Genomic DNA, 56,475 nt, shown 5'->3' with positions numbered 1-56,475 from the left:
GAATCACTCCGGGTAAGGCCATGGCGCAGGAACGCGCCGGAACTGCCGGAATTTTATCAGTCGATGCGATTTTGATTAGGGTAAACCCTTTGTTTAGGGCTACGCCATACGCCACAGACGGAATATTTTGGCCAGCGCTGCAGAAGCGACAAATTACTCATTTATTCATAGCTGAAAAGTCTTTCTCAGCCTGCGGCGGCACCGGTTTTTAGCATTATTTCGACGCCAGTACCGCCATCGTGATGCGTGACACGCAGGTCAGCGCGCCGGCGTCGTTGCGCAACTCGATCGCCCAGACCTGCGTGCTGCGGCCGATGTGCACCGGCCGGGCGATGCCGGTGACCCAGCCGCTGGTCGTTCCCTTGAGGTGGTTGGCGTTGATGTCCAGCCCCACCACGCGCTCGCCGGGCGGTGCGCAATACGCTGCGCCGCACGAGCCCAGGGTTTCGGCCAGCACCACCGACACGCCGCCATGCAGCAGGCCGTAGGGCTGGATGGTGCGTGCATCGACTGGCACGCGGGCGCGAATGAAATCGTCGCCGACTTCGAGGAACTCGATGCCCAGGTGGTGGACGGCGGTGCCGGTGTTTGACGCGGTCAGCAATTCAACAGAGATGGGTCGCTTCCAGATGTGCATGGGATGTCCGGGACGGTAAGAAAACCTTGACTATACGGCGGGCGCCTACAGCCAATGGGCGGTTTGCCGTGCTGGCTGTCGGGTTTGGGGGCGATACGCTGAACACCATGTCCACCACTACCGCACCCCCCGTGAAAAAGCCGATGACGCGCACGCGCAAATGGCTGATCGGCGGCGCTGTGGCTGCGGGCGCAGTGCTGATGCTGGCCGCGGGAGTCATCAGCCTGGTGCCTTCGGACGCGGAACTGGCGCAGCGGGCAGCGGCCGAACTGGAAACCGCGCTCGGGGTTCCGGTCAGCATCGGCCGGCTGCATTGGCAACTGCTGCCCTTGCCCCGCGTGGTGATTGAAAAGCTGGCCACCGGCCAGCCCCAGCCGGTGCAAATCGACATGATCACCGCCGACCTGAACACGTCGGCGCTGTGGCAACGCCGGCTGCAGGTGGACCGCGCCGTGGTGCAAGGCGCGGTCGTGCCGCAGCTTTCCCTGCGTGGACTGGGCAGCCCGTCTGCCACAGCCAGGCCGGCGTCGTCCATGCCCTTCAGACTGGACGCCTTGCCGCTGGCACGCCTCGAAGTGCGCGCGTTGACCTGGGTGTCGCGTTACGGCAAGCGCCTGGTGTACGAAGGCGAAGCCGATTTCGACGCCGGCTGGCGGCCGCGCACAGCCGGGGTGCGCCGGCCGGACGCCCAAACACCTGCCGAGGCGACTTTGGCGCGCCAGGGTCAGGAAGACCGCTGGGCTGTCAACGCGAGTGTGGGCGGCGGCACGGCAAGTGGCGAACTGCAGTTGCAGCTTGACGACCAGGGCGGGCTGCGACTGAACGGAAAGCTGCAGCCGCGCAACATCGATCTGGTCAGCACATTGCAGGCTTTCGAACGGCGCTCGGTCATTGCCGCAAAGGTATCGGGCGAAACGGTGCTGTCGGCCCAGGGCAGCAGCCCGGGTGAACTGGCGTGGTCCCTGCACACCACGACGAATTTCAGCACCGGCCGCGCCTCATTGCTGCGCTTTGACCTGGACAAGGCGGTTCGCAGTGTGGGCAAGGAGCATGCGGGCAGCACCCCGCTTGACAGCGTCACCGGGCAGTTCGACACGCAAAACACGCCGCAGGGCATGGTCGTCACCTTGAGCCGGCTCCAGGCCCGCTCCGGCGTGCTCAGCGCATCAGGCCGGGCGCAGGTGGCGAAACGGCAGATCAACGCCGAACTGGCGGTGGACCTGGTGGATGGCGTGGTGGGCGTGCCGCTGACCCTCAGTGGTCCGGTGGACAAGGTCCAGGTGTCGGTGCCGGCCAGTGCCCTGGCGGGTGCCGCCGCAGGAACTGCCGTGCTGCCCGGCATTGGCACGGCCATTGGCGCGCGCATCGGCGCGGCCATCGGCCGGATACTGGGCGCGGAGCCGGCGGACAGGCCGCGTCGCCTGGCGCCTGTCGAAAAGTAGTTCCTGCGCTAGCGGGAGCCCGGTGGCAGCCCAGCGACGTCGCCGGCCCTGAAGGGCGTGAAGGGCCTGAAAACGGCATTTTTGGGTGCGTTTCTGCTAAGCTTCACAATTCCTTTCCCTCCTATCCCACGCACGCGACCATGTCACAAGCCCAGAACGCCATCCATCCTACCGCGCTGGAGCACGCGCTGGACCAGAACGAGGCCATTCAGGAAGCCGTCGAACAGTCGGCCGCCGAACTGTGCGTCGTCAATGCGGTGCTGACACAGGAAGTCCCGGCGCACCTGCAAACCGGCGAAGTCGCCCAGGCCATCGAGCGCACCGAGGAACTTGAAAACCGCATCCAGCAGTCGGCTGACGATTTGGCGCAGGTCAACCTGGCGCTGAAGGAGGAAATCAGGCTGCGCGCCGAACTGGAGGATCAACTGGCTTGTGCCCAGGCAGCGCTTGACCAGACGCAGGGCCAATTCAAGGCCAAACACCGTCCGGGCCAGGGCTCGGCTGCCCGCTAGAACGCAACCCGGTTTCACCGGCAAATGCGGCCTGCGGGAACCGTCACAATTTTGCTACGGTATTCATAGCTGTTTGTGCATATCCAGCTTGCGCAAAAGCCTTTTTCAACAGTATAAATGGCGTTATTCGCCGGTGCTGACCCGCGCCAATCCGGAGCCGTCTGCCGGGGCTATTTCCTGCGGTCCAGCAGCGCGTAAAGCAGGATCGCGCCAAAGGTCGCGGTGCCAATGCCGCCCAGCGCAAACTGGCCAAACTTCAGCGTGAAGTCGCCGGTGCCCAGCACCAGCGTGATGGCAGCGACCAGCAGGTTCTTGTTGTCCGAAAAATCGACCTGGTTCACCACCCAGATCCGGGCGCCGGCCACGGCGATCAGGCCGAACACGACGATGCTCACGCCGCCCATCACCGGCAGCGGAATCGCCTGGATCAGTGCGCCGAACTTGGGGCTGAAGCCCAGCAACAGGGCAATCAGCGCCGCAAAGACGAACACCGCCGTCGAGTAGATCCGGGTGGCTGCCATCACGCCGATGTTTTCGGCATAGGTGGTCACACCGGTGCCGCCCGCGCTGCCTGACACCATGGTGGCAATGCCGTCGCCGATGAAGGCGCGGCCCATGTACACGTCCAGGTTCTTGCCGGTCATGGCCGTCACCGCCTTGATGTGGCCCAGGTTTTCGGCCACCAGAATCACCACCACCGGAACGATCAGCAGCATGGCATTGGCGCTGAACACCGGCGCGGCAAAGCCCGGCAGGCCGAACCAGTCGGCATTGGCGATGCCCGACAGGGCGATGGGCTTGCCCAGGCCCATGCCGTTGGTCAGCAGCGCATAGATCAGCGACGACATGATCAGGCCAATCAGGATCAGCAAGCGCTGCAGCATGCCACGCGCCATCACCGCCACCAGCGCCACGCTGACGAAGGTGACCACCTGCATCCACGAATCGAAGTTGCTGGCTGCCATGTTCTTGATCGGGATGCTCGCCAGGTTCAGCCCAATCACCGCCACCACCGCGCCGGTGACGACGGGCGGCATGAGCCGCTCGATCCAGCGCGTGCCCACCAGCTGCACCAGCGCGCCAATGCCCGCATACACCGCGCCGCAGGCGATGATGCCGCCCAGCGCCACGCCGATGTTGGCGTTCGGCCCGTTGCCGGCGTAACCCGTGGCTGCAATCACCACGCCGATGAAGGCAAAGCTCGACCCGAGGTAGCTGGGCACCTTGCCGTTGGTGATGACGAAAAAGATCAGCGTGCCGATGCCGCTCATCAGGATGGCGATGTTCGGGTCAAACCCCATCAGCAGCGGCGCCAGCACGGTCGAGCCGAACATGGCAATGACGTGCTGCACGCCCATCAGCGCCGTCTGCGGCCAGGGCAGCCGTTCGTCGGGCCCGATGACGCCGCCTTGCCCCAGCACCGCGCTGCTTTTTTCCGTCCAGTCCAGCATGCCCATTGATTGCTCCCGTTTGTAAGTGGGGCAATGCTAAAGGCAATTTGCCACGCTTCGCGCTACCGGACAAGTGCAGGGCGAAGAAACCGGCGGACGTGCGCCAGCATGCGCGCATTCAAGACGCCAGGTTCAGGCGGTGGAGGGCATGGAAATGCCATGTCGCGTACAAGCCTGCCAACGTCCAGTTGACGCACCCTGAAAGGTTGACAAACGTTGACCTTGCACAGAGTTGCAAAACCATTCAACTGCTACGCTCGCAGGCTATGAAACCTCTCGTCAAATGGGGCGTCGCTGCCTTGCTGGTTCTGGCTGTGGCTGGCGCAGCGCTGTTGGTCAGCCGGCGCGGCACACCCGTGCAGCTGGTGCCTGTGGCGCGTACCGGCATCGTGCAGTCGGTGGTTGCCACCGGACGGCTGAATGCGCCGGCGCGCCTGGACATTGGGGCTGAAGTGACCGCCACGGTGCTGGAAGTGCGCGTGCGCGAAGGCGACCGCGTCAAGGCGGGCGACGTGTTGTTGCGCCTGTCGGATGCCGAAGCCCGCGCGGCATTGCAGCAGGCCAGGGCTTCTCTGCTGGAAGCACGCGGCCGCGCCACCCAGCAGGCCACGGTCGCCGCGCCGGTCGCCAGCCAGGCGGTGGTGCAGGCCGAAGCGGCATTCACCGCCGCCGGGCGCGAACACCAGCGCGCACGCGATCTGGTGGCGCAGGGTTTCTTTTCGCAGCAAAAGCTCGACGACGCCCGGCGCGCGCTGGACACGGCCCAAAGCGCGTTGCAATCGGCGCGGGTGCAGGCACAGGCCAACCAGCCCAACGGCATCGAGCGCACCCTGGCCGCGTCGCGCATCGACCAGGCGCTGGCGGCGGTCGGCGTGGCCGAGGCGCGGCTGGCACGGCTGCGCATCACCAGCCCGGTCGATGCAATCGTGCTGACGCGCAGCGCCGAGCCCGGCTCCATGGCGCAGCCCGGCCATGTATTGCTCACGCTGGCCGCGCAGGGCGGCACCCGCATCGACGCCAATGTCGATGAAAAAAACCTGCGCCTCATCACACTGGGCATGGCCGCCAGGGCGGTGGCCGACGCCTATCCCGGCCAGTCCTTCGACGCGCAGCTCAACTACATTGCCCCGGCCATCGATCCGCAGCGCGGCACGGTCGAAGTGCGTCTGGCCGTGCCGAATGCACCGGCGTTTTTGCGGCCCGACATGACGGTGTCTGTCGAAATGGTCGGCGGCGTGAAACAAGATGCGCTGGTGCTGCCCTCAGGCGCCGTGCGCGACGCCGACCGCGAAGCGCCCTGGGTGCTGGCACTGCAGGACGGCATGGCGGTGCGCCTGCCGGTCAAGCTGGGCCTGCGCGGCATCGGTTCGGTGGAAATCACCGAAGGATTGAAAGAAGGCGACGCGGTCATTGCGCAGACCGAAAAAGCCGTTGCCGGCGACCGCGTGCGGCCCGGCCCGGTGGCCGCGCCGGTCAAGGGCATGGAAACGCCTTCCTTCATTTCACGTTAAGTCGCAAACGTCAACCATGGCCACTGCCCGACACCGCCCCGCCCTGAGTTCCTGGACCCGCTGGATGCCGTTCGAGCTGCTGGTGGCGCTGCGCTTTTTGCGCGAAGGGCGCATGCAAAGCGTGCTGATCCTGGCCGGGGTGACCGGCGGCGTCGCGGTCATCATTTTTTTGACCCAGTTGATCAACCAGCTGCAATCGACCATCATTGACCGCGTATTGGGCTCGCAGGCGCATGTGGTGATTCGCCCGCTGGAAGAAGTCACGCAGCGCGTGCTCGCACCCAGCGCCGACCGCGCCGTGGCCGCCGTGGTGCAGCCGCGCGACCAGCGTTTGCGCTCGGTCGACCAGTGGGAGCGCATGGCCGGCCTGGCCGCCGCCACACCCGGCGTGCTGGCCGTGTCGCCGGTGGTCAGCGGCCCGGCCTTTGCGTCACGCGGCAACAGCAACAAAAGCGTGGCGCTGCTCGGCGTGCAGCCTGACGCCTACCGCCGCGTGGTGAAGATGGACAACTACATGACGCGTGGCCGCTTCGATGTGACCGGCAGCAACACGCTGATCGGCGTTGACCTGGCCAGCGACCTGGGCGTCACCGTCGGCGACAAGCTGCGCGTGACCAGCGCCGGCGGCCGCAGCGAAACGCTGGACATCACCGGCCTCTTTGACATGGGCAACCGCGACTTGAACCGGCGCTGGGTGTTCGTCACCCTGAAGCTGGGGCAGACGCTGCTGGACTTGCCCGGCGGCGTGTCGAACATCGATGTCACGGTGAAAGACCTGTTCGGCGCCAACCAGGTGGCCGATGCCTTGCGCGCCCAGACCGGCCTGACGGTGGACAGCTGGATGCAGACCAATTCAGGGCTTTTGAACGCCTTGTCGAACCAGACGGTGTCCAACAACCTGATCCGCAGCTTTGTCATCATCATCGTGGCGCTCGGCATTTCCAGCGTGCTGGTGGTCAGCGTGGTGCAAAAGCAGCGTGAAATCGGCATCCTGCGGGCCATGGGCACGGGACGGCGGCGCATCATGACGGTGTTCTTGCTGCAGGGCGGGCTGGTCGGGCTGGCCGGCTCGGTGCTGGGGTCGGCCCTGGCCTTCGGCCTGCTGGTGGTGTTTTCGCACGTCTTCAAAAGCCCCGACGGCGGCTCGCTGTTTTCGCCGCAGCTCGACCCGATGCTGGTGCTGCTGGCGTCGGTGGTGGCCTGCGGGGTGGGACTGGCGGCGGCGGCGATTCCGGCCAGAAGTGCAGCGCGGATGGACCCGGTACAGGCGATCCGGGCATGAAAGTGCAAGCTGATGGGGCCTCGCCGACATTCACTGCAACTGCACCATTGGCGTGTTGCCGTTGCACCATTGGCATGTTGCCGTTGCACCATGGGCTACCGGCCTTTGCCGCGCTGCAAAGTGCGACGCCAGCCGGCCTCCGCCTGATGCTGCGCAATACAGCCGCACAGCATGGCTGATGCCTGGACATCAATCCCAGCAAAACACCTACCTCCTGCACCCCATGAAACCCATCGTTGCCGTTTTCATCGCTGCCAGCCTGGGGCTGAACTCGTTTTTCGCTTACCGCCTGTGGTTTGCGCCGGACGCCGTCAACACCTCCCACACCACGCAAGATCTGGTGGTCATGCAAACGCCCGGGGGACTCCTGGAGGTCAGCGCCATCACCGCAGAAGAGCGGTTTGACTCGACGACGGGCCACACTGTTCTTGGCGTTCCGGTTGGCAAGACCGTGGCCCAGATCAGGGTTCCGGCGGTTTATCGTTACCACATCCCCCTGGCCAGAGCTTGGGACTTCCGCATTTCGGGCCGCACGCTCATCGTCGTCGCACCCCCGGTTCGGCCTTCGCTGCCCGTGGCCATCGACACGGGAAAGCTGGCGTCTTTTTCAAGCGGCCTCTGGTCGCCCGTCACCGGAACGGCTGCCATCGAGGCGCTGCAACAGTCCATTACCCTCAGACTCGAAGAGAAAGCGGCGTCGCCACAGCATCTGCTGCTGCAACGCGAATCAGCCCGGCAAACGGTCAGTGAATTTGTCCAGAAGTGGGTCATCGACCAGCCGCGCTGGAAAGGTGCCAAGCCGCCCACGGTGCTTGTTTTCTTTGAAGACGAGCCGCTGGGCCGCAAGGCCATTCCGCTTCTTTCAGAAGCACCCTGATGACGTGCATGGCGCCTTGTCAGGGACTTTGCAACAGCGCAGGAAAGAGATCGATTCGGCGATATTCCTGTCCGGCGCGATCATTGCCTGCGCCACAAGGCACTGGCGCTGAAGTTTTCCAGGGGGCTCGCCGTTGTCAGGCGCCGCGGGTCGGCAGGGCGCTTGGGCGGCAGGTGCGGCACAGCAGGTCGCTGCGCTCGAATGGCCTGTCGTTTCCGGACATGGCCAAGGCCAGTCGGATGACCAGGGAATGGGTGGGCGAGGCATGCAGCTGAAACGGCATGATCGCCATCCAGGCCAGCAAAACCACCGGCACGATGGGTTTGATACGCAAGGTTGATTTCTGGCACATCGCCAGCGCTACCATGCACACGGCGCCGCCTACAGCCCAGCCGGCGAACACCTCGGACCATGAATGCGCGCCCACTTTAACGCGGCTCACGCCCACAATCAGCGCCAGCGCAAAGCCCAGTGCGGCAGGCAGCCGATGGTCGCCGCGCAATGGCGCCGACAGGAAGGTGACCAACAGCAGGGGGTAAATGGCTGCCGCAAACATGGCATGTCCCGAGACACCTGTGAAGTTGACGGCTGCCCATCCAATACCCCAGCCCATGAACGCCACCTTGCTGGCGGTCGTGATGAAGGCAGCGGTCACGATGAGCGCCATCCAGCTCAGCGCCAGCCGGCGGGTGGGCGCTTGCGCAAACAGCACCAGCAGCGTGATGGCCGCTGCCGGAATAAGGATTTGCGCTTCGCCAAGCCGGGTCAGCAGATGCCACATATGAAAAGTTGCCGAGGGGAGGGAAAAGTTCATGCGCCGATTCTAGGGGGATACCCTATCCTTGGCACAAGCCAAGGAAATCAGGCGCATGACGTGGCGTCGTCACAAGTCGGAGTCAGCCTGCAGCCGTTGGTATTTTCGCCAGCGCTTGCCGCTCCTTTTTCATCACCGCAGCGGGGCGTTTGAGCCGGTGCCAGACAGGCCACAGCGCCTGCCAATCCTTGCGGTTCACAATACAAGTCGCATGAACACCCCGTCCCGTCCCATCCTCCGCCTGAGCGACATTCACCGCAGCTACAACGTCGGCACGGACGTTGAAACCGAGGTGCTGCACGGCATCAGCTTGAGCCTGCAGCCTGCCGAGTTCGTCGCGCTCAAGGGGCCGTCGGGTTCGGGCAAGAGCACGCTGCTCAACATCATCGGGCTGCTGGAGCGGCCCACGTCGGGCACGCTGGAAATTGCCGGTCAGCCCACGCTGTCGCTCGACGACGCGGGGCTGACAAAGCTGCGCGGCGCGACCATTGGCTTCGTGTTCCAGTTCCACCACCTGCTGCCGGCCTTTACCGCGCTGGAAAACGTGCTGATGCCGTCGATCATTGCCCACGGCACCGCCACGCTTGAAGCGCAAGCCAATGCGCGCGAACTGCTGGCGCGCGTCGGCCTCAAGGGCGCCGAATACAAGCGGCCCGGCGAGCTGTCGGGCGGCATGCAGCAGCGCGTGGCGATTGCCCGTGCGCTGTCGCTGCGGCCGCGCCTGATCCTGGCCGACGAGCCCACAGGCAACCTCGACACCGTGTCTGCCGACGAGGTGTTCGCCCTGTTGCGCGAGTTCAACCACGACCACGGCAGCGCTTGCCTGATAGTCACGCACGACCCGCGTCTGGCGGCCGGCTGCGACCGGATCGTCGCGCTGGTGGACGGCCGGGTCTTACCCGTTTGAGGCGATTGAAAAAATAGCTGAACCCGACCATCCCGCTTGCGCCAGACCACGGCAAGAGTCTGAAAATACCGTGCTGCGGCTTTTTCAGCGCTCCTGAACTGCGCTGCTCTTTACCGCTGACGAAATACTGCTGCGCAACGAAAAATTTCAAGTAAAAAAAGCTGTTTGCGCATGATAGGCGGGCGCTGGCAGCTAGCATTTTTGACAATCCAGCATGCCAATGAATGCGCTTGTCCATGGTGTGCCAGTGCAGCCAGCTCGGCATTTGCATGCCCCTCAAAAGCGGCTGCGTACGCCGTTTTCGCAGGGTTGGCAAATCCTCAGCCTACAGGGCAAGGGTATGACGACCCACACGCCTGGCGGCGCAACGATAGTTAAATGGTGACTGGCGCTGTTGCCAACACGATTCAAAGGACCGCCATGAACGACTACAACAAGACTTCCTCGCAAATTGCTGACGAGGCCAGTAAAACCGGCCAGAAAGCCGCCGACGCAGCGGGACAGCTGGCCGGCGAAGCAAAAGCCAATGCCACCAGCACGGTGCAGGCTTTGCGCCCTGCCGTCGAGGACGCAAAAACCACGGGCCGCGATGCCTTGAACACCGCCAAGGGTTTGGCGGGAGATGCCAAGGCGATCGCTGGCGACGCCTGGAACACCGCCCGAAGCTATGCCAAGTCGGCAAGCGGCGTGGCAGGTGAAAAGCTTGGCGACTTCAAGTCCAAGGCCTCCGATTTTCAGGAAACCACTGCCCGCCGCATTGCCGATGAGCCTTTGAAGGCGGTAGCCATTGGTGTTGCCGCCGGCGCGCTGCTGGCTGCGCTGCTGATGCGCCGCGGAAAAAACCGCAGGGATTACTGAGCGTGGAACCGATGAAGCCCATGAAGCCAATGGAACCCATGAAGCCGATGGACGGACCTGATTCCAGCTGGTGGCCGAAGGGGCTTTCCAATCCTTCCAGCAGTGGGCGCCAGAACGGCGTGCGCTACGCCTTCTTTCCCGGCCAGCATCGGCTGGTGTTGGAGCAGGGCGGGAAAGTCAAGCAATACGACACTGGCGAGCACCGCATTTCCGGGGTGAGCCAGTCGCAAGCCGGCCAGGGCGCCAGCCTGCGCTTCACCAGCCAGTCTGGCGATGTGGACTTGGAATCGCTCAAGGAAGTGCATTGACACGTCGCCGCTTCGAAAGCGTCGCACGGATTTTGTTTTTTTGACGCTTGCCGGGTGGCATGCGATGGCGCAATCACTGCGTCGGCTGATCCTGCCGCAATTCGGGCACTTGCTGCATTGATGGGTTGAACACTTTCCGGCCTGCGGCGGAACTTACGCCCCTGCCTGCGAAGAAACCCAGCGTTCTGAACCCAAGGGTACGTCTGGCGACAGCAAGGCCTGCCCGACGCTGCTACGCTGGCCGTTCATCATCCGCACGGAGACCCCAGGCATGAACGAGACCCCCACAGCGCCCCCTCAAATTCCGCAAATCCGCCTTTACCAGGACTGGCTGCGCGACCGGCATGGCCTGGTGTTTGAAAGCTACGACGCGCTCTGGCGCTGGTCGACCACCGAGCTGGACGCATTCTGGCAAAGCATCTGGGACTACTTTGATTTGCAGTCGCCCACACCGCACAGCGCGGCATTGGACAAAAACGCGATGCCTGGCGCCTGCTGGTTTCCCGGCGCGCAGGTCAACTATGCGCGGCAGGTGCTGCGCCATGTCGATGCGGCCCATGCTGCCGGTTTGCCGGCCGTCATCAGCAGCAACGAAAAAAGCCAGCGGCGCGAACTGAGCTGGCCCGAGCTGCGCCGCCAGGTGGCGTCGCTGGCGCTGCACCTGCAGGCGCAGGGCGTGCAGCCTGGCGACCGGGTGGCGGCGTATCTGCCGAACATTCCTGAAACCCTGGTGGCGTTCCTGGCGACGGTCAGCATCGGCGGCGTGTGGAGCGTGTGCGCGCCTGACATGGGCACGCACGCAGTGCTCGACCGCTTCCGGCAAATCGCGCCCACGGTGCTGATTGCCTGCGACGGCGTGACGCACGGCGGGCGTGACCATGACCGCCTGGGCGTGCTGGCCGAGCTGCGCCAGGCGCTGCCCAGCGTGCGCCACACATTGCTGCTGGGCAACCTGGATGCTATGGTTTCAGTAGCTGGTTGTGCAGGCTGGACAAGCGCTACAGCCCGAAATGACGATGAAACCGATGCGTTCGAGCCGCTCTGGCTGGGGTTTGACCATCCGCTGTGGATCGTGTATTCCAGCGGCACCACCGGCCTGCCGAAACCCATTGTTCACGGCCATGGCGGCATGGTGCTGGTGCAGATGCAGCTTGGCACACTGCACAACGACGTCGGCTGCAGTTACCAGTCCAATTCCTTTGGCGAGCGCTACCACTGGTACAGCTCGACCGGCTGGGTGATGTGGAACGCACAACTGGCCGGGTTGCTGGGCGGCACGACCTGCGTGATCTTCGACGGCAACCCCGGAGGCGCCAAGGACCGGCCCTACTGGACCACGCTCTGGCGCTTCGCGGCCGACACCGGCGTGACCTTTTTTGGCGCGGGCGCGGCGTTTTACGCCAGTTGCATGAAAGCCGGCATCACCCCCCCAGCCTGCGGCGACCTGCGCCGCATCCGGGCGCTGGGCTCGACCGGCTCGCCCTTGAGCGCCGAGGTTCAGCAATGGGGTTCGTCCTTCATGGCCGTTGCCGGCGTGGACGACATCTGGTGGTGCAACATCTCGGGCGGCACCGACTTTGCCGGCGCTTTCATCGGCGGCAACCGCGAACTGCCCCAGACACCCGGAAAAATGCAGTGCCGCATGCTCGGCGCGTGCGTCGAGGCCTGGAACGACAACGGCCAGCCGGTCATCGGCGAGGTCGGTGAACTGGTCTGCACCCAGCCAATTCCGTCCATGCCGCTGTACCTCTGGGGCGACGACAGCGGCGCGCGCCTGCTGGCCAGCTACTTCGACATGTACCCGCCGGGCCACGGCCGCCAGCCCGGCGGCGGCGATGCGGGGCCGGAAATGGGCGCGGTCTGGCGCCATGGCGACTGGCTGAAGATCGACCCTGGTGTCGAGGGCGGCTGCGTGATCTACGGCCGCTCGGACGCGACCATCAACCGCCACGGCCTGCGCATGGGCACCAGCGAGCTGTACAGCGCCATCGAGGCGCTGCCCGAAGTGCTCGACTCGCTGGTGGTGGACCTGGAATACCTGGGCCGCCCCAGCTACATGCCGCTGTTCGTGGTGCTGGGGGGCGGCGCGGTGCTCGACGACGCCATGCGGGCCCGGCTGAACCACGCCGTCAGGACCGCGCTGAGCCCGCGCTTCGTGCCCGACGACATCTTTCAGGTGGCTGAAGTCCCGCGCACCTTGTCGGGCAAGAAGCAGGAGTTGCCCATCAAAAAGCTGCTGCTCGGCCAGCCGCTGGAAAAAGTGCTGAACCGCGACGCGATGGCCAACCCGCACTGCCTGGACTGGTATGTCGGTTTTGCGCAGCAGCGGCTCGCGCAGCCTGGCTGAAGCGCTGTCGCCTCAACGCGGCGCTGGCTGCCCGGCGACAACGCCGCGCAGGAATTCGGCCAGCCCGGGGTCGATCTCCAGCCGGGCCGCCAGCACGCTGGCCTGATGCAAATCGCGGGCGCTGCCTATGTCGGTCTGAAGCTGGATGGCCTGCGGCAGCCAGCGTTTGATTTGCCGTCTGGACAGCAGCGGCTGCAGCGCCTCAATGGCGTAGCGCAGCCGTTTGGCCAGAAGGCGGGCGCGGTGCAGGCTTTCCGGGTGGTCGCTGTCGGCCAGCGCACGCTCCAGTTTGCGGTGCAGCCGCCGGATGCGCTGGCGGGCCCATCGGCGCAGGGGCCGCTTGGACGTGTCAGTGTCATGATCGGCCGGCCCTTGTTGCTTTGGCAGGTTTTCCAGCCATTGCGTGATGGCCAGCAGCGCAGCACCCACCGCCGGCACCTCAAGCGCCTGCGCAATCGATTGGCGTTGCAGCCCGGCGGCATTCGACAGGATTTGCAACATCGCCTGCCATTTTTCTGCCCGCTGCACATTGCCTGCGCAGTAGGCGTCTGCCAGCGCCGGCAGGGTGTCGATTCGGGCCACGTCGATGTCGCGCAGTTCGCCAATGAAGGCCAGCAGCGGCGCCAGCAACTGCCAGTCGGGCAATTGCCCGGTCGCCAGCCCGGGTTTGAAAAGCCGAACGGCGCTTTTGAAGCGCCGCCAGCCGACGCGCGCCTGGTGCAGCACTTCCGGATCGTCGGTCTGTCCCAGCAGGTTGAGGTTGCTGGTGAACTGGCAAAACATTTCACGCAGCACGCTTTGCGCCGCCAGTGGCAGTGTCATGCCCTCGGCCAGCACCGGCGACCGGGCGCGCAGCGGCTGCATCAGGCGGTCCTGCAGCAGCGCGTAGCCGCGCTCGCCCTTGCTGACGTTCAGCGGCAGCACCGCCACGCTGCGGGCAATCTGCTGCGCGACCTCGAACAGCGCCGACGGCTCTCCGGCCACGAGTTCGAGTTCCAGCTCGCACAGCGGCGCGCACTGGTCGCCCGCAACAATCTGGCCGATGTCCAGCGCCACCTCCACCACGCTGCCGCCGCGCCGGCGCACCGACCAGGAGGTGCGTTCGAATGCGGTGACCAGGCAGGGGGAAAGCGCATCAAACCGGCTGCCGTCCGGGTCGAACTCGGGCCAGGGCGTGGCCTCCAGGGCTTCCCGCGACAGCTCGGCGCCGGCCAGCGGCACTTCCCATTCGCCGCGATGGCTCAGGGCCGAGTCGCTGCGGCCGCCCATTTTCAGCGTTTGCCGCCACTGCGGATCGGTGCTGCTGCCCACGCGGCGCAGGCGCAGCGCCACCCGCTCCTCGTACAGGTCGTGCCCGGGTGTGTCGTAGTAGACGTTGTGCAGCGGCTTCCGCGTGGGTTTGCGGCGCGCCAGCAGCGGCGTGCGCGCCAGCCGCCCGGCCAGGCCCTGCGGGTCGGCGGTGGGCAAGGCCAGCTTGAGTTCGATTTCTTCCGGAAGCGGAACAGGGGCAGAGGGTGTCATGGGGTTCCGGCTGCCCGTGCGGCGCAGGCAGGTCTTGCTGATTCTGCCGAAATCGCACGGGACGGGTTGAATGAGTGTGGCTGGGTTTGCATGGCTAAGGCGAGCCCAACACTAGCAAAAAATCCGCTGCCCAGACGTAAGAAATTGGCACCGTTCCAGAAGGCCATCTTTTCATGGAAAAAAGCGCTTGACCTTCCCCCGGTGGGAAGCTTCACGATAGCGCCAGCATGCACTGGTATGCAGCCAGTTTGATCCCTATTCAAGGAGCTTTTCATGAAGAATTTCTGCTTTCACCGAACCCTGGCCTGTGCGCTCAGCGCCATGGCCTTGTCCACTGCAGCCTTCACTGCCCAGGCGCAGCCTGCTGCGCCCATGCCGGCAGCGCATACGGGCATGAACCACGCCACCGATGCCCAGGCTTCTGACGCAACCCGCGCCTTCCAGCAAGGCGGGGAAAAGATGATGAAGGACATGAGCCGCCCTTACAGTGGCGATGCCGACAAGGATTTCGTGGCGCACATGCTTCCGCACCACGAAGGCGCGGTGCACATGGCCGAGGTGCAACTGAAGTACGGCAAGGACCCCGAGCTGCGCAAGATGGCCCGCGACATCATCAAGTCGCAAAAGCAGGAAGTTGCCTTCATGAAAAAGTGGCAGGCCAGGCACGGCGTGAAATAAGCCTGGCCGACAGCGGCTTGCGTGCCGCCGCATCATGTCAATGCGGATGCCGGTGGTGAATGTCCGGGTAATGCGCGTGCGTGTGCGCCAGCGGCGCATGCTGGTGTGGATGCGCATGCGGTGAGGTGCCGTCCCAGGCAAAGTCATGTGCATGCTGGTGGTGCGCGTCGTGCCGGTGCGGGTGGCTGTGCTGAAGCACTTCGTGCGTGTGTTGGTGCGCATGCCGTTCGCTCAGGTGCAGCCAGACGCCCAGCCCCATCAGCGCGGCCGCCGCCCAGAACAGCCCGCCCGGCATGTCGGGCCAGAGGGCCAGCGAAATCATCACACCGAAAAGGGGCGCCACCGAAAAATACGCGCCGGTTCGCGCCGTTCCCAGCGTCCTGAGCGCCACGACAAACAGGCTCAGACTCAGCCCGTAGCCCAGGAAGCCCACCAGTCCTGCAAAGCCCAGTTGCGCCATGCCTGGCAGGGCCGCACCGGCATACAGCGCGATGGCCGTATTGGTCACGCCGGCAAGCAAGCCTTTGAGGCAGGCCACCAGCAGGGCGTCGTTGCTGGACACCCTGCGCGTCAGGTTGTTGTCCAGTGCCCAGCCCAGGCAGGCACCGGCGATCAGCAAGGCGCCAGGCGAAAAGCTGGCGCCGCCCGGTTGCCACGACAGCAGCACGCCGCCGAATGCGATGGCTGCCATGCCCAAGACAACGCGGCGGTCGGCGTTTTCTCGAAAGGCCAGCCAGGCCACAACCGCCGTCAGCACGCCTTCCAGGTTCAGCAGCAGCGACGCCGACGCGGCGCTGGTTTGCGCCAGGCCAAGCATGAAAAGCGCAGGCGCCAGCATGCCGCCGGCCACGATGGCGCCCAGCAGCCAGGGTTGCTCGGCGCGTGAAATATGCAGATGGGTGACGGGCTGGCCGCCATGGCGCTCGCGCAGGCGCCTCAAAATGAGCAGCGCGCCCAGGCCAAAGCCGCTGCCCAGGTAGAGCAGACCGGCCAGCAACAGCGGTGGCATGTTGCCAGCCAGCAGTTTGGCCAGCGGCGTGCTCGCGCCGAACAGCAATGCGGCAAAAAGGGCAGGAAGGGCAGCGCGAAGCGGCATGGCGAAGGTCCGGGAAAAAGAATCAGGTTTCATTGGAACGCATCGCGTGCGCCATGGCCAGTGTTCTGGCCATGGCGCACCAACCATGGCGCCTGCTTTTCAGCCTGGCACGCCAGGTCCGTGGCGCGCATGTGCAGCGAAGTCATGAATCCAGGATAACCAGCTTTTTTCTGCAACCGTGTTGCACGGCGGACGGTATCAGGGAACAGGGTGTTGAAGCGGCAGTGCGGCCACCGATCCGACACCCGAACTTGCTTTTTTTAACCTTGAATTTCTGTGCAATGGGAAAATTTGGCTGCTTCGCGGTTTTAATCGCTGGTTTTCCAAGAATGCAATAAGTGGCCAAAGATGCTTTTTTGAAGCGTCTGCGACAGCATGCGCTCGACCATACCGTCCTGTTCGATTAGCATGCATCGCAGGTAACATTATTAATTTAGTTGAAAAAATCAAATTTTGGCTCAAGAACTAAAAGCAATTTCCAGATTTTTGATGGACGGCGGCACAGCGGGGAAACTGATGCGCCGCCATGACTGGGCCCGCTCGCCGCTTGGTCATCCGGACACGTGGCCGCAAGCGCTCCAGACGGTTGTCAGCCTTATGTTGCGTTCCACAACGCCTGTCTTTGTGGCCTGGGGGCCTGCGCTGTGCCTGCTGTACAACGACGCCTGCCTGGAAATCCTGGGACAAGAACATCTGGCAGCGATGGGCCTGCCCCTGTATGAAGTGTGGACCCAAGCAGACCCCGACATCGCGTGGCGGGTCAATCGGACCCTTGCCGGGGAGGATGCACCTCCGGAGAGCGCACTTTTGGCGCTGCGCCGCAATGGCGTCGACGGGCAGGTGGAAATCGGCTTTTCGCCTGTGCCGGTCGATGGTCCCGACGGCAGGGTAGCCGGGCTGTACTGCGCGTTGGTAGAAACTACCGCCAAGGTCCCCACTGAAAAATCCCGCCGGAGCGAAACCCAGTGGCTCTACAGCATGTTTGAACAGGCGCCCAGCTTCATGGCGGTGGTGCGCGAGCCCGGCCATGTTTATGAGATGGCCAACCATGCTTATCTGCGGCTGGTCGGTCGCGACCAGATCGTCGGCAAGACCTTTGGGGAGATTGGCCACAAAGTGGAGGGCCAGGACTATGCCGCGCTGCTCGATGAGGTGTATGCCACCGGCAAGCCCTTTATCGGGACGCGGATGCCGGTGATTTTTTCGCAGTATGGCAAGAGCCGGCTGGAGCGGCGTTTCGTTGATTTCATTTTTCAGCCCATCACCGGTCCCGACGGGATCATCCGCGGGGTTTTTATCGAGGGCAATGACGTCACCGAACATGCCCGCGCCGACGACAATTTGCTTCAAACGGCCTCCAAGTACCACACCATCGCCAATGCCATACCGCAGATCCTCTGGGGTACGCAGCCGGATGGCTTTCACGACTATTACAACCAGCAATGGTATGACTACACTGGCGTCACGCAGGGCAGCACCGATGGCGAAGAGTGGAAGGAGTTGTTCCATGCCGAAGACCGGCAACTGGCGATGGACAAATGGCGCCACTGTTTGTCCACCGGTGAGTTTTATGAGATTGAATACCGGCTGCGTCACCATTCGGGTCAGTACCGTTGGGTTCTGGGCCGTGCCCGGCCGATGCGCGACGCGCAGGGCATGATCATCCGCTGGATAGGAACCTGCACCGACATTCACGAGCAGAAGCTGGCGCAGCAGGGCTTGCAGCATGCCGACCGGCTCAAGGACGAGTTTCTGGCCATGCTGGCCCATGAGCTCAGGAATCCGCTGGCGCCGATTGCAACCGCCGCAGACCTGCTGTCCCGGGGCACGCTGGATCAAGCCAGCGTATGGCAGCTGAGCGAAGTGATTTCGCGCCAGGCCCGGCACATGACCCGCCTGATCGACGATCTGCTGGACGTCTCCCGCGTCACCCGGGGCAAGGTGACGCTGGACCTGCAACCGGCAGACCTGAAAACCATCGCCAACGAAGCGCTGGAGCAGATCCGCCCCTTGCTGGAGGCCAAGGCGCACCATCTTGAGATCCAGCTGTCACCGGAAAGTACCCAAGTGATGGGTGACAGGCTGCGTCTGGTCCAGGTGTTGGCCAACGTGCTCGGCAACGCCATCCGGTACACGCCCAGCGGCGGCCGGATTGACCTGCAACTGGTGGCGGACGAGGACCACCTGACGTTGCGTGTGCGTGACAACGGCATTGGCATGTCCAGCGAATTGCTCGACGTTGCCTTCGAGCTGTTCACCCAGGGCGAAAGAAGCTCCGACCGCTCCCAGGGGGGGCTGGGCATAGGCCTTGCGTTGGTCCGCAGCCTGATGCAGATGCATGACGGATATGTCAAGGCGCAAAGCGCTGGAATCGGCATGGGCAGCGAAGTGACGATGGTTCTGCCGCGCCTGACGCAACATGACGAAAAGCGTGGGGACGAGCCTGGCGATGGGGCTTACGGCCTTACAGGCAACCCGCTGCGCATTCTGGTGGTCGATGACAACGTCGATGCGGCGCGCATGCTGGGAATGTTCATCGAACTGCTCGGGCATGAAGTTTTCGTGCAGTTCCATCCTGCTGCTGCAATCGAATGCGCGCGCCGGGTGTTGCCGCACCTGTGTCTGCTCGACATTGGCCTGCCGGACATGGATGGCTACACGCTGGCGCGCCAGCTGCGCCTGATTCCCGGCATGCAGACAGCGGTCATGGCGGCTGTCACCGGCTACAGCCAGCCCCGGGACAAGCAGGCCGCCTTTGCGGCGGGCTTCAACTTTCACTTTGCCAAGCCGATCGATTCAGGCCAGCTGCAGGTCTGGCTGGCGCAGGTTGCCGAGCAGGCCTGGTCTCAGGCGCAGCCAGTCATCGCGCACGCATAAAGCAGGTTGTTGCCTGTGCTTTCGCGTCCTGGCGCCTTGCGGGTCAGGCTGCAGTGCGCGGTTTGCGGTTGACCAGCACAATGCCTGCCGCTACCGTGGCCAGCGCCGCCAGCAGGCTGGGCTTGGCCGCTTCGCCCAGCCACAGCGCGCCAAACAGCAGCGCGAACAGCGGCGTGAAAAAAACAAAGGTCGAAATCTGCGTGGCCGGGTAGCGGCCCAGCATCCACATCCAGGCCAGGTAGCTGGCAAAGGCACCAATCACCGTCTGCACGCCGAGCGACACCAGGCCAAAAGTGCTGAAGTGCCAGGTCCAGACTTCGCCCAGTCCCAGCGACAGCGCCGGGAAAGCCACAGCGCTGACGGCCAGCTGATAGAACAGCATCTTTTCCGCCGGCAGCTTCACCAGCCTGGAAGCCCGGATCACCACCGTCGTCAGGCCCCACAGCATGCCGGCCGCCAGGGCCAGCAGGTCGCCGCGAACGGTCGATGCCGCGCCGCCGGAAAAGCCTTCGCGCAGCGCGAACACCACCGCCACAAAAGCGCACAGCAGCCCGACCCACTGCACGCCGCGCAGCTTTTCCGAGTGCGCCCAAAACGGCACCAGCAGCGCGACCCAAAACGGCGAGGTGTACAAAAACACCGTCAGCCGCGACGCCGTGGTGTATTGCAGGCCCAAATAGATACAGGCAAACTCACCGCCAAAAAGGGCGCCTGCCAGCAGCCCGACACGCAGCGAGCCGTCGCGGCTGAACAGCGGAATCCGGCGCCATGCGCACCACAGCCAGAGCAGTGCGGTCGCCCCGACAAAACGCAACGACGCCTGAAAGATGGGCGGTATTTCGGCCAGCGTGGCCTTGATCAATACCTGCTGCAGGCCCCAGAACAGGCAGCAGCCCAGCAGCAGCGAGACCGCCAAAGTGTCGAGATGGGTTTTGCGTTCAGTCATGGGGCGTCCGTGGCACTGGAAAATGCAAAAACGTGGTCGATTTCCGTTTGCCGGCAAGGCCGGCCGAAAGGCGGTGACGCCGGCTTAGAGCGGGTGCTCGGTGTAGAACCTGCCGCCGTGGTACAGCAGTGGCGCAGCGCCGGCTTGGTGGCTGCAGCGCTCGACCTCGCCGACAAAGATCACATGGTCGCCTTCTTCGTAGCGGCTGCGGTTGAAGCATTCGAAGGTGGCGGCCGATCCGGTCAGCAAGGGCGCGCCGCTGGCGCCGTCGGTGAAGGCCACATCCGCCCAGCGGTCCTCATGCCGGCTGGCAAAGCGCTCGGCGAGTTCTTTTTGGCCGGTTGACAGGATGTTGATGGCGTAGTGCGAACCGGTGCTGAACGCGGCCATTGAGCTGGCGCTTTGCGACAGGCTCCAGAGCACCAGCGGTGGAGTAAGGGACACCGAGTTGAAGGAATTGGCGGTCAGGCCGACCAGAACGCCGGCTGGCGTGCGTGCCGTGACGATGGTCACGCCGGTGGCAAACATTGCCAGCGAGGCACGGAATTCCCGGGGCGAAAAGCTCGGGCTGTTCGCTTTGCGAAGTGGGGAGAGTGGCAACATAGAGGGCTAATTTAACTGATGCCACTGGTGAGCACCGGCTTTGGTGCTGGCGCTAAGGGTTTTGGATGCGAGAGTGCGTTGCCTCAACCCCTATATCCCGGTTGACTGCGCTGGGCCTGGAAAGCATTCGATGCGCTTGAATGCTATTAAATGAATAGCTAGAAACACTTGTCTAATATACGGAAAAGCCTATTTTAGTAAAAAACTTTTCATTTTCGCCCCGGCCCCTGAACGGACCGCAACATAACGCGCAGGCAGCATTGCCGCGTGGCATCAACCCTTCACAGCTTCTTGTAAGCGGTGTCCATCTCAGTCGCCTTGCTGGTGTCCTTCTTGCCGTCCTTCACATCCTGAGCGGCCTGCTTGATATGCGGGCTGGGCTGGCCGTTGGTCATGTCCTGCGCCTGGTCACGGTCGCTGGGCAATTCGAGCCGGTCCCCGGCCGCGCTGTCCTTCAGGTCGGGCTGTTTGCCGACCATGGGCGCTTGCGCTTGCGGGTCTTTGGCGGGCATGCCCTTGCCAGCAGCGGGCTGGTCAGGGGAATTGGCCGGTGACGTGTTGGATTTTTGAGTGGTCATTTTTTCACTGTCGCCGACTTTGGACCTTCCGGCTGTCAGCCTGAAAAAGCAGTGCCTGTAGGAAAAGATGACCCTTCAGGCACTTTCAGGCGCTTTAAGGCAAACCGTTACCGTGCGCGGTGCAAAAAAGCTCAGGCTGCAGACAGCCCGGACTCACGGCGGCCGTGTGGGTAGCCGTAAAAGTCGAAAGCCATGGCCGGCGCCTCGCCGCTGATCAGTTCTGCCATGGCTTTGCCCGAGCCCGCGCCGTGCGTCCAGCCCAGCGTGCCGTGCCCGGCATTCACCCACAGCCGGCCAATTTTGGTTTTGCCGATGTAGGGAATGTTGGTCGGCGTCGCCGGGCGCAGGCCGGTCCAGAAGTTTGGCTGTCCGCCTTCTTCTTCCAGTCGCGTGTCGCAGACGCCGGGAAACACGTTTTCTATGCGCTGGGCCAGCATGCGGCACCTGGCCTTGGCCAGCGGCGTGTCGAGCGACAGGTCGTAGCTGCCGACCTCGATGGTTCCGGCCACGCGCAACTCGTTGCCCAGGCGGCTGATGGCGCACTTGACTTCGTCGTCGATGGTGCTGACAAACGGCGCCAGCTCGGGCTTGAGCAGCTTGAAGGTGGCGCTGTAGCCCTTGCCCGGATAGATCGGCAAATCCACGCCGACGCTGCGCAGCAACGGCGCGCTGTAGGAGCCGCAGGCCACCACCACCGCATCGGCCTTCAAATGTGTCAATTTCCCATCTTTTATGCCTTTGGCGCTTGATGGGCGGGCCCGTATAGCGACTGATTCAATAGCATTGCCAACTGCATCCAGTCGCAGCACGTCGTGGCTGTATAAAAAATTAACGCCGCCGTCTGCGCAGCGCCGGGCCAGCGACTGGGTAAACACACGGGCGTCGCCACTTTCGTCGCTGGCGGTGTAGGTGCCGCCGACGATGTGGTCGGCAAACTGGCTCAAGGCCGGCTCGATCTTCAACAACTCGGCGGTGCTCACGACGCGGCGCGCCACGCCGTACTTGCGCATCAGCGCAGCAGCGTCGCCGGCGGTGTCAAACGATTTTTGCTCGGTGTAGTAGTGCGCAATGCCGCGCTCCAGCCGGTGGTAGTCGATGCCGGTGGTCCGCACCACGTCCTTGAGCGCGGCGTGGCTGTAGGCCCCCAGCGCCACCAGCTGCTGCACATTGCGCTCGAAGGCCGCATCGTTGCACTGCGCCAGGAACTGCAGGCCCCAGCGCCATTGCTGCCAGCCTTCGCCAAACGGCATGCGCGGCCGGAACAGCAGCGGCGCATCGTCGCGGAACATCCATTTCAGCGCCTTCAGCGGCGCGTCGCGGTTGGCCCAAGGCTCACAGTAGCTGACGGAAATCTGCGCGGCATTGGCAAAGCTGGTCTCCAGTGCAGCGTCGGGCTGCCGGTCGACCACCGTTACCTCGTGCCCGCGCTGCAGCAAATGCCAGGCAGTGCTTACGCCAATGATGCCTGCGCCCAAAACCACAACTTTCATGCCGTTCCCCTTGTGCAAAGCGCAAGTGTGCAGGAGCTTGGCAGCTTGTAACAGTCAAATTAAACTGTCAGCTAAATCATCAGCGCAACTATTGATACGGCCCAATGAAGTATGAACTTTATTGAATTTTCTCTATCGAAGAAAGATGGAAAAAGAAAATGCAAGAAAGCAGACGCTGGAGCAGCTTCACGAGCGGCGTAAGCAAGTCGTGAGGCTGCACAAAAGGGCAATAGGCATCATGCAAATTGTCTCCATGACGGGTCTGAGCTACCCGGCTGTGCGCAGGTGCATCGATCTCTTTGATGCGGGCGGCTGGCCGGCGATCCGACCGGCCTTGCGAGGGCGCAGCCAGGGTCTTGGGCGCACCCTGAGCCAAGCCCAGGAAGGCAACGTTCAGCGCAGCATCATCGACCAACGCCCTGAGCAGCTCAAGATGGATTTCTTCCTGTGGAGCCGGGCGGCCGTGGGCCAACTCATCGAGCAGGAGTACGGGGTCAAGCTGCAGGTGCGCAGCGTTGGCAAATACCTGGCCCGCTGGGGTTTTACTCCTCAAAAGCCTATCAAGCGCGCCTACGAACAAAACCCTGAAGCGGTGCAAGCCTGGCTCGAAGGGGAGTACCCGGCGATAGAGCAACGTGCCCGTCAGGAGGGCGCTGAAATCCATTGGGGTGACGAGACGGCGCTTGTCAACACGGATGTGCGCGGCAGAAGCTTTGCGCCCGCTGGGAAAACGCCCGTGGCCAGGACCATCGGCGGCACCCGGCAAAAGCTCTCGATGATTGCCACGGTGACCAACCAGGGAAAGACCCGCTGGATGATCATTGACGATGCGTTTGACGCGGACAAGCTCATCGAATTCTTGCAAGCGCTGATCAAGGATGCGGAAAAAAAGGTGTTTTTGATTTTGGACAACTTGCGGGTTCATCACAGCAAAATCGTCAAGGCGTGGGTGGCTGAACATAAGGAGGACATCGAACTGTTCTATTTACCCAGCTACAGCCCGCAACTCAACCCGGAGGAACGCCTGAACGCGGACCTCAAGCAAGAGTTGGGAAAGCGCGTACCGGTGCGCAGCAAAGCCAAATTACGCGATGCTGCCAATGAGCACATGACGTTGCTCGAACGCACGCCTGAGCGAGTTATCGCCTATTTCCAGGATCGGCGTGTTCGCTATGCCGCTTGATACTTCATCGGGCCGGATCAATAATACTGAAAGCCATTTCCCATGAGCACTTTTGACCCGGACGCGCTGGAATGCCTGGCAGCCATTGTGGAGGAAGGCGGCTTTGAACGCGCCGCGCGGCGACTGTCGATCACCCAGTCGGCGGTGTCGCAGCGGCTGCGCGCGCTTGAAGCCCAGGTGGGCACGGTGCTGATCGTGCGCAGCCGGCCGCTCAAGGCGACCTCGGCCGGGCAGCTGCTGCTCAAGCACACCCGCATGCTGCGCCTGCTGCGCGCTGACCTGGAGCGTGACCTGAAGGAACTCGCGCCCAGTTCGCTGCGCGGCGCGCGAGAGGAAGAGCGTATTTCGATTGCCATCAATGCCGACAGCATCGCCACCTGGGCGCTGCCGGCGCTGACCGCTCTGGCGCAGTCAGGGCTGCCAATGGAAATCATCACCGACGACCAGGACTTCACCCATGAATGGCTGCGCCAGGGCCAGGTGCTGGGCTGCGTCACCACGCTCAAACAGGCATTGCGCGGCTGCAAGGTGGTGCCGCTCGGCGCGATGGAATATGTCGCCGTCGCCACGCCGGCGCTGGCGCAGGAGCGGCTCGGCGGCGAGGCGCTGACGGCGCACAACTTTCGCGAGATCGATTTCGTCGCCTTCAACCGCAAGGACGACATGCAAAGCGAGTTTGTCGGCCAGGCTTTCGGTCTTAAACGCGTCATGCTGAACCAGCTGTTCGTGCCTTCCTCCGAAGGCCAGGTGCGCGCCGTGCTGGCCGGCTGGGGCGCCAGCGTGCTGCCGCGCCTGCTGGCGCAACCCCTGCTTGACCAGCACCGGCTGGTGAACCTGGCGCCTTCGTGTGTGCTGCTGATCCAGCTTTACTGGCATTGCTGGAACCTGGAGTCCGAAGTGCTTGATGCGTTGACCAGCGCACTGACGCGGTCGGCTGAAATGGCATTGGCCGGCTGAATCCTGGAGCCTCCGACCCGAAGGCTTTGTGCCCGAAACTGACATTGACACGCTGCTGGTTTCATGGCGGGATAAAACTGAGAGGGCGGTAGTTTGGGTGTGGTGCGTCATCCAGCGTGGCACATCACCGGCACAACACGGCCTGCAGGCACCGCTTCGCTCAGAGCATGCAGGTGATGGACCATCGCCTCGGTATTGGCGTGTGGCATGACCCAAGCCGACGGCGCGCATCCTTTTCTTTGTGGGCCAGCCGGTCAAAGTTCTAGGGTTGCATTTGTTTGGTGAATGCGCTGCTGAGCTAACATTTTCAGAACCTCCCATCAGAACCAATGCGAATGAGGCTCCGGCCGCTGGGCGCGAACAGCTGATACGGGGCTTCTGGAAACTGCTGGTCACCCAGGCAGCTGGGCTGATCGGCGCGGCCACCGGTTGGCGCTAGAGCGCACGCTGGCCAATGCGTTCAATGAAGCCCGGAAAAGCTCCCGCGTGGAATACCCGCATTCGTCCACCGGATCGCTGGCTGCGCGACCGCTCTTTCAGTAATACCGACGAACTCAAGCGCGTTTTGAACCTCGCACTTGACATCATCGACAGCACAATCGAAGCCGTTCACCTCAACCCCGATTCCTCATAAAATTAGGCAGCATCGCTTTCGAACCCTGTACGCACGTCTGCCGACCCTTGGGAAACGCGCAATTCCCTTAAGTTGATGCCTTGCCACGACATCGACAACGCACCAATCCCTGCTACCAAAAGCAGGTTTGCCGCCTCCACCACCAACACCATGGCCAGCGCCTGTTCGTTTGGCACTTCCATCAGGCGCAGCGCGAAGATGCCACCGATGATGAAGCTGCCTGCCACCCGCGCGAAGTGGCCCAGGATGATCAAAAACCCTAAAAAAACCAGGATGAAGACATACTGCGATGGCGCCAGCACCACTCCAAAAGCCAGACCTGCCCATAAAAAGTGGCTTGCTGCCAGTAGCTTGATGCCAAGGCTGGCAAGCATGATGGCAGATCCCCGCCACCTATCATTCGGCCAGACGATGCCGTCGCTGAAAGATATCGCCATACGTGAAACAGGTTGGCTCAAACGAAAAGGCAAACGCTCAATGAGCCGTATTGCCCTGCCTTGTTCCGAGAGCATGCCGCTTTTATAGGCCCATAACGCACACCCCACGAGCACAAAAAACACCAGGCTTCCTGCACCGCTCCAGACCAAGCCGGTCCGGATGTCTCCCGTCGGATCGGCAAACGCAACCGCGAACAAGGCAATGGGCACGAGGCAGGCAAAAATCACACCATCGGTGATACGGTCCAGCGCGACGGTGGCCAGCACGGCTGGAAGTTTCAGTTGGTCACTTCGCGCAATGATCCATGAACGGGCAATCGTTCCAAAACCAAACGGGACAAGGCTGGCGATCAAATAGCCCGCCATCACGGCACCGAACAGCCGCAGGGTGCCGATCAGTTTCAAGGGGCTCAGAATCTGCCGCCACTTCCATGCGCGCACCAGTTGCTCAAGGGCCTGCCCCACTGGAACGAGCGCAAGATAAAAAAGATCAGCGCCAGCCAGCGTGGTCAGAAAGCGGTTGAGATCGAAACCGCGTAATACCCAGACAAGCAACGCCAGACCAAGCAGTGCGCCAGCCCAGGGCAACCAGCGGCGGTAGGTAGGCATCGGGGCTGGGACGGGAATCGTCATTCAAGCGCCTCAATCGCTTCAAGAAAGTCACGATGGATTTTTGGTAACGGTCGCACTCGGACTGCATGAAGAATCAATGTCAAATAGTTCTTTAAGGAGTATGTTGCTCCGTATGAAAGGCTTGACCCGATAGATAACTGCAGGCAGGAGGCTTGTCAAACGTGGTGTGAGCTTGAAGGGGCGCCTATTTTCACTTGGATGTGAACTTCAAGAGGCGGGACGCCAAAAATGAAGTTTACGCCGTCATTAAAGGTTGAATGTTCCCAAGTGCCCTAGTGAACCCGTTGCAACGCCGTGAGAGCACTGCAGCCACGGTTTGAGGCGCCCGTGCCAAGTGACCTTCCAGGCATGGACGGCGCCTTTGGCGCGTACGCCCGCGCTCAGGCTGACGGTCCGTGCAAGAGGTGCACGTCCTGAACAAAGAAGTGGTCGGTCGGATTGCTAATTGCTTATCGGCAATGCATCTTCGTCCAGCATTCGCTGCAATGCGCTGAACCGCCCGGCGTTGCTGTTGTGCCGGCGTCCCACACTCCAGCCAAGGGCTTGCCTCTGGTACGGTGGCTCTGAAAATGCCGGGAAAACTGTTCAGCTGTGCGCCACTGCAAGGGGACGCTGGCACGTTCTATTTCGCCCTAGGCGCTGAAGGTGCCTGAAAAATGATGGGTGCGTGTCAGCCGAGGTCTTTAAAGATTCTAGGGCTTATGCGCTTATAGGCGAATCAAAGTTTGCTATTTTTTAGATAGCAAAATCATACCGGTCAGATCTGGTTTTCATGGCCATTGCCGCCGCCGCAAACCGGTCTGCTGCAATACTAGCGAACCAGCAGCACCGGCACCTTGCAACGTGACAGGACCTGCGTCGCGACCGAACCCATCACCAGATTGGCAATCGAGCCATGACCGTGCGAACCCATCACCAGCAGGTCAAACTTGCCTTCGTCGGCAAAGCTGGCAATGGTTTCACCCACATGCCCCACCTTCCATTCGCGCTTGGCCGCCAGGTTGTGGTGCGACAGGAATTCAGTGATGGGTGCCATGACCTTTTCGGTTTCGTCGGCGTAGTAGCTGTCAACGATTTCCTTGCCGACAGCCGCCCGCGCCCGGGGCGGCAAGGGGGGCTGCACCGTGAGCAGGGTGTATTCATTGCGCGCGCCGAACAGCTCGTCGTGCGTGGTCAGGTAGGCGAGCATTTTCTTGGTGTAGGTGCTGCCGTCAACGGCCAGAAGAATCTTCATGGGGTGTGCTCCTTGGTCAAAACCGTAGTTTAGCCACCGGCACGCCGCTGGTGCGTCAATTCAACACCCCTGTCAGGCTTATAGATGAACCGCAATGCGCAGCGACGGACGAAAGCCTTCCTGCTCGCCCTTGCGCGCATAACCCAGCGGATTGGCCACCACGCGGCAGCCATGCCTGACATAGTCGTTCGGGCAATGCAGGTGACCATGCAGCCAAAGCCTGGCCAGTGGCAGCAACTCGTCCAGCGAATTGCAGAACCCGGCCGACCCCGGCGTCAACCCGTAGCGCGGGTCGGCGCTGAGCAGGCTGGGGGCAAAGTGCGTCACCACCACCGTGGGGCCGTCAAAGGGCAGCGCCAGCGCCTGACGCAGCCAGGCCTGACTTTTCAGGCTCTCTTCGCGCATGGCTTCGGCCAGCATGGGCTGGCCCAGGCGCAGCGCATGGTTCTTCTTGAGGTAGAAATTGGCGGCGCGAAAAGCTTTTTCACGCATCTTGAGCTGCTCCCCCAGGGTGATGCTGTCAGCTGCGTTGCCCTGGCTGCCGGCGGCGGTGGTCAGCGCATCAAAATCGGTCCACAAGGTGCAGCCGACAAAGCGCACGCCCTGCAGTTGCACGCACTCGCGTTCCAGCCAGACGATTCCCAGGCGCTGGCAGGCTTCGCGCAGCCGGGCGTCGGCTTCGCCCCATTCCAGTCCGTCGTATTCATGGTTGCCCGGCACGAACACCACCGGCGTCGGCCAGCCCGCGCCGCCCTGGGCCACCGGCAAGGGCGAAAACCGCGCCAGGCCAAAGTCCTCAATCGCCAGGCGGGTCAGCAGCGAGCCCGCCTGGTAAGAGCCGATATCGCCCGCCAGCACCAGCACGTCGGCGCCTGGCAGCGGCGTTGCTTTGAAGTAGGGGTTGGACTCAAGGTGCAGGTCGGAAAGAAGCTGGATGTTCACACCACCGATTGTGCGGGAAGGCGCGAAAGTCCTTCCTCGCCAGGATTTTTTCTGGCGCACAGACCAGCTTGAATGCGGCCATGCCGTATCGGCATGGCTGAGTAAAGGGCATGGGCTGTACAAACATAGGGAAAACCCTTACTATCGATCCATCACCACTTCCAATACAGAACCGAGTTTCTTATGTTCCGCATTCTTTCCAAAATCGCCGGTTTCATGTCTTCACGCAATGCCGTGGCTGCTGCCGGCGGGGTCGCGCACCAGTTGATGGAGCGCGCCGACGCCGGTGCCGGACGCGACCCGCGCCAGGCACAGGAGCTGCGCCACGCAGCCCGCGCTTTCCTGAGCGTCATTCGCTGAACACCAGCCACCCAATTCAAAGCAGCGGCGGCCTTTTCAAGCCGTAAAAGCCTTTTCAGCTGCCCGCAGAACAGCGCGCCGCAACCAGACATGCGCGCTGAGCCGGTCCGAGCGCCGGTGCCACAGCGAGTCCACATGCACCGGCGACACCGCAAACGGCAAAGGCTGCAGCACCAGTTGCCGGGCAATCCCGGTGACGCGCACGAAATGGCGCGGCAGCACCGTCAACAGGTTGGAGTGGGCCACCACCTGGCCGGCGGTGAAGAACTGGTTCACGGTCAGCACCACCCGACGCTCGCGGCCCAGCGCTGCCAATGATTCGTCGATAAAACCATAGGGCCTGCCGGAAAAGCTCACCAGCATGTGGCGGGCTGCGCAAAAGTCGTCCAGACTCAATCGCCCACCGGCCAGCGGATGGTCTTTACGCATCACGCAGACGTACTCGCCGTCGTACAGCCGCTGGAAAAAAAACGGCATCGTTTCGCCGTTTTGCGCCTTTGCCGTCAGGTCAGGCAATACGGACGGGAAGTGACCCACGGCCAGATCGCACGCCTGCGTCTCCAGCAGCTGCCGGGGGTCGCGCGTGGACAGGGGAACGACCCGCAGGCTGACGCCGGGCGCTTCCTGCTCCAGGGTGTCACTCAAGCCCGGTATCAGCTCGGCGGCGGTGGCGTCTGCCATGGCCAGCACAAAACTGCTGGTCGCCTGGCCAGGCACGAATTCGTCGGGAATCAGCGCCGCCTGCAACTGTCCCAGCGCTTCGCGCACGGCAGGCCAGATCACCAATGCACGTGGCGTCGGCGCCATGCCCTGGCCACTGCGCTGTACCAGCTCGTCGCCCAGCGTTTCGCGCAGCCGGCGCAAGGCGTTGCTGACGGCCGGCTGCGTCAGCGCCAGGTTGCGCGCCGCACGCGTCAGGCTGCGCTCGGCCATGACCTCGTCGAACACCCGCAGCAGGTTCAGGTCGAGCGTGCGGAAGTTGGGTGGCCTGACAGATTGTTGTGATGGCATGGTGACTCACTCATCAATTTTATGAATGAACAACATCACACATATAAAGTTGAATAGTATTAGTAAAAACCCTAATATCTCTTTACCCGCTACCCCTACCCGGAAGCACACCAGAACGAAGGAAACCACCATGACCAGCTTTATCAACACACCCCAACCCGACCATCACCACGGCGCCGACCGGATGGAGGCCCTGATGGATGCCGTGCAACAGGTTCCGCGCGACGTCTCGGGCAAGCGCGGCGCAGCCTTGCTGCTCGGTTCCGCCCTGGCAGCGGCAGTGATCGCAGTGGCTTATGAAGTCATGGACAGCGCAGATGAAAGTCACCTGCTGATGATCTGGATGGGACTGTGGATTGCATTGTTCTCGGCGCTGGCCTTTTTTGCCACCACCTTGCGCGCCGCCGGCCAGCAGGTCAAATGCAGCCTCGACGGGTGGTCGCGCCGTATTGCCGAAGCCCGCGCCGACCAGCGCCTGTGGGCGATCGCCAGGCAGGACAGCCGCGTGATGGCCGACCTGCAGTCGGCGATGTCGCGCAGCGAAGCCGTTGAAGACGTCGTGGCCCCGGCCATGGCAGCCGAGCCTGCCGCGAAGCTGAATGCTTTCATGGCGCAGCCGCACACGCGCTATCACATCTAAGCGATCTCCAAGCGAAACCGACCGGTGCGCGCCTTCAGCGCCCGGACGCAAAAAAGCCACCTGAGCCCGGTGGCTTTTTTGCGTCTGGCCTCTTCAGGGAGGCCAGTGCTTCAAGTCAATGCGGTATCAGGCCGCCAGGCGGCGCTCGATCTCGGCCTTGGTGTCGCCCAGTTCCTTGGGCAGGTGGTAAGCCAGCTGCTTGAACAGCTCGTCATGCAGTTCCAGTTCCTTGAGCCACGCCGCCTTGTCGATGCTGGTGACGGTATTGAACTGCTCGGCGCTGAAGTCCAGGCCGGTCCAGTTCAGGTCTTCGTAGCTCGGGCTGACGCCGGTCACATGGTCTTCGCCCTGGCCTTTGCCTTCGATGCGGTCGATCATCCAGGCCAGCACGCGCATATTCTCGCCATAGCCAGGCCAGACGAACTTGCCGTCGTCTCCCTTGCGGAACCAGTTGGTGGTGTAGATTTTTGGCAGCGTGGCGCCGGAAGCGGCCAGCTTTTCGCCCAGGTCGAGCCAGTGCTGGAAGTAGTCGCTCATGTTGTAGCCCATGAAGGGCAGCATCGCGAACGGGTCGCGCCGCACCACGCCGGCCTGGCCGGTGGCGGCTGCCGTGGTTTCGCTGCCCATGGTCGCTGCCATGTACACGCCTTCAACCCAGTTGCGTGCCTCAGTCACCAGGGGCACGGTGGTCGAGCGGCGGCCGCCGAAGATGAAGGCGTCAATCGCCACGCCTTTTGGGTCGTCCCAAGCGGGGTCGAGGGCCGGATTATTGGTGGCGGCAACGGTAAAGCGTGAATTCGGATGTGCGGCTTTGGCGCCTGTTTCCTTGGCGATTTGCGGCGTCCAGTCCTTGCCCTGCCAGTCGATGAGGTGCGCTGGCAATGCCTTGCCGGGTGCGTCCTGCTCCATGCCTTCCCACCACACGTCGCCATCGTCGGTGAGCGCCACGTTGGTGAAAATCGTGTTGCCGCGAACGCTGAGCATGCAGTTCGGATTGGTCAGCATGTTGGTGCCGGGGGCGACGCCAAAATAACCCGCTTCGGGGTTGATGGCGTAAAGCTTGCCGTCAGCGGCAGGCTTGATCCAGGCGATGTCGTCGCCGATGGTGGTGACCTTCCAGCCGTCAAAACCTGCAGGCGGCACCAGCATCGAAAAGTTGGTCTTGCCGCAAGCGCTCGGGAATGCGGCCGCCACATGGTATTTTTTGTTTTCCGGAGTCGTCACGCCCAGGATCAGCATGTGCTCGGCCAGCCAGCCTTCGTCGCGGCCCATGTTGGACGCGATGCGCAGGGCAAAGCATTTCTTGCCCAGCAGCGCGTTGCCACCGTAGCCCGAGCCATAAGACCAGATTTCGCGCGTTTCGGGGTAATGCACGATGTACTTGGTCTTGTTGCATGGCCAGCTCACATCTTGCTGGCCCTGTGCCAGCGGGGCGCCGACAGTGTGCACGCAAGGCACGAAATTGCCTTCGGTGCCAAGCACGTCGAACACGGCCTTGCCCATGCGCGTCATGATCTTCATGTTGACGGCTACATACGGGCTGTCTGAGAGTTCGATGCCGATGTGCGCAATTGGCGAGCCCAGCGGACCCATGCTGAACGGCACGACATACATCGTGCGGCCCTTCATGCAGCCGTCGAACAGTGGTTGCAGCGTGGCGCGCATTTCGGCCGGCTCCATCCAGTTATTGGTCGGGCCAGCGTTTTCTTTCTGGGCCGAGCAAATGTAGGTGCGGTCTTCAACCCGTGCCACGTCGGTCGGGTCGGAGCAGGCCAGAAAGCTGTTGGGGCGCTTGGCTTCGTTGAGCTTTTTGAAGGTGCCGGCGTCCACCAGTTGTTGGCACAGGCGCTGGTATTCAGCGTCGCTGCCGTCGCACCAGTAGACCGTGTCGGGCTTGCACAGGGCGACCATGTCGGCGACCCAGGCGATCAGTTTTGCATTCTTGACGTAAGCGGGCGTATTGATTTCAAGCCCTTGCATCGCAGGTTGGTTCATCGAAAAAACTCCAAGGTTAAAAAGCGTTATTTCGAAAAACGTGGCGTCACCACAATGGCGGTGGTGGAAAACATTTTTCGAAATGAGGCTTGACCATGGAGAAGTGCCACCAAACACGGCATCAGATTTTTCAAGCTGTAGCGATGAGATGGCGCGGCCCTCAGCGGGCGCCCGATGAGAGCATTTTATGAACTTGCTGCCTGCATGTCCGAGAGTTGAGCGTAAAATTTATGCAAAATATGCATGACTTTATGCAATAAATTTTATGGCCGTGAGGGTTGTTCGTGTCCGCACCCGCGCTACCAAGTGGTCTGTTCGCTCACTGGACAAGACGGCAACACAGACTTTTCAATCGACTGCGAAGCCTGCAGCAGTTGCGCTGCGACCGAGAGGGCAATCACTTCAGGCTCCTTGCCTTCGATGCCCTCGATGCCGATCGGGCAGGTCATGCGCTCGATCAGGGATGCCTGAAAACCGCGTTGCTCAAAGCGGTGGATGAAACGCTGTTTTTTCGTTCTGGATCCAATCAGCCCGAAGAACCCGAAATCGCCGCGCTGCAAGACAGCTTCGCTGATGCGCTGGTCAAGGTCGTGCTGGTGGGTCAACACCAGATAAAAGGCACCGGGCGGGGCGAGCGCCACTTCGGCTTGCACCGCATCGACGCAGACCTTGCGGATGTGTCCCGGCCACGCACCACCGGATTCGTCGAAGGTGGCCGGGAATTCCTCTTCGCGCTCGTCGATCCAGTCCACCACGCAGTTCAGCGGCGCCAGCGCACGCACGATAGCGCGGCCGACATGGCCTGCACCGTACAGCTGCAAATAAAAGCGCGGCGCGGCTTGCGGCCAGGACGCCAGCGCTTGCCGGTCGAGCAGCGAAAAACCCAGCGTCACCGCTCCGCCGCAGCACTGGCCCAGCGCAGGCCCGAGTGGGTAATGCACGGTTTTCGGCGCAGCCCTTCCATTGGCCAGCATCGAACGCGCCTGTTCGATGGCCTTCAATTCAAGATGGCCGCCGCCAACCGTGCCGGCGGCGTGGCAGGCGCTGACCAGCATGCGCGTGCCCGCCTCGCGCGGCACCGAGCCGCGCGCGCCGGTCACTTCGACCAGCACAGCCGGGCGACCTGCCGCCAGCCAGTCACTGGCAATGTCGCGCAGAAAAATCATGGTTCACGCTGCCGTCTGAACGGCAGTGATGGCACGCAGGATGGCTTCGCTGGTGGCCGGTGCTGTCAGTGGCGGGTCGACACGGTGTTCTGCCACTGCCGAAACGGCGTCGCGAATCGCAAAGAACACCGAAAACGGCAGCAGCAGCGGCGGCTCGCCAACCGCCTTGCTGCGGTGAATGCTGTCCTCGACATTCTGGCCGTCGTACAACCGGCAGTTGAAAACTGGCGGGCAGTCGTTGGCGGTCGGGATCTTGTAGGTGCTGGGGGCATGGGTCATCAGCTTGCCGGTGGTCGGGTGCCAGACCAGCTGTTCCGTCGTCAGCCAGCCCATGCCCTGAATGAACGCGCCCTCGATCTGGCCAATGTCAACGGCCGGGTTCAGCGACTTGCCCGCGTCGTGCAGGATGTCGGCGCGCAGCAGTTTCCATTCGCCGGTCAGCGTGTCAACAACGACTTCGCTGACCGCCGCGCCATAGGCGAAATAGTAAAACGGGCGGCCAAACATTTTTTCCTTGTCCCAGCTCAGGCCCGGCGTGGCATAGAAACCATCGGACCAGAGCTGCACACGGTCCAGGTAGCCTTGGGCGACGACAGTGCTAAAGGGCAGGCTTCGGCCGTTGACCTCGACCTTGTCGTTGGCAAAACGCACGGCTTCGGGCGCGCCGCCGTGGTGGCCGGCGATGCACACGGCCAGTCGCTCGCGAATCTGGCGCGCGGCGTCTTGTGCGGCCTTGCCGTTCAGGTCGGCTCCGGTTGAGGCGGCGGTGGCCGAGGTGTTGGCGACCTTCTGTGTGTCGGTCGCTGTCACGCGCACGCTGTCAAAGCTCACACCCAGTTCGTGCGCGACCACCTGCGCAACCTTGGTGTTCAGGCCCTGGCCCATTTCGGTGCCGCCGTGGTTTACCAGGATGGAGCCGTCGTTGTACACATGCACCAGCGCGCCGGCCTGGTTGAAATGCTTGACGTTGAACGAGATGCCGAACTTCAGCGGTGCCAGTGCGATGCCGCGCTTGAGCACCGGGCTGGTGGTGTTGAACGCAGTGATGGCCGCACGGCGCGCACGGTAGTCGCTGCTCGCCTCCAGCTCGGCGCTGAGCTCGTGGATGATGTTGTCGGTGACGACCTGACCATAGGGCGTGACGTTGTTGTTGTCCTTGCCGTAGAAATTGGCGCGGCGCACGTCCATGGGGTCTTTGCCAAGCGCGCGCGCCACCGAGTCGAGAATGTTCTCGATCGCAATGGCGCCCTGCGGACCGCCGAAGCCGCGAAACGCGGTATTGCTTTGCGTGTTGGTCTTGCCCGAAAAGCCGTGCATCGCCACATCGGGCAGCCAGTAGGCGTTGTCGAAGTGGCACAGCGCCCGCGTCATCACCGGGCCGGACAGGTCGGCCGAATGGCCGGCACGCGAAACCATCGTGATCTCGGCGCCCAGTACGCGACCTTCGTCGTCGTAACCGGCTTCATATTCGTACCAGAAGCAGTGGCGCCGACCGGTGATGAGGAAGTCGTCGTCGCGATCGAGCCGCAGCTTGACCGGTCGCTTCAGCCTGGCGGCCGCCACCGACGCGACGCACGCGAAGATCGCCGACTGCGACTCCTTGCCGCCAAAGCCGCCACCCATGCGCCGGCATTCGACATGCACATCGTGGGCGTGCAGCTGCAGGGCATGCGCGACCAGGTGTTGCATTTCGCTCGGGTGCTGCGTGGAGCAGTACAGGTGCATGCCGCCGCCTTCGGTCGGAATTGCGTAGCTGATCTGGCCTTCGAGGTAAAACTGCTCTTGACCACCGACTTCAAACGTGCTTTTGAGGCGATGCGGCGCCTTGGCGATCGCCGCCTGCGCGCCGCCGTGGGTTTCGCGCACCAGGTGCATCGGCGGCAGCACATACTGGCCCTTGGCGTGCGCCTGCTGGGGCGTGAGCACCGGCGGTTCGGCGGCGATCGTCAGCACGTCCCCGGCCTTCGCCGCAGCGCGGCGGGCGGCTTCGCGCGTGCTGGCCACCACCGCGAACACGGGTTGGCCAAGGTAGCGGATTTCACCGTCACACAGAATCGGGTCATCGTGAACGATGGAGCCGCAATCGTTGGGACCCGCAATGTCGGAGGCTGAAATCACCAGCACCACGCCGGGCAGGGCGCGGAGGGTGTCCAGTGCCATGCCGGTCAGCTTGCCATGCGCCACCGGCGACAAGCCGAGCGCACAGTGCAGCGTACCGGCGAGTTCGGGAATGTCGTCGATGTAGGTTGCTTCACCGGCTACGTGCAAGTGGGCTGATTCATGCGGGCGGCTCACGCCCACGCGGGCGCCATTGCGCATGGCATTGGCTTCGGCGCTCTGGTCGATCCGCGCTGCAGTGTTTTTGCGGTAGTCGGCAAAGGCTTCGGACGGCAGCAGCAGCAGCAGGGCATCGATGGGTTTGTTCATCTCAGGCTCCCGTGTTTTGGGTCGCAAAAGCGGCAATGCCGGGCAGTTTATGCGCCGCCTGATGCGGCATCACGCTGAAGACGCTGGTTGACTGGGCGGGCAAGGGATTCTGGCGACGGGTCTCTAACCAGAAACGCTGCAGCAGATTTTGTGCGACCTGAACGCGATACCCTGCGCTGGCGCGCATGTCGGACAGCGGCTGGTAGTCGCCTGCCAGCGCGGTCCTGGCGGCGTTCACGGCTTGCTGGCTCCAGGGTTGCCCGAGCAGCGCGGCTTCGGCACCGGCCGCGCGCCGGACGGTGGCCGCCATGCCGCCGTAGGCCAGTCGAATGGTCTTGACGACATCGCCGTCGAGTTCGATCGAAAAGCCCGCGCAAAGCGCCGAGATGTCGCAGTCGAAACGTTTGCTGATCTTGTAGGCGCGCACCTGGCGCGAAGTCACGGTCAGCGGAATCGCCAGCGCCTGCACGAACTCGCCCGGCTCCAGCTGGTTCTTCATGTAATCAAGGTAGAAGTCTTCAAGCAGCATGCGGCGCACACGGGCGCCGCGCCGCAGTTCGATTTGCGCATCGAGCGACATCAGCACCGGCGGCGAGTCACCGATCGGCGAGCCGTTGGCGACGTTGCCGCCCATGGTGCCAGCGTTGCGAATCGGCGGTGACGCGAAGCGCAGCCACACGTCGGCCAGCGCGGGAAAGCGGCTCGCCAGTGCGCTCCACGCGGCTTCGAGCGAGGCGCCTGCGCCAATGTACAGCTCGGCGCCGTGCGCGCCAACCCGCTCGTCAATGCGCTTGAGCTCGTCAACGTTGCCAAGAAAAATGATGTCGCCCAGGTCGCGGAACAGCTTGTTGACCCACAGTCCCACATCGGTCGAACCGGCCAGCAACTGCGCCTTCGGATTGTGCTCACGCAATTCGGCCAGCGCGGCCAGCGTCCTTGGCGCATGGAAGGTGTCGATGCGCTTGTCGGCGTTGAGGCCGGCGTAGCTGAAAGTGCCAGGTGTGCTGCCCGATTCAGCCTGCAGCGCCTTCAGTGCGGCGATCACCGGCGTGGTGTCCAGCGCCAGCGCAGGCAGCTCGAACATGTGCTGGCCAGCGTCCAGAATCGGCCGGTAGCCGGTGCAGCGGCACAGGTTGCCCGACAAATCGTCTGCCAGTTGCTGGCGTGTCGGCCGGGTGCCGCAGGCATTGTGGTGTTCATAGGTGGACCACAGCGACATCACGAAGCCCGGCGTGCAAAAGCCGCATTGCGAGCCGTGGCACTCGACCATGGCCTGCTGAACCGGGTGCAGCGCGCTGGCCTTGACGGCGTGTGGTTTGTCATATTCAAGCGGCGGCGGTGTGACCGATTGCGTTGACTGCGCTGACTCGCCCATCGCCTTCAGGTCCTCGACTGTGAACAATGCCTTGCCGTCCAGCGTGGGCAGGAACTGGATGCAGGCGTTGACGGTGCGCAGTGACAGGCCGCGCACCGCGCTGCCGGCTGACGCGCTGTGTTCAGGCAATTCGCCGATGACAACCGTGCAGGCGCCGCAATCGCCCTCGTTGCAGCCTTCCTTGGTGCCGGTGCAGCGGGCATCCTCGCGCAGCCAGTCGAGCACGCTGCGGGTCGGGTGGGCACCGCTGACTTCGACAACGGCGCCGTGGTGAAAAAAGCGGATCGGACGGGTTTTCATGGAGCGCTCACGTGAAGGAGGGGTGAATCTTGTGCATCCCGAAAGTTAGTCCTTTTTGGAACGATCGGTATATTCTTGCAAGCATATTAACTATCTGTTTGCGAATATGGTTGAACGTCCGAATTTCGACAAGATCGAGCTCCACCTCATACGGGTCTTGCACACATTGATCTCCGAACGCAGCGTTTCCCGGGCCGCCATGCGCTTGCACAGCACGCAGCCCGCTGTCAGTGCCCAGCTTAAACGGCTGCGCGCACTGACGGGTGACCCGTTGCTGGTGCGGGCGGGCGGCGACATGCTGCCGACTGCGGCGGCGCTCGAACTTCTTGAGCCGGCCAGCCGGATTTTGAAAGACGCGGACCGGTTGTTCAGCCAGCATTCGCGGCAGCGCGGTTTTGACGCGCTCTCAAGCAGCACCACCTTTCGTGTCGCTGCGAGCGACTACCTGGACCCGCTGTTCCTGCCCGAACTGGTCGCGCACATCAAGAAGGCCGCGCCGCTGGTGCGGCTGGAACTGCTGCCGCTGTCCGGGGAATTTGACTACCGGCGCAGTCTGGCGGCCGGCCAGGTCGATCTGGTGATCGGCAACTGGCTCAAGCCTCCGGACGAGTTGCACCTGGGGCCGCTGATGTCCGACGAGATCGTCTGCCTGGTGGCCGAAGACAACCCGGTCGTGCGCACCGCCAGCACGCGCGCCTGGACGGCAGAGCGCTATCTGGCCTGCGAACACGTCGCGCCGATGCCGCTGCACGCCGGTGCGCAGGGCGCCGCGCCCGGTGTGATCGACGAGCATCTGGTGTCGCTTGGCCTGGCGCGCAACATCACCGTGCGCAGCGCGCATTTCAGCCTGATCCCGCTGATGGTGGCGCAAAGCCTGCTGGTGCTGACCACCGGGCGGCTGTTCTGCTCGCGTTACGTTGACACCCTGCCGGTGCGCATCGTGCGCTGCCCCGCGCCGTTTCCTACGCTGCAGTATTACCAGCTCTGGCACGACCTGACGCATGCATCGCCTTCGGGACGCTGGTTGCGCGAGCAGGTGCAGGGCGTGGCCCGCAACCTGGCCGGCCACGGCATGCTGCAACGCCGCCGGCCAGGCGCCTCGTCCGCCCCGCCCTTTGAAACAAACATCCATCCCCGAACCAACTGAGCCCGCAACCCATGAACACCACCTCACCCACCCGCGTCGCGCTGCGCGGTGACCTGCTTGACTTCACCGGCACGCCTGAATGGGGGGTAGTTGATTCCACTGCCGTGCGCTTTCGCGCCGACCACTGGCTGCTCATCGAGAATGGCCGCGTCAAGGGCGTGCAGGCCGGCGACCAACTGCCCGATGCAAGCTGGACGCAACATGACCACCGCGGCAAGCTGCTGCTGCCGGGCTTCATCGACACCCATGTGCACAGCCCGCAGATCGACATCATTGCCAGTTATGGCACCGAATTGCTGGACTGGCTCAATACCTACACTTTTCCGGCCGAAATGCGTTTTGCCGACCCGGCCGAGTCGCAGGCCGGTGCGGCGCGCTTCCTTGATGCGCTGCTGGCCAGCGGCACGACCAGCGCCGTCGTGTTTCCGACCGTGCACAAGGTCAGCGTCGAGGCCTTGTTTGCTGGCGCGCGCGCCCGTGGCATGCGCCTGATCACCGGCAAGGTGCTGATGGACCGCAACGCCCCCGCCGGCCTGTGCGACGACGTGACCAAGGCCGAAGCCGACTGCATCGACCTGATCGACCGCTGGCACGGCAAAGAGCGCCTGGCGTACGCCGTGACGGTGCGCTTTGCGCCGACCAGCACGCCCGCGCAACTCACGATGGCAGGGCGCCTTTGCGCTGCGTATCCAACCACCTACATGCAGACCCATGTGGCCGAGAACCGCGGCGAAGTGCGCTGGGTGCGCGAACTGTTTCCCGAGGCGCGCAGCTACCTCGACGTCTACACCCGCGCCGGCCTGATGCATTCGCGCAGCGTGCTCGCGCACGCCGTCTGGCTCGACGACAACGACCGCGCCGTAATGCGCGACACCGGCGCGCTCATCGCGCACAGTCCCTCGTCCAACCTGTTCCTCGGCAGCGGTCTGTTCGACTGGCGCGCCGCATTGCAGGCGGGTGTGGCTGTCAGCATGGCGAGCGATGTGGGCGGTGGCACCAGCCTGTCGATGCAGCGCAACATGGCCGACGCCTACAAGATCCAGGCCCTGAACGGCCAGCGCCTCACCGCGTGGAAGGCGCTGCACGCGGCCACGCTCGGTTCGGCACAGGCGCTGGGCCTGGCCGACGAAATCGGTTCGTTCGAAATTGGCTGCACTGCCGATGTTTGTGTCTGGGACTGGGCCAGCGGGCCGGTTGCGCAGCGCCGCGACGCCATGGCAACCGGCCTGCATGAGCGGGTGTTTGCCTGGATGACCTTGTCGGACGAGCGCAACCTGGTCTGCGCCTATGTGGCGGGCGTGAATCGTTACAACGGCAAAACCGGCGCCTGATGCCGCAGGGCACGGCGTGATTCAGGAAACACCAGGGGGCAAGCACAACAAACACAATCCAAAAAAAGTGACTGCGGGCCGAAGCGCAAAGCGCCGGAGAAACCACAACCAAGAGCTATTCCTGGAGACAAAAAATGCAATTGCTAGAGAAGCTTTTCAAGCTCAAAGCGCACGGCACCAATGTGCGCACGGAGATCGTCGCGGGCCTGACGACCTTCCTGACGATGGCCTACATCATCTTCGTCAACCCCTCGATCCTGTCGGCCGCCGGCATGCCGCCGGACGCCGTGTTTGTAGCGACCTGCCTGATTGCCGCCCTTGGCACCGCCATCATGGGGCTGTACGCCAACTACCCGATCGCGCTGGCGCCGGGCATGGGGCTGAATGCCTATTTCGCATTCGTCGTGGTTGGGGCGATGGGCTACACCTGGCAAACCGCACTGGGCGCGGTGTTCATCTCGGGTTGCCTGTTCCTGGCAATCACCTTGTTTGGCCTGCGCGAGCTGATTGTGCGCGGCATACCGCAGTCGCTGCGCACGGCGATCGTCGTGGGCATTGGCATGTTCCTGGCCATCATCGCGCTGAAAAGCGCGGGCATTGTCGTTGCGTCGCCGGCCACGCTGGTGACCCTGGGCGATCTGCACAAACCGGCGGTGGCGATGGCCGCGATTGGCTTCATCCTGATTGTCGTGCTTGACAAATACCGCGTGCCCGGGGCCATCCTGATCGGCATCGTGACCGTCACCGTGATGTCGTTCTTCTTTGGCGGCAACAAGTTCGCCGGCCTCTTCGCGGCCCCACCGTCGATCGCGCCCACCTTCTTGCAGCTTGACATCAGCGGCGCGCTCAAGGGCGGCATTCTGAACGTGGTGCTGGTGTTCTTTCTGGTCGAACTGTTTGACGCGACCGGCACCCTGATGGGTGTGGCCAAGCGCGCCGGGCTGCTGGTGCCGGGCAAGATGGAGCGCTTCAACAAGGCGCTGCTGGCGGACAGCGCGGCGATCTTCGCCGGATCGCTCCTCGGCACTTCAAGCACCACGGCCTACGCCGAAAGTGCGGCCGGCGTGCAGGCGGGCGGGCGCACCGGCCTGACGGCGTTGACGGTGGCGGTCCTCTTCCTCGCCTGCCTGTTCATCTCGCCGCTCGCCGGCGTCGTGCCGGCATATGCCACGGCTCCGGCCTTGTTCTTCGTGGCCTGCCTGATGCTGCGCGAGTTGACCGAGTTGAACTGGGACGATTCGACAGAAGTCGTGCCGGGCGTCGTGACCGCGTTGATGATGCCTTTCACCTACAACATCGCCAACGGCCTGGCGTTCGGTTTTATCACTTACGCAGCCCTGAAGCTTTTCACCGGCAAGGCCAAAGAGGTGCACTGGATGACCTGGATCATCGCCGCGGTATTCCTGGCCAAGTTCATCTACATGGGCGGGGAATGAGCGCAGGGGGTTTTTGCTTGAACCCACCGGCAGCTGAATGCGTGAGGCCGGGTTGGCGGCGCTCTGGCAACCTGCCCGCACTGGCCTCGCGGGCGTGGTCAAACCGTTCCAGACCAGCCGCAATAGTCGCAGCGATAACGCTTGAAGGGCTTGAATAAGCTCATGAATCGATCGCGCAGCGTGCGTTTGACGCGGCAGGCCGGGTCACTGCATCGCGGACAGATGATTTTCCCTTGGCCAAGCGCTGTGGGTATATCTGGAAATGACATTTGAATCGGTATTTTCTTTGACGCTTCTGAACTGGATCAAGCGTGACGGTAAAGTGTTTGCGAGGCAATACCCCACTTGGTCAGCCAGGGACGCAAAGGGCAATCGGTGGAAGGATTTGCATTGTCTGACTGAAAGTGCCTGCGTATGTCAATAAGCACTAACGATGAAACTGTAATTTTTATATTTATATGTGACTTATTGTTGTGTCGTTATCTTTTGCACCCCGTCAATCGGTGTCATCATGCCGGTGCCCAGCCTTGATGAATGAATGATGCCAAGGTAGCGATTTTCAAGTTAAAAAGGTATCCAGGCCAACACAGAGGGTCTGGAGCAGCTATGAAAAAAGTAGTAAAAATGACTGTTGCATGTTCGCGTGTTCTCGCCGATGCAGCGCTGTGATCGTCATGCCAACGTTTTCCTCTGAGCGCTTGCCCATGAACCTGCCCGCCTCGCCCCATCCACGCGCTGCGCCGCTCCAGCGCATGAAGTTAATAGCCGTGTCCTTGCTGCTGCTGGCCTTGTGCGGGCTGGTGCTGGCGCACGCCATGGGCGGACAAGGCGGCTGGGGCTGGCTGCGGGCTTTTTGCGAGGCATCGGCCATAGGCGCAGTGGCCGACTGGTTTGCCGTGGTGGCGCTGTTTCGTCATCCGCTGGGCCTGAAGATTCCGCACACCGCCATCATTCCGAAAGCCAAGGACCGCATTGCCGACGGCCTGGCCGAATTCGTTCGCGACCATTTCCTGGACCCGGCGACGATTCTGGCCAAAATCGCCGCACTCGATCCGGCGCGCCGCTTGGGCCAGTGGCTGGTTGACCCGGAACGCCTGCCGTTCTGGGTTCGGCAGGCGCAAGGCTGGGCGCGCGGCCTGCTGGAAACCTTTGACGACCAGCGCCTGCAAAAAGCCGCGCTGGAGCTGGTCGTGGCGCAGCTGCACCGCTGGAATGCCGCGCCCACCGCCGGTGACGTACTGGGCCTGCTCACCCAGAACGGCCGCCACCACGAACTGCTCGAAGCCGGCCTGCACAAGCTGTCGGGGTATTTGTTGCAGGACGAGGTCAAGGCCAAGGTGGCGCAACTGATGCTCAAGCATGCCCGCAAGGAGTGGCCCAAGATCATCGGCACGCTCGAAATGGTGGCCAACGTGTCCGAGCTGGCCGACAACCTGGCCGACAAGCTCAGCGCTTCGATGCTGGACGAGCTGCGCGACGTGCTGGCCCAGCGCGATCACCCGGTGCGGTTGCAGTACGAAGCGTGGCTGACGGCCTTTGTCCAGCGGCTGCGCACCGACCCCGAACTGATTGCCTCGGTGCAGCAATTGAAGGAAAAAGCCATCACCGATCCGGCCGTGCAAGCGTATGCGGCGTCACTGTGGCGCGACATCAAGCAGTTGCTGCACGATGACCTGGGCCGTGACAATTCGACAGTTGCCAACTATGCAGAGCGCGGCCTGCGCGCCATCGGCCACCGGCTGGAAAGCGACACCCCCCTGCGCGATTCGGTCAACGAGCATCTGCTGGGCGCCGCCGAAAACCTGGCGACCGATTTGCGCGCCACCGTCACCACGCACATCGCCCAGACGGTCAAAGCCTGGGACGACGAGCAGCTGGTGCGCCAGCTCGAACTCAACGTGGGCCGCGACCTGCAGTTCATCCGCATCAACGGCACCGTGGTGGGCGGGTTGATCGGCCTGTTGCTGCATGCCGTGGTGGTGTTCGGATAGCGGCGGGCATTGACCCAGCCGCGTTTGCATGCGCACGGAAGTCGAGCGCACTTGACAACGGCTTTTTTTGCTACGAAATAAATAGCTTCTTGCCCTTGTCCAGTATGCGCAAATGGCCGATTTGGCTTGAATTTCGCTGTCAGGCGCGCAGCGCAATCACGCTGGCCAGCGTCACGTCTGCAGGCGCTTCGTAATCCGCCACCACCCAGGCCCGGTCGCTGTTCCGGCTGGCGTGTTGCAGCACCTGCAGCAAATAGTCGATGGAGGGACGGTCCAGCGCCATGAAGGGCTGGTCGAGCAGGGTCAGCGGCGCGCTGGCCGCCAGTGCAGCAGCGATCAGCACCTTGCGCCGGGTGCCGCTGGACATCATGTAAAGCGCCTTGTCCAGATGCGGCGCCAGGCTCAGCCCGACCAGGTGCGCCTGCAGCGCGGCCGCGTTCCAGCCAGCGTGGTGCGCCGGCATGCCGGCAAAAATCGCGCGGGCGGTCTGGGCATCGCGAGCGTCATCGCGCGGGTCCAGCCAGGCGACTTGCCGTCGGTAGGCAGCCGGGTCTTGCGCCAGGCGAACGCCGTGGAGTTGAAGCTGGCCTTGCACCGCGCTCCCTGGCAGGGCGCCGGCCAATAACTGGAGCAGGGTGGTTTTTCCGCTGCCTTCGTCGCCGCCGAGCCACGTCACCCCGGGCGGAATCACAAAAGACAGGCGGTCAAACAGCGGCGGCGTGGCTGCGGGCGAATGGCTGAAGACCAGGCTTTGTGCTTCTAAAACGATCGCTTGCGGAGGCAGCATGCGGGCCCTTTGAATGGTTGCCGGTGTTTGTAGTTCCGGAGGTGATGACTGTTTTGGCTTGGGTTTTTGCACCGCTGCACTTCTTGCCTGCGAAAAAAAATCCGCACGCGGCGGACTTTTTCAGAAGGCGTGGCAGCCGCAAGGCCAGATCAAGCCATGAACACGGCGATGAAGGCCAGCAGGAAAATCAGCACGCCGCCGACGATGGGCAGCACGAAAGGAATCATCGGAACGATGGCTTCGACCGCGTCCATCTCTTGCGCGGGTGTCGGGCTGCTGTGGGCGGCGTTGGTGGTGTGTTCTGGGGTCATGGGGGCTCCTGGAATGCTTGGGGAAACTGTTGCAAGTTTACCTTCTTGGCATGCCCGGGGGTTTATTGCGGCCTTGTGCAATTGCGCTACGCTTGCGACATGCAGACGTCCGCACACCCTTTCATGAATTATTCAAGCCGCCTTTTTGCGCTCACCGCCAGTGCCGCGCTGGTGCTGGGACTGGCCGGTTGTGCCAGCAGCGGCCCCAGCAGCGCTTCGGCCACGCCCGTGCTCTACCCGAATGCCACGCTCAACCGCGTGGGTGAAGCGCAGGGCCGGATAGAAGTGAACGCCTGCCTGTCGCGCGCCCAGGCATCGGGTTTGAGTCCGTCGCAAAACAGCAACGAAGTGGGCCGCCGTGCCGGCGAAGGGGCCGCGGTGGCTGGTGTAGCGTCGGCCATCGGGGCACTGATCACCGGGCGGGGCGGCGAAGGCATGCTGCGCGCCGGCGCGACGGGCGCTGCCGTGGGCGGCTCGGCCGGCGCGGTGTCGGGCGCATTCCACAACGACCGGCCCAATGGCGTTTACCGCAGTTTTGTGCAGCGCTGCCTGAGCGAAAAAGGCTTTGATGTCATTGGCTGGAACTGACTTGCGCGCCATGCCGCAGGTTGTTTCGGTTCAGGTGGGGTCGGCCCGCCGCATCAGGGTCGGCGAGCGCAGCATCTTGAGCGCCTACGGCAAGCAGCCGGTGGCGGGCGCCGTGCCGGTGCTGCCGCTCGGGTTGATGGGCGACGAGCAGGCGGATCTGTCGGTTCACGGCGGACTGGAAAAAGCCGTGTATGCCTATCCGTCGGAGCATTACGCTTTCTGGCAGGCGGCTCGGCGCGAAGCCGGCCTTGACGCCATCGACGACAGCCTGCCGCCTGGCAGCCTGGGCGAAAACCTGACGCTTGAAGGCTTGCTCGAAACCGGCGTCTGGGCCGGCGACGTGCTGAAGTTTCCCAACTGCGAACTGCGCGTGACGCTGCCGCGCGAGCCTTGCTACAAATTCAATGCGGCGATGGGCTTTGCGCGGGCTTCAAAACTGATGGCGCAAAGCGGCTTTTGCGGCTTTTACCTGGCGGTGCAAACGCCTGGAACGCTGCGAGCCGGCGATGCGTTCGACGTCATTGCAGGCCGGCGCAGTGTCGGCATTCCGGCGTTGTTTGCCGCCAAGCTGTCCAAGCATCTGCGCTGACCGCCGGTTGCGCGAAATCGACCCTGGCCTTTGGTCATGGCACGCAGGATAGACTACAGTTTTTGCTACTGAATAAATAGCTTAATACGCAAGCCAGTCGTGAGCAAGAGCCCTTTTTGATGCCAAAATTGCAACGACTTGGGTCGATTTTCAGGTGACGTGCAATGACAAGAGCCTGTACTGTTCCTTGCCGCTTCTGTCATCCCGGGCTTGACCCGGGATCCATCTCCACTCACGGCGGGTCCTGGATGTCGGATCAAGTCCGCAATGCCAGAAAAAATGAAAAGCCCTCTAGGGACTGAGTTGTTACCTTGAATCAGGTTGACGGGGTAAAACGAAGGCGCAATGGCCCATCGGCTCAGTGCTGCTCTTCGGCCTCGAAGCCGGCCGCCCGCAAAGCCTGCAGCACCTGCTCGATGTGCGGCCGGCCGCGCGTCTGCACCACCAGCTCGATCTCGACGTTCAGCGCTGCCAGCATGGTGAAGGCGCGCTGGTGGTGCACTTCCTCAATGTTGGCGCCGGCGTCGGCGACCGTGGCGGTGATTTTGGCGAGCGAGCCGGGGACATCGCGCGCGCTGACACGAAGACGCGCCAGCCGCCCGGCGCGCACCATGCCGCGCTCGATGATGGCCGCCAGCAGCAGCGGGTCGATGTTGCCGCCGCACAGCACCAGCCCGACCTTCAGGCCGGCAAAGCGCGCCGGGTATTTCAGCAGTGCCGCCAGTCCAGCCGCGCCTGCGCCCTCGACCAGGGTTTTTTCAATTTCCAGCAGCATCACCATGGCCTGCTCGATGTCGCCTTCGTCTACCAGCAACAGGTCATCGACGCGCCGGGCAATGATGGCCTGCGTGATCACGCCCGGCGTGCCCACGGCAATGCCGTCGGCAATCGTGCTGCTGCCCTGCGGATGGTGCGTGCCCTTGATGGCGTTGACCATGCCGGGAAAGCGCGACGTTTGCACGCCGATGACTTCAATGCCCGGCTTCAGCGCCTTGGCCGCCGTGGCCATGCCGGCAATCAGCCCGCCGCCGCCCACGGCAATCACCAGCACTTCGAGGTCGGGCACGGCATGCAGCATTTCCAGCCCCACCGTGCCCTGGCCGGCAATGACGGCTTCATCGTCGTAGGGGTGGACAAACACCAGGCCTTCGCGTTCGGCCATCTCCAGCGCATGGGCGCGCGATGCATCCAGCGTGTCGCCGTGCAGCACCACCTCGGCGCCAAAGCCCCGGGTGCGCTCGATCTTCACGCCCGGCGTGAAACGCGGCATCACGATGACCGCGCGAATGCCCAGCCGCTGCGCATGGTAGGCCACACCCTGCGCATGGTTGCCCGCGCTCATGGCAATCACGCCGCGCTGGCGCTCGGCGTCGCTGAGCTGCGCCAGCTTGTTGCAGGCGCCGCGTTCCTTGAACGACGCGGTGTACTGCAAATTTTCAAATTTCAGGTAGATTTGCGCGCCGGTGAGCTGCGACAGCGTGCGCGACTCGACGCAGGGCGTGTTCAGCAAATGGCCATGCAGGCGCTGGGCGGCTTGTTCGATATCGGTCAGGCTGAGCATGGATTTCCTTTTAAAACACGGCTTGAAGCGGGTGGCAGGCATTTTCAGTGCCTTTAAAGCGCATACAGCAGAAATGGTCAGGCGCCACTATTGAAGTAGTGTCTTCCATGCGGCGTCTGCATGCGTTATGGTGAAGCTTCTGTACATAAATAAAAACCTGGCGTGGGGGAGTTGGCGATACCGTTGGAAACTGGAGTCTGTCCATGAACAAGCGTTCACTTGTCGAGCATCCGCAGCAGTGGCTGTTGTCCCCCGGGCTGAAAGACGCGCCGGTGCTGGACCTGATGTGCTCGCATTTCGTGCTCACCCTGGCCGCGCGCCAGGGCGCCAAGTTCAATGTGCGGCGCGACCTGACCAGCCTGCTGTCCTTGTCTGGCCGGCACCTGGTCTGGCCCTTGCCGGCATTTCAGCGGCTGCGTGAATTCCTGGGCCGCCGCTGCAAGGGCAACGAGTTCTGGCAAGACCATGAAGCCCTGAGCGATGCCGAGTTCATGGCGCGCCATGGCGTCTGGCGCGGCCCGTATGAAGAAGGCACGCTGTTCTTCTACCTTGACGAGCATGCCAAGGACCAGCCCAAGGACCTGCTGTCGGTGCTCAGCGCCACCGGCGACTGGCTGACGCTGGCACTGAAAAAGCAGTCGACGCTGGTCGAGAAAAACATCGAGTCGCTGGCCAGTTTGCTGCAGCTCAACCGCGCCGAGCGCGCGTTGCTGCTCTACGGCACGCTGGCGCGCTACCAGCGCGACCTGCGCTCGCTTCTGGTCGAGTTCAAGGTCAACAACGCGCCCGAAGCCCATGCGGCGATTGCCGATGTCGCCGGCGTCAAGGCGCCCGAAGTGGCCGAGGCGCTGCGGCCCGGCTCGCGGCTGGAACGCATCGGCATGGTCGAGAACCTGATTTCCGAACACAACATCACCGACCTGGCCGACCTGATGAAGGTCAGCGAAAAACTGCCGCCGGTCCTGATGCGCAAATACCGCGACCACGGCGAGTTGATGGCGGTTTTTACCCGGCCGGCGACCCGCAGCCAACTGGGGCTGGCCGACTTTGCGTTTGTCGAAGAAGACGCGCAAGTGCTGGTGTCGCTGCTGCGCCATGCGGTGGCCGCCAAAGAGCAGGGCGTGAATGTGTTGCTCTATGGCCCGCCCGGCACCGGCAAGACCGAGCTGGCCAAGGTGGTGGCGCAGGCTGCCGGACTGGATTTGTTCGAGGTCGAATATGCCGACCGCGATGGCAACTCCCTGAGCGGGCGCGACCGCTACCGCTCGCTGCAGATTGCCCAGGTGTTCCTCAAGGGCAGCATGCATTCGGCGCTGCTGTTCGATGAGGTGGAAGACGTGTTTCCACCCATTTCCAGCGAAGCCGCACAACTGATGGCACGCTCCGAGCAGTTGAGCGCGCCCGGCAGCCATTCGGTCAGCGGCAAGGCCTGGGTCAACCAGATTCTCGAATCGAACCCCGTGCCCACGCTGTGGGTGACCAACCGCATCGAGCAGATCGACCCGGCGTTTCGCCGCCGCTTTGCTTACCACCTGGAACTACGTTCGCCGCCCCCCGGCGCGCGCGAAGGCATTGTCCGCAAAACGCTCGAAGGCGTGCAGGTCAGCGATGCTTTCATCGCCAGGCTCACTGCCCGCAAAGGCCTGACGCCGGCGCAAATCCGCACGGCGGTGCGCTTTGCCCGGCTGGCCAGCGCGCCTGAAAAAACCATGGACGCGCAGGTCGATGGCGCCGGATTGCAGGCCATCCTGGCGGGCGGCTGGCCGTCATTGATGGAGTCGCTGATCGAACGCCAGCTGAAAAACGCCGACGTGGCGTTGGGCAACAAGGCCGAAGCCTCAAGCCGGCGCAACGTGACGACCTATGACCTGGCAATGCTCAACGTCGAGTCGCGGTTCGAGATTGCGCGCATCGTGCAGGCGCTGAAAAGCCGGGGCCACGGCAGCCTGTGCTTCTACGGCCCGCCCGGCACCGGCAAGACCGCGTTGGCCGAGCACATCGCCCAGGCGCTGGAGCAGCCGCTGCTGATCAAGCAGGCCAGCGACCTGATGAGCAAGTACGTCGGCGAAACCGAGCAGGCCATGGCCGCCATGTTCCGCGAAGCCGAGAATGAAAAAGCCGTGCTGCTGCTGGACGAGGCCGACAGCTTTCTGCAGGACCGGCGCGGCGCCCAGCGCACTTATGAGGTCACCGAGGTCAACGAGATGCTGCAGGGCATGGAGCGCTATGCCGGTATTTTCATCTGCACCACCAACCTGCTGGAAAGCCTGGACCAGGCGGCGTTGCGGCGCTTTACCTTCAAGATCAGGTTCATGCCGCTAACGCGCGAGCAGCGCGAAACGATGTTCGTGACGGAAGCGCTGGCAGGCGATGTTTCCTTGCTCACGCCGCCGCTGCAAAAAAGACTCGCCCTGTTGACACAGCTGTGCCCCGGCGACTTTGCAGCGGTCAAGCGGCAGGGGGTGATTCTGGAAACAGAACTGTCCGCCGAAGAATTCCTTGCGCAACTCGAAGCTGAACACCGCATCAAGCCCGAGGTGCGGGAAGGGCGCTCGATAGGGTTCATGCGTTGATAATTGCTACATAATTCATAGCTTATATCGCTTGCCTGCATTGCGCCCGAGTCACTTTAATTGTAAATTTTGATTAGGGCCACCGGATCGGCCCCAGCAAAGCCACGCGTGGAGTTTGTCAACCCTCTTCGCCACACACCCGCAGCACCTCGGCCCCATACGCCTGCAGCTTCTTCACGCCCATGCCACTGATGCCTTCCAGGTCACGCAGGCTTTTGGGTGCCTGCTCGGCAATGGCGCGCAGCGTGGCGTCGTGAAAAATCACAAAGGCCGGCAAGTTGTGCTCACGTGCCACGTCGGCGCGCCAGGATTTCAGGCGTGCCAGCCGTTCCAGAGCGCCGGCGTTCAGCGTGGCTTCGGCCATGCCCTTGGCCGATGTTTTCTTCGCCGGCGTTTTGCTGCCGCGTCTGGGTCGCTCGGCTTTGGCGCTGACGGCCTGCTGGCGCAGCAGCACGCTGACTTCGCCCTTGAGCACCTGGCGTGCATCGGGCAGCAGCAGCAGCGTGTTGAAGGCTTCGGCGTTGACGCGCACCAGGTTGCTGGCGATCAGCTGGCGCAGCACACCGCGCCATTGCGGCTCGGCCAGGTCGGCACCGATGCCGAAGGTGCTGAGTTGGTCATGGCCGTACTGCACGACTTTTTCGGTCGGCTTGCCGCGCAGGATGTCCATGATGTGGCCGGCGCCAAAGCTGATGCCGCTGGCTTGCTGCACGCGGTAGATGCAGCTGAGCATCTTGCGCGCCGCCTCGGTCGCGTCCCAAACAGCGGGCGGATTCAAACAGTTGTCGCAATTGCCACAGGGCGAACTTGGCTCGCCAAAGTAGCCCAGCAGGCTGACGCGCCGGCAGCGCGTGCCTTCGGCCAGTGTCAAGAGCGCATCGAGCTTGCCGCGCATCACGGCCTTGAATTCTTCGCTGGCGACTTCACTGGTGTCGATCATGCGGCGCTGGTTCACCACGTCCTGCAGGCCATAGACCATCCAGGCGTCGGCCGGCAAGCCATCGCGCCCGGCCCGGCCGGTTTCCTGGTAGTAGCCTTCGATGTTTTTCGGCATGTCCAGGTGCGCGACGAAGCGCACATCGGGCTTGTCGATGCCCATGCCAAAGGCAATCGTCGCCACCATCACCATGCCGTCCTCGCGCAAAAACCGGTCCTGGCGCTGCTGGCGCAGCTTGGCGTCCAGCCCGGCGTGGTAGGCCATCGCCTTGATGCCGGCGGCCTCCAGCATGCTGGCGATTTCTTCCACGCGTTTGCGCGACTGGCAATAGACGATGCCCGCCTCGCCGTCGTGCTCGGACTGGATGAAGCGAAGCAGCTGACGCGTCGCGTCGACTTTTTCCACGATGGTGTAGCGAATGTTGGGCCGGTCAAAGCTGCTGACAAACGCGCGCGCCTCTTCGAGCTTGAGCCGCTCGACCATGTCCTGGCGCGTCAGGTGGTCGGCCGTCGCCGTCAGCGCCATGCGCGGCACGTCGGGAAAGGATTCGTGCAGCAGGCTCAAACTGCGGTATTCGGGCCGGAAGTCGTGGCCCCACTGGCTCACGCAATGCGCCTCGTCAATGGCAAACAGGCTCAGCAACCCGCGCTCGTGCAGCGAGGCCAGCAGGCCCTTCATGCGTGGCGTGTTGATGCGCTCGGGCGCGGCGTAGAGCAGCGTTAGCTTGTTTGCCAGCAGCTGCTTTTCCAGCGCGCTGCTTTCCTCGTAGGTCTGCGTCGAATTGAGGAAGGCCGCCGACACGCCGGCTTCCGTCAGCGCGCCGACCTGGTCGTGCATCAGCGCAATCAGCGGTGAAATCACGATGGTCACGCCGTGCCCGGCGTTTTGCCGCACGATGGCCGGAATCTGGTAGCACAGCGACTTGCCGCCGCCGGTCGGCATCAACACCAGCGCGTCGCCGCCCTGCACGACGTGTTGCACGATGGCTTGCTGCGGCCCGCGAAAGTCGCTGTAGCCAAAGACCTGGCCAAGCACGTCCAGCGGCGTGGGCTGGGAGGAAGAAGTAGGCAATGATGACAAGTTCGGTACGTACAAGTTGGCGGTGTGAAATCCGGATTGCTATGAAAAAAATAGCTGCTTGCGAAAGGCACACGGGCGCAAAGACCCTATTTAATCACTATTTTTCTAATCAGCGCTTCGCAGCGTTTGCCGGCAGGCTTGCGTCCCCTTGTTCGGGCCGGTTGCCGGTTCAGCACGGTCTTCAGCAAACGCCAGCAGGCAACTGCCGTATTGTCAGGGAAAGTCAACGGCCATGAACCGCGTCCTAGAATGCACGCCATGAAGCCGATACCCTACACCCGCGCCGCACAACTCCCCGCCCTTTTGGCGCAACGCATTTTGATTCTTGACGGTGCGATGGGCACCATGATCCAGCGCTTCAAGCTGAGTGAAGCGCAGTACCGGGGGGAAGGCTACGCCGGCCCCGGTGGGTCGGGCGAGCGTTTCAAGGCGTTTCACCGTGACGTCAAGGGCAACAACGAGTTGCTGAGTCTCACGCGCCCGGACGTGATCCGCGACATCCATGAAGGCTACCTGGCCGCCGGTGCCGACCTGATCGAGACCAACACCTTTGGCGCGACCACCGTGGCCCAGGCCGACTACGACATGGCCGAGTTGGCGGTCGAGATGAACTACGAATCGGCCCGCATTGCCCGGGTGGCGTGCGACAAGTTTTCAACGCCGGACAAGCCGCGCTTTGTCGTCGGCACGCTGGGCCCCACGCCCAAGACCGCCAGCATCAGCCCCGATGTGAACGACGCGGGCGCGCGCAACACCAGTTTCGAAGAACTGCGCAAGGCTTACTACGAGCAGACCGAGGCGCTGGTCAAGGGCGGCAGCGACGTGCTGATGGTCGAGACGATTTTCGACACGCTCAATGCCAAGGCGGCATTGTTTGCCATCGACGAGTACTTCGACAACTCCGGTGAACGCCTGCCGCTGATCATCAGCGGCACGGTGACCGATGCGTCAGGCCGGATTTTGAGCGGCCAGACGGTGACGGCCTTCTGGCACAGCGTGCGCCATGCCGAGCCGCTGGCCGTGGGCCTGAATTGCGCGTTGGGCGCGGCGCTGATGCGTCCCTATATCCAGGAACTGGCCAAGGCCGCGCCCGACACCTTCATCAGCTGCTACCCGAACGCCGGGCTGCCCAATCCGATGAGCGACACCGGTTTTGACGAAACGCCCGACGTGACCTCGCGCCTGCTGCACGAGTTTGCCGCCGAAGGACTGGTCAATATCGTGGGCGGCTGCTGCGGCACCACGCCCGAGCACATCGCGGCGATTGCCCAGTCGGTGGCGCTGGTGGGTGGACGCAAGCTGCAGCGCGGTGTCTTCTACGCCGAAACGGCCTGAAAGCAGGGTCAGGACGAGCCTTCGGGCGCCTTTGTGGCGCACGACCGTTCAGGCCTCGGGCCGCGAACCGATCTCTTGCTCCATTGCCTGCGTCAGCTGGACATACATCTTGAGCTTGTCGGTCACTTCGCGCAGGCGCGCTCCGATGCGCAGCGACACGGCCAGCAGCAGTTTGGCGGCAATGCCCGGGTTTTCCTCCATCAGGCGGCTCAGTCCTGCGCGGGTGAGGATCGCGCAGCGCAACTGCGTGGCCGCAACACAGCTTGCGTAGCGGGGCAGGCCGTCGAACATGCCGAGTTCGCCAATCAGGCTGCCCGGGCCCAGCAAGGTGATGACGATGGGCTCGGCACGGCTGACCACCTGTGTTTCCACCGTCACTTCGCCATCGAGCAGGAGCATCAGGAATCCGGTGTCAAGAACATCACCTTCGCGGATAAAGACAGTGTCCTTGGACACAATTTGCGGCTGCATGTAGCGCACCACCGTGCGCGCCTCTGGCATCGTCAGTTGCATCAATGCGGTGGGCGCCACCAGCAAGCGGGCCGCCAGGTCGGCCGTTTCCGAACCTTCGGTAGCGTCATGCGGCGGACTGATCGACGGGAAGCTTTTTTTTCTAAGGAAGGTGCTTGTCATGGGTCGACCCGGTGGAATTTGATGGCTTGAAACCGGCCTGCCGGCATTGGTGCTTAAAATCGAGCTTAACTCAAGGAGCGTTGCAGCGAAACACCGTTTCGTCAGGCTTGGGTCAACAGGGCGCAAAACGCTCTTTTTGGCAACGACGCTCACCTTTGTTCCAAGGTGAGCCATGTCCGCAATTCAATCTATCCCGCCAGTCGCCCCACCCGTTCCGAACGTCCCGCCCATGAAGCTTTCCGGCCTGGAGCCGGTCACTGTCGGACCGGATTCCCTGTTCGTCAACATTGGTGAGCGTACCAACGTCACCGGCTCCAAGGCCTTCGCCCGCATGATCCTGAACGGCGACTTTGAAGCGGCGCTGGCGGTGGCGCGCCAGCAGGTCGAAAATGGCGCGCAAATCATCGACATCAACATGGACGAGGCCATGCTCGACAGCCAGGCGGCCATGGTTCGGTTTTTGAACCTGATCGCCGGCGAGCCCGACATTGCCCGCGTGCCCATCATGATCGACAGCTCCAAGTGGAGCGTGATCGAGGCCGGCCTGCGCTGCATCCAGGGAAAGGGCATCGTCAACTCGATTTCGATGAAGGAGGGCGTGGACGCCTTCAAGCAGCAGGCGAAACTGCTCAAGCGCTACGGCGCTGCGGCCGTCGTCATGGCGTTTGACGAACAGGGGCAGGCCGACACCTACGAGCGAAAAATCACCATTTGCGAGCGCGCCTACCGGCTGCTGGTGGACGAGATCGGTTTTCCGCCCGAAGACATCATTTTCGACCCCAACATCTTCGCCATTGCCACCGGCATTGACGAACACAACAACTACGCGGTTGACTTCATCAACGCCACCCGCTGGATCAAAACCAATTTGCCCGGTGCCAAGGTCTCGGGCGGCGTGTCAAACGTGTCGTTCAGCTTTCGCGGCAACGACCCGGTGCGCGAAGCCATCCACACGGTATTTTTGTACCACGCGATCCAGGCCGGCATGGACATGGGCATTGTCAACGCCGGCATGATGGGTGTCTATGACGACCTGGAGCCGGTGCTGCGCGAGCGCGTCGAAGACGTGGTGCTGAACCGCCAGCCGCTCTACAAGGAAGGCGAGGAACACCTCACACCCGGCGAGCGCCTGATTGAAGTGGCTGAAACGGCCAAGAGCGGTGCGCGCGACGAGAGCAAGAAGTACGAATGGCGCGCGCTGCCGATTCGCGCCCGCCTGTCGCACGCGCTGGTGCATGGCAACAACGAATTCATCACCGAAGACACCGAGGAGATGTACCAGACCATCCTTGCCGAAAACGGGCGGCCGCTGCATGTCATCGAAGGCCCGCTGATGGACGGCATGAACGTGGTCGGCGACCTGTTCGGCCAGGGCAAGATGTTCCTGCCGCAGGTGGTCAAGAGCGCCCGGGTGATGAAGCAGGCCGTGGCGCACCTGCTGCCCTACATCGAGGCTGAAAAGCTGGTGCTGCAGGCCGCCGGCGGCGACGTGAAGACCAAGGGCAAGATCATCATCGCCACCGTCAAGGGCGACGTGCACGACATCGGCAAGAACATCGTCACCGTGGTGCTGCAGTGCAACAACTTCGAGGTTGTCAACATGGGCGTGATGGTGCCGTGCCACGAGATTCTGGCGCTGGCCAAGGCCGAAGGCGCCGACATCGTCGGCCTGTCCGGACTGATCACGCCGAGTCTGGAGGAAATGCAGTACGTCGCCAGCGAGATGCAAAAAGACGACCATTTCCGCCTCAACAACATTCCGCTGCTGATTGGCGGCGCCACCTGCAGCCGCGTGCACACGGCGGTGAAGATTTCGCCGCATTATGAAGGCCCGGTGGTGTACGTGCCCGACGCCTCGCGCAGCGTCAGCGTGGCGCAAAGCCTGCTGTCTGACAACGCCGCCAAGTACATCGCCGAGCTGAACGCCGACTACGAGAAGGTGCGCATCCAGCACGCCAGCAAGAAGCAGGTGCCGATGTGGCCGCTGGCCAAGGCGCGGGCCAATGCCACGGCGATGGACTGGGCGAGCTACACGCCGCCCATGCCCAAATTTATCGGCCGGCGCGTCTTCAAGAATTTCGACCTGGCCGAACTCGCCGAGTTCATTGATTGGGGACCGTTCTTCCAGACCTGGGACCTGGCCGGGC

General features: G+C 62.9%; 47 protein-coding genes and 1 riboswitch (1 of these 48 cut by a window edge). Of the genes, 25 read left to right on the top strand and 22 right to left on the bottom strand.

Annotation, left to right across the window (positions count from 1 at the left end):
* Nucleotides 1-214: 214 nt before the first annotated feature.
* Nucleotides 215-637, bottom strand: coding sequence for a hotdog fold thioesterase (locus H4V98_RS02255; protein WP_196862617.1), 423 nt, complete (start codon nucleotides 635-637; stop codon nucleotides 215-217).
* Between the two features lie 107 nt (nucleotides 638-744).
* On the opposite strand from H4V98_RS02255, the gene H4V98_RS02250 reads away from it, so the two are divergent.
* Together H4V98_RS02250 and H4V98_RS02245 are read left to right on the top strand one after the other, a co-directional pair.
* Nucleotides 745-2,079 (top strand): hypothetical protein, encoded by a 1,335-nt coding sequence (locus tag H4V98_RS02250; RefSeq protein WP_231374622.1) that lies wholly within the window; start codon nucleotides 745-747, stop codon nucleotides 2,077-2,079.
* Nucleotides 2,080-2,219: 140 nt separating this feature from the next.
* Nucleotides 2,220-2,591 (top strand): hypothetical protein, encoded by a 372-nt coding sequence (locus H4V98_RS02245; RefSeq protein WP_196862618.1) that lies wholly within the window; start codon nucleotides 2,220-2,222, stop codon nucleotides 2,589-2,591.
* A 170-nt stretch (nucleotides 2,592-2,761) separates the two neighbouring features.
* Here H4V98_RS02245 and H4V98_RS02240 read toward each other — a convergent pair whose 3' ends face one another.
* The gene (locus H4V98_RS02240; protein ID WP_196862619.1) at nucleotides 2,762-4,048 is read right to left on the bottom strand and encodes a solute carrier family 23 protein; all 1,287 of its coding nucleotides are present in this window, start codon (nucleotides 4,046-4,048) and stop codon (nucleotides 2,762-2,764) included.
* Nucleotides 4,049-4,308: 260 nt separating this feature from the next.
* Between H4V98_RS02240 and H4V98_RS02235 the strand changes: the two genes are divergently transcribed.
* From H4V98_RS02235 to H4V98_RS02225, 3 genes are all read left to right on the top strand, one after another.
* Nucleotides 4,309-5,553, top strand: coding sequence for an efflux RND transporter periplasmic adaptor subunit (locus H4V98_RS02235; protein ID WP_196862620.1), 1,245 nt, complete (start codon nucleotides 4,309-4,311; stop codon nucleotides 5,551-5,553).
* Nucleotides 5,554-5,569: 16 nt separating this feature from the next.
* Entirely contained in the window at nucleotides 5,570-6,835 is a 1,266-nt protein-coding gene (locus H4V98_RS02230; RefSeq protein WP_196862621.1) for an FtsX-like permease family protein, read from the top strand.
* A gap of 223 nt (nucleotides 6,836-7,058) precedes the next feature.
* Nucleotides 7,059-7,712, top strand: coding sequence for a hypothetical protein (locus tag H4V98_RS02225; protein WP_196862622.1), 654 nt, complete (start codon nucleotides 7,059-7,061; stop codon nucleotides 7,710-7,712).
* Between the two features lie 136 nt (nucleotides 7,713-7,848).
* Here H4V98_RS02225 and H4V98_RS02220 read toward each other — a convergent pair whose 3' ends face one another.
* Nucleotides 7,849-8,526, bottom strand: a complete 678-nt coding sequence (locus tag H4V98_RS02220) for a phosphatase PAP2 family protein (protein WP_196862623.1) — start codon at nucleotides 8,524-8,526, stop codon at nucleotides 7,849-7,851.
* A 211-nt stretch (nucleotides 8,527-8,737) separates the two neighbouring features.
* Between H4V98_RS02220 and H4V98_RS02215 the strand changes: the two genes are divergently transcribed.
* From H4V98_RS02215 to H4V98_RS02200, 4 genes are all read left to right on the top strand, one after another.
* Nucleotides 8,738-9,433 carry an ABC transporter ATP-binding protein gene (locus tag H4V98_RS02215; protein ID WP_196862624.1) on the top strand — a complete coding sequence of 232 codons (696 nt, stop codon included), beginning with the start codon at nucleotides 8,738-8,740 and terminating at the stop codon, nucleotides 9,431-9,433.
* Nucleotides 9,434-9,853: 420 nt separating this feature from the next.
* Complete coding sequence (locus H4V98_RS02210) at nucleotides 9,854-10,291, top strand: hypothetical protein (RefSeq protein ID WP_196862625.1); 438 nt, start codon at nucleotides 9,854-9,856, stop codon at nucleotides 10,289-10,291.
* 20 nt (nucleotides 10,292-10,311) lie between these two features.
* On the top strand, nucleotides 10,312-10,599 hold the full coding sequence (locus H4V98_RS02205) for a hypothetical protein (protein ID WP_231374623.1): 288 nt from the start codon (nucleotides 10,312-10,314) through the stop codon (nucleotides 10,597-10,599).
* Between the two features lie 271 nt (nucleotides 10,600-10,870).
* Nucleotides 10,871-12,946: an acetoacetate--CoA ligase gene (locus H4V98_RS02200; protein ID WP_196862627.1), complete on the top strand. Its 2,076-nt coding sequence runs from the start codon at nucleotides 10,871-10,873 to the stop codon at nucleotides 12,944-12,946.
* Between the two features lie 12 nt (nucleotides 12,947-12,958).
* On the opposite strand, the gene H4V98_RS02195 is transcribed toward H4V98_RS02200, so the two are convergent.
* Entirely contained in the window at nucleotides 12,959-14,467 is a 1,509-nt protein-coding gene (locus H4V98_RS02195) for a CYTH and CHAD domain-containing protein (protein WP_196862628.1), read from the bottom strand.
* Nucleotides 14,468-14,740: 273 nt separating this feature from the next.
* Here H4V98_RS02195 and H4V98_RS02190 point away from each other — a divergent pair, with 273 nt between their 5' ends.
* Nucleotides 14,741-15,145: a DUF305 domain-containing protein gene (locus H4V98_RS02190; RefSeq protein WP_196862629.1), complete on the top strand. Its 405-nt coding sequence runs from the start codon at nucleotides 14,741-14,743 to the stop codon at nucleotides 15,143-15,145.
* A 37-nt stretch (nucleotides 15,146-15,182) separates the two neighbouring features.
* Here the strand turns inward: H4V98_RS02190 and H4V98_RS02185 are convergent, their stop codons facing one another.
* Nucleotides 15,183-16,241 carry a DMT family transporter gene (locus H4V98_RS02185; protein ID WP_196862630.1) on the bottom strand — a complete coding sequence of 353 codons (1,059 nt, stop codon included), beginning with the start codon at nucleotides 16,239-16,241 and terminating at the stop codon, nucleotides 15,183-15,185.
* 597 nt (nucleotides 16,242-16,838) lie between these two features.
* On the opposite strand from H4V98_RS02185, the gene H4V98_RS02180 reads away from it, so the two are divergent.
* Nucleotides 16,839-19,118, top strand: coding sequence for a PAS domain-containing protein (locus tag H4V98_RS02180; RefSeq protein ID WP_196862631.1), 2,280 nt, complete (start codon nucleotides 16,839-16,841; stop codon nucleotides 19,116-19,118).
* Between the two features lie 43 nt (nucleotides 19,119-19,161).
* On the opposite strand, the gene H4V98_RS02175 is transcribed toward H4V98_RS02180, so the two are convergent.
* The 4 genes from H4V98_RS02175 to H4V98_RS02160 form a co-directional block, all read right to left on the bottom strand.
* On the bottom strand, nucleotides 19,162-20,064 hold the full coding sequence (locus H4V98_RS02175; protein WP_196862632.1) for a DMT family transporter: 903 nt from the start codon (nucleotides 20,062-20,064) through the stop codon (nucleotides 19,162-19,164).
* An 84-nt stretch (nucleotides 20,065-20,148) separates the two neighbouring features.
* Nucleotides 20,149-20,667: a flavin reductase family protein gene (locus H4V98_RS02170; protein ID WP_196862633.1), complete on the bottom strand. Its 519-nt coding sequence runs from the start codon at nucleotides 20,665-20,667 to the stop codon at nucleotides 20,149-20,151.
* 281 nt (nucleotides 20,668-20,948) lie between these two features.
* Complete coding sequence (locus H4V98_RS02165) at nucleotides 20,949-21,245, bottom strand: hypothetical protein (protein WP_196862634.1); 297 nt, start codon at nucleotides 21,243-21,245, stop codon at nucleotides 20,949-20,951.
* A gap of 131 nt (nucleotides 21,246-21,376) precedes the next feature.
* Nucleotides 21,377-22,735: a D-amino acid dehydrogenase gene (locus H4V98_RS02160; RefSeq protein WP_196862635.1), complete on the bottom strand. Its 1,359-nt coding sequence runs from the start codon at nucleotides 22,733-22,735 to the stop codon at nucleotides 21,377-21,379.
* A gap of 145 nt (nucleotides 22,736-22,880) precedes the next feature.
* Between H4V98_RS02160 and H4V98_RS02155 the strand changes: the two genes are divergently transcribed.
* The 3 genes from H4V98_RS02155 (at nucleotide 22,881) to H4V98_RS02145 (ending at nucleotide 25,509) form a co-directional block, all read left to right on the top strand.
* The gene (locus H4V98_RS02155) at nucleotides 22,881-23,918 is read left to right on the top strand and encodes an IS630 family transposase (RefSeq protein WP_036804692.1); all 1,038 of its coding nucleotides are present in this window, start codon (nucleotides 22,881-22,883) and stop codon (nucleotides 23,916-23,918) included.
* Between the two features lie 42 nt (nucleotides 23,919-23,960).
* Nucleotides 23,961-24,875, top strand: a complete 915-nt coding sequence (locus H4V98_RS02150; RefSeq protein ID WP_196862636.1) for a LysR family transcriptional regulator ArgP — start codon at nucleotides 23,961-23,963, stop codon at nucleotides 24,873-24,875.
* Nucleotides 24,876-25,338: 463 nt separating this feature from the next.
* The gene (locus tag H4V98_RS02145; protein WP_196862637.1) at nucleotides 25,339-25,509 is read left to right on the top strand and encodes a hypothetical protein; all 171 of its coding nucleotides are present in this window, start codon (nucleotides 25,339-25,341) and stop codon (nucleotides 25,507-25,509) included.
* Nucleotides 25,510-25,511: 2 nt separating this feature from the next.
* Here the strand turns inward: H4V98_RS02145 and H4V98_RS02140 are convergent, their stop codons facing one another.
* The 3 genes from H4V98_RS02140 to H4V98_RS02130 all read right to left on the bottom strand — a co-directional run bounded on the left by H4V98_RS02140 (nucleotide 25,512) and on the right by H4V98_RS02130 (nucleotide 28,755).
* Nucleotides 25,512-26,579 carry a lysylphosphatidylglycerol synthase transmembrane domain-containing protein gene (locus H4V98_RS02140; RefSeq protein ID WP_196862638.1) on the bottom strand — a complete coding sequence of 356 codons (1,068 nt, stop codon included), beginning with the start codon at nucleotides 26,577-26,579 and terminating at the stop codon, nucleotides 25,512-25,514.
* Nucleotides 26,580-27,390: 811 nt separating this feature from the next.
* The gene (locus tag H4V98_RS02135) at nucleotides 27,391-27,813 is read right to left on the bottom strand and encodes a universal stress protein (RefSeq protein WP_196862639.1); all 423 of its coding nucleotides are present in this window, start codon (nucleotides 27,811-27,813) and stop codon (nucleotides 27,391-27,393) included.
* 78 nt (nucleotides 27,814-27,891) lie between these two features.
* Nucleotides 27,892-28,755, bottom strand: coding sequence for a metallophosphoesterase (locus H4V98_RS02130; protein WP_196862640.1), 864 nt, complete (start codon nucleotides 28,753-28,755; stop codon nucleotides 27,892-27,894).
* Between the two features lie 216 nt (nucleotides 28,756-28,971).
* On the opposite strand from H4V98_RS02130, the gene H4V98_RS02125 reads away from it, so the two are divergent.
* Entirely contained in the window at nucleotides 28,972-29,115 is a 144-nt protein-coding gene (locus H4V98_RS02125) for a hypothetical protein (RefSeq protein ID WP_280757255.1), read from the top strand.
* Between the two features lie 36 nt (nucleotides 29,116-29,151).
* Here H4V98_RS02125 and H4V98_RS02120 read toward each other — a convergent pair whose 3' ends face one another.
* A complete protein-coding gene (locus tag H4V98_RS02120) occupies nucleotides 29,152-30,126 on the bottom strand; it encodes a LysR family transcriptional regulator (RefSeq protein WP_280757254.1) in 975 nt (324 codons plus the stop codon).
* Nucleotides 30,127-30,256: 130 nt separating this feature from the next.
* Here H4V98_RS02120 and H4V98_RS02115 point away from each other — a divergent pair, with 130 nt between their 5' ends.
* Nucleotides 30,257-30,766 (top strand): hypothetical protein, encoded by a 510-nt coding sequence (locus H4V98_RS02115; RefSeq protein WP_196862643.1) that lies wholly within the window; start codon nucleotides 30,257-30,259, stop codon nucleotides 30,764-30,766.
* 126 nt (nucleotides 30,767-30,892) lie between these two features.
* On the opposite strand, the gene H4V98_RS02110 is transcribed toward H4V98_RS02115, so the two are convergent.
* The 4 genes from H4V98_RS02110 to xdhA all read right to left on the bottom strand — a co-directional run bounded on the left by H4V98_RS02110 (nucleotide 30,893) and on the right by xdhA (nucleotide 38,029).
* Entirely contained in the window at nucleotides 30,893-32,761 is a 1,869-nt protein-coding gene (locus H4V98_RS02110; RefSeq protein ID WP_196862644.1) for a phosphoenolpyruvate carboxykinase (GTP), read from the bottom strand.
* A 299-nt stretch (nucleotides 32,762-33,060) separates the two neighbouring features.
* Nucleotides 33,061-33,927, bottom strand: coding sequence for a xanthine dehydrogenase accessory protein XdhC (gene xdhC / locus H4V98_RS02105; protein WP_196862645.1), 867 nt, complete (start codon nucleotides 33,925-33,927; stop codon nucleotides 33,061-33,063).
* Between the two features lie 3 nt (nucleotides 33,928-33,930).
* A complete protein-coding gene (gene xdhB, locus H4V98_RS02100; protein WP_196862646.1) occupies nucleotides 33,931-36,354 on the bottom strand; it encodes a xanthine dehydrogenase molybdopterin binding subunit in 2,424 nt (807 codons plus the stop codon).
* Between the two features lies 1 nt (nucleotide 36,355).
* The gene (xdhA, locus tag H4V98_RS02095; protein WP_196862647.1) at nucleotides 36,356-38,029 is read right to left on the bottom strand and encodes a xanthine dehydrogenase small subunit; all 1,674 of its coding nucleotides are present in this window, start codon (nucleotides 38,027-38,029) and stop codon (nucleotides 36,356-36,358) included.
* Between the two features lie 106 nt (nucleotides 38,030-38,135).
* Between xdhA and H4V98_RS02090 the strand changes: the two genes are divergently transcribed.
* The 4 genes from H4V98_RS02090 (at nucleotide 38,136) to H4V98_RS02075 (ending at nucleotide 43,934) form a co-directional block, all read left to right on the top strand.
* Nucleotides 38,136-39,176, top strand: a complete 1,041-nt coding sequence (locus H4V98_RS02090; RefSeq protein WP_196862648.1) for a LysR family transcriptional regulator — start codon at nucleotides 38,136-38,138, stop codon at nucleotides 39,174-39,176.
* 11 nt (nucleotides 39,177-39,187) lie between these two features.
* Nucleotides 39,188-40,507 (top strand): guanine deaminase, encoded by a 1,320-nt coding sequence (gene guaD / locus H4V98_RS02085; RefSeq protein ID WP_196862649.1) that lies wholly within the window; start codon nucleotides 39,188-39,190, stop codon nucleotides 40,505-40,507.
* 134 nt (nucleotides 40,508-40,641) lie between these two features.
* Entirely contained in the window at nucleotides 40,642-41,943 is a 1,302-nt protein-coding gene (locus tag H4V98_RS02080; RefSeq protein WP_196862650.1) for an NCS2 family permease, read from the top strand.
* Between the two features lie 704 nt (nucleotides 41,944-42,647).
* Complete coding sequence (locus H4V98_RS02075; RefSeq protein ID WP_196862651.1) at nucleotides 42,648-43,934, top strand: DUF445 domain-containing protein; 1,287 nt, start codon at nucleotides 42,648-42,650, stop codon at nucleotides 43,932-43,934.
* A 139-nt stretch (nucleotides 43,935-44,073) separates the two neighbouring features.
* On the opposite strand, the gene H4V98_RS02070 is transcribed toward H4V98_RS02075, so the two are convergent.
* The gene (locus tag H4V98_RS02070) at nucleotides 44,074-44,721 is read right to left on the bottom strand and encodes an ATP-binding cassette domain-containing protein (protein WP_196862652.1); all 648 of its coding nucleotides are present in this window, start codon (nucleotides 44,719-44,721) and stop codon (nucleotides 44,074-44,076) included.
* Nucleotides 44,722-44,870: 149 nt separating this feature from the next.
* Nucleotides 44,871-45,032 (bottom strand): hypothetical protein, encoded by a 162-nt coding sequence (locus H4V98_RS02065; protein WP_196862653.1) that lies wholly within the window; start codon nucleotides 45,030-45,032, stop codon nucleotides 44,871-44,873.
* Between the two features lie 123 nt (nucleotides 45,033-45,155).
* On the opposite strand from H4V98_RS02065, the gene H4V98_RS02060 reads away from it, so the two are divergent.
* Complete coding sequence (locus tag H4V98_RS02060; protein WP_196862654.1) at nucleotides 45,156-45,620, top strand: glycine zipper family protein; 465 nt, start codon at nucleotides 45,156-45,158, stop codon at nucleotides 45,618-45,620.
* Nucleotides 45,601-46,209: an MOSC domain-containing protein gene (locus tag H4V98_RS02055; protein ID WP_231374624.1), complete on the top strand. Its 609-nt coding sequence runs from the start codon at nucleotides 45,601-45,603 to the stop codon at nucleotides 46,207-46,209. The genes H4V98_RS02060 and H4V98_RS02055 overlap by 20 nt, the downstream gene beginning before the upstream one ends.
* 358 nt (nucleotides 46,210-46,567) lie before the next feature.
* Here the strand turns inward: H4V98_RS02055 and H4V98_RS02050 are convergent, their stop codons facing one another.
* Complete coding sequence (locus H4V98_RS02050) at nucleotides 46,568-47,770, bottom strand: threonine ammonia-lyase (RefSeq protein WP_196862655.1); 1,203 nt, start codon at nucleotides 47,768-47,770, stop codon at nucleotides 46,568-46,570.
* A 203-nt stretch (nucleotides 47,771-47,973) separates the two neighbouring features.
* Here H4V98_RS02050 and H4V98_RS02045 point away from each other — a divergent pair, with 203 nt between their 5' ends.
* Nucleotides 47,974-50,343 (top strand): ATP-binding protein, encoded by a 2,370-nt coding sequence (locus H4V98_RS02045; protein WP_196862656.1) that lies wholly within the window; start codon nucleotides 47,974-47,976, stop codon nucleotides 50,341-50,343.
* 118 nt (nucleotides 50,344-50,461) lie between these two features.
* Here the strand turns inward: H4V98_RS02045 and recQ are convergent, their stop codons facing one another.
* Nucleotides 50,462-52,360 (bottom strand): DNA helicase RecQ, encoded by a 1,899-nt coding sequence (recQ, locus tag H4V98_RS02040; protein ID WP_196862657.1) that lies wholly within the window; start codon nucleotides 52,358-52,360, stop codon nucleotides 50,462-50,464.
* Between the two features lie 258 nt (nucleotides 52,361-52,618).
* Here recQ and H4V98_RS02035 point away from each other — a divergent pair, with 258 nt between their 5' ends.
* Nucleotides 52,619-53,695: a homocysteine S-methyltransferase family protein gene (locus tag H4V98_RS02035; protein WP_196862658.1), complete on the top strand. Its 1,077-nt coding sequence runs from the start codon at nucleotides 52,619-52,621 to the stop codon at nucleotides 53,693-53,695.
* Between the two features lie 48 nt (nucleotides 53,696-53,743).
* Here the strand turns inward: H4V98_RS02035 and H4V98_RS02030 are convergent, their stop codons facing one another.
* Nucleotides 53,744-54,328 (bottom strand): cyclic nucleotide-binding domain-containing protein, encoded by a 585-nt coding sequence (locus tag H4V98_RS02030; protein WP_196862659.1) that lies wholly within the window; start codon nucleotides 54,326-54,328, stop codon nucleotides 53,744-53,746.
* Nucleotides 54,329-54,394: 66 nt separating this feature from the next.
* Nucleotides 54,395-54,486: riboswitch (S-adenosyl-L-homocysteine riboswitch) on the top strand.
* Between the two features lie 14 nt (nucleotides 54,487-54,500).
* Between H4V98_RS02030 and metH the strand changes: the two genes are divergently transcribed.
* Nucleotides 54,501-56,475: the 5' portion of a methionine synthase gene (gene metH, locus H4V98_RS02025; protein WP_196862660.1), read on the top strand. It continues 866 nt past the right edge of the window; the window shows 1,975 of its 2,841 coding nt (coding positions 1-1,975); its start codon is at nucleotides 54,501-54,503; its stop codon lies beyond the right edge, outside the window.

The organism is Polaromonas sp. CG_23.6 (assembly GCF_029892315.1).
Lineage (GTDB): Bacteria > Pseudomonadota > Gammaproteobacteria > Burkholderiales > Burkholderiaceae_C > Polaromonas.
This window is presented reverse-complemented; position numbering and strand designations above follow the sequence as displayed.

Excerpts from the sequence above, each read along its gene's own strand:
- H4V98_RS02145 (WP_196862637.1), top strand. The coding sequence starts at position 25,339 with ATGAAGCCCGGAAAAGCTCCCGCGTGGAATACCCGCATTCGTCCACCG.
- H4V98_RS02150 (WP_196862636.1), top strand. The coding sequence starts at position 23,961 with ATGAGCACTTTTGACCCGGACGCGCTGGAATGCCTGGCAGCCATTGTG.
- H4V98_RS02075 (WP_196862651.1), top strand. The coding sequence starts at position 42,648 with ATGAACCTGCCCGCCTCGCCCCATCCACGCGCTGCGCCGCTCCAGCGC.
- H4V98_RS02190 (WP_196862629.1), top strand. The coding sequence starts at position 14,741 with ATGAAGAATTTCTGCTTTCACCGAACCCTGGCCTGTGCGCTCAGCGCC.
- H4V98_RS02205 (WP_231374623.1), top strand. The coding sequence starts at position 10,312 with ATGAAGCCAATGGAACCCATGAAGCCGATGGACGGACCTGATTCCAGC.
- H4V98_RS02170 (WP_196862633.1), bottom strand. The coding sequence starts at position 20,667 with ATGTTGCCACTCTCCCCACTTCGCAAAGCGAACAGCCCGAGCTTTTCG.
- H4V98_RS02195 (WP_196862628.1), bottom strand. The coding sequence starts at position 14,467 with ATGACACCCTCTGCCCCTGTTCCGCTTCCGGAAGAAATCGAACTCAAG.
- H4V98_RS02065 (WP_196862653.1), bottom strand. The coding sequence starts at position 45,032 with ATGACCCCAGAACACACCACCAACGCCGCCCACAGCAGCCCGACACCC.
- H4V98_RS02055 (WP_231374624.1), top strand. The coding sequence starts at position 45,601 with ATGTCATTGGCTGGAACTGACTTGCGCGCCATGCCGCAGGTTGTTTCG.
- xdhA (WP_196862647.1), bottom strand. The coding sequence starts at position 38,029 with ATGAAAACCCGTCCGATCCGCTTTTTTCACCACGGCGCCGTTGTCGAA.
- xdhB (WP_196862646.1), bottom strand. The coding sequence starts at position 36,354 with ATGAACAAACCCATCGATGCCCTGCTGCTGCTGCTGCCGTCCGAAGCC.
- H4V98_RS02030 (WP_196862659.1), bottom strand. The coding sequence starts at position 54,328 with ATGACAAGCACCTTCCTTAGAAAAAAAAGCTTCCCGTCGATCAGTCCG.
- H4V98_RS02245 (WP_196862618.1), top strand. The coding sequence starts at position 2,220 with ATGTCACAAGCCCAGAACGCCATCCATCCTACCGCGCTGGAGCACGCG.
- H4V98_RS02180 (WP_196862631.1), top strand. The coding sequence starts at position 16,839 with ATGTTGCGTTCCACAACGCCTGTCTTTGTGGCCTGGGGGCCTGCGCTG.
- guaD (WP_196862649.1), top strand. The coding sequence starts at position 39,188 with ATGAACACCACCTCACCCACCCGCGTCGCGCTGCGCGGTGACCTGCTT.
- H4V98_RS02140 (WP_196862638.1), bottom strand. The coding sequence starts at position 26,579 with ATGACGATTCCCGTCCCAGCCCCGATGCCTACCTACCGCCGCTGGTTG.
- H4V98_RS02255 (WP_196862617.1), bottom strand. The coding sequence starts at position 637 with ATGCACATCTGGAAGCGACCCATCTCTGTTGAATTGCTGACCGCGTCA.
- H4V98_RS02235 (WP_196862620.1), top strand. The coding sequence starts at position 4,309 with ATGAAACCTCTCGTCAAATGGGGCGTCGCTGCCTTGCTGGTTCTGGCT.
- H4V98_RS02220 (WP_196862623.1), bottom strand. The coding sequence starts at position 8,526 with ATGAACTTTTCCCTCCCCTCGGCAACTTTTCATATGTGGCATCTGCTG.
- H4V98_RS02125 (WP_280757255.1), top strand. The coding sequence starts at position 28,972 with ATGTCTTCACGCAATGCCGTGGCTGCTGCCGGCGGGGTCGCGCACCAG.
- H4V98_RS02215 (WP_196862624.1), top strand. The coding sequence starts at position 8,738 with ATGAACACCCCGTCCCGTCCCATCCTCCGCCTGAGCGACATTCACCGC.
- H4V98_RS02045 (WP_196862656.1), top strand. The coding sequence starts at position 47,974 with ATGAACAAGCGTTCACTTGTCGAGCATCCGCAGCAGTGGCTGTTGTCC.
- H4V98_RS02110 (WP_196862644.1), bottom strand. The coding sequence starts at position 32,761 with ATGAACCAACCTGCGATGCAAGGGCTTGAAATCAATACGCCCGCTTAC.
- H4V98_RS02160 (WP_196862635.1), bottom strand. The coding sequence starts at position 22,735 with ATGAAAGTTGTGGTTTTGGGCGCAGGCATCATTGGCGTAAGCACTGCC.
- H4V98_RS02250 (WP_231374622.1), top strand. The coding sequence starts at position 745 with ATGTCCACCACTACCGCACCCCCCGTGAAAAAGCCGATGACGCGCACG.
- H4V98_RS02080 (WP_196862650.1), top strand. The coding sequence starts at position 40,642 with ATGCAATTGCTAGAGAAGCTTTTCAAGCTCAAAGCGCACGGCACCAAT.
- H4V98_RS02060 (WP_196862654.1), top strand. The coding sequence starts at position 45,156 with ATGAATTATTCAAGCCGCCTTTTTGCGCTCACCGCCAGTGCCGCGCTG.
- H4V98_RS02050 (WP_196862655.1), bottom strand. The coding sequence starts at position 47,770 with ATGCTCAGCCTGACCGATATCGAACAAGCCGCCCAGCGCCTGCATGGC.
- H4V98_RS02210 (WP_196862625.1), top strand. The coding sequence starts at position 9,854 with ATGAACGACTACAACAAGACTTCCTCGCAAATTGCTGACGAGGCCAGT.
- H4V98_RS02165 (WP_196862634.1), bottom strand. The coding sequence starts at position 21,245 with ATGACCACTCAAAAATCCAACACGTCACCGGCCAATTCCCCTGACCAG.
- H4V98_RS02090 (WP_196862648.1), top strand. The coding sequence starts at position 38,136 with ATGGTTGAACGTCCGAATTTCGACAAGATCGAGCTCCACCTCATACGG.
- H4V98_RS02240 (WP_196862619.1), bottom strand. The coding sequence starts at position 4,048 with ATGGGCATGCTGGACTGGACGGAAAAAAGCAGCGCGGTGCTGGGGCAA.
- xdhC (WP_196862645.1), bottom strand. The coding sequence starts at position 33,927 with ATGATTTTTCTGCGCGACATTGCCAGTGACTGGCTGGCGGCAGGTCGC.
- H4V98_RS02115 (WP_196862643.1), top strand. The coding sequence starts at position 30,257 with ATGACCAGCTTTATCAACACACCCCAACCCGACCATCACCACGGCGCC.
- H4V98_RS02230 (WP_196862621.1), top strand. The coding sequence starts at position 5,570 with ATGGCCACTGCCCGACACCGCCCCGCCCTGAGTTCCTGGACCCGCTGG.
- H4V98_RS02070 (WP_196862652.1), bottom strand. The coding sequence starts at position 44,721 with ATGCTGCCTCCGCAAGCGATCGTTTTAGAAGCACAAAGCCTGGTCTTC.
- H4V98_RS02200 (WP_196862627.1), top strand. The coding sequence starts at position 10,871 with ATGAACGAGACCCCCACAGCGCCCCCTCAAATTCCGCAAATCCGCCTT.
- H4V98_RS02120 (WP_280757254.1), bottom strand. The coding sequence starts at position 30,126 with ATGCCATCACAACAATCTGTCAGGCCACCCAACTTCCGCACGCTCGAC.
- H4V98_RS02155 (WP_036804692.1), top strand. The coding sequence starts at position 22,881 with ATGGAAAAAGAAAATGCAAGAAAGCAGACGCTGGAGCAGCTTCACGAG.
- H4V98_RS02225 (WP_196862622.1), top strand. The coding sequence starts at position 7,059 with ATGAAACCCATCGTTGCCGTTTTCATCGCTGCCAGCCTGGGGCTGAAC.
- H4V98_RS02175 (WP_196862632.1), bottom strand. The coding sequence starts at position 20,064 with ATGACTGAACGCAAAACCCATCTCGACACTTTGGCGGTCTCGCTGCTG.
- H4V98_RS02035 (WP_196862658.1), top strand. The coding sequence starts at position 52,619 with ATGAAGCCGATACCCTACACCCGCGCCGCACAACTCCCCGCCCTTTTG.
- H4V98_RS02185 (WP_196862630.1), bottom strand. The coding sequence starts at position 16,241 with ATGCCGCTTCGCGCTGCCCTTCCTGCCCTTTTTGCCGCATTGCTGTTC.
- H4V98_RS02135 (WP_196862639.1), bottom strand. The coding sequence starts at position 27,813 with ATGAAGATTCTTCTGGCCGTTGACGGCAGCACCTACACCAAGAAAATG.